Raw genomic sequence first — 54,576 nt, forward strand, 5'->3', positions numbered from 1 at the left:
AATTCCGCCATGAGCGGTGCCGGCGCCGCCACGTAGCCGACCTTCCAGCCGGTGACGTGATAGGTCTTGCCGAAGCTGCTCACAATGAAGCTGCGCGCGGCCAGGCCCGGGAAGCGCGCCACGCTTTCGTGCTGCGCGCCGTCATAGATCATGTGCTCGTAAACCTCGTCGGCAATCACGAACACGTCGGTCGGCGCCAGCAGTTCTTCGAGCTTGCGCATTTCGGCCGCGGTCCAGATGGTGGCGCTCGGGTTGTGCGGCGTGTTCACGATGATGGCGCGCGTGCGCGGCGAAAGCGCTGCGGCAATCTTGTCGAAGTCGGGCCGGAAGGTACCCGGTACCAGCGGCACGCGCACCACGCTGCCGCCGGCCAGCTCGATGTTGGGCACGTAGCTGTCATAGCAGGGCTCCAGAACAATCACCTCGTCGCCTGCTCGCACCACCGCAAGAATGGCCGTGATGATGGCCTGCGTGGCGCCGGCGGTTACCGTGATCTCGGTGGCCGCGTTGTAGCTGTGGCCGTAGAGGGCAGCAATCTTTCCGGCAATGGCTTCGCGCAGCGCGGGAATACCGGGCATCGGCGGGTATTGGTTGTGTCCTGCAGCCATGGCGGCTGTCACGTCTTCGAGCAGCTTGGGGTCGCAGTTGAAGTCTGGGAAGCCCTGGCCGAGGTTGACGGCATTCTTCTCGGTTGCCAGTGCGGACATCACGGTGAAGATGGTGGTGCCGACGGTGGGGAGCTTGGTGGTGATGTCCGGCGTGCGGGGGGCGGTAGGAACAGTGCTCATGGTCGTGTTCGGAAACTGGGGCTGCTGAATATCAAAGGTCGTAGTCTTGCTGGTGGCCGCTCAGGGCCTTCGCAATCAGGTTTCGGTCGAGCCGATCGGACAGCAGCTCGGCAAACTTGAAAACGAAGTTGCGCAGGTAGGCACTGCGCTTGAACGCCACGCGCGCAATGTTCTGGCCGAACACATGCCCCATGGGGCGCACGACGAGATCGGCGTTCGATTCGTCGCGCACAGCCATCTCGGCCACGATGCCCACGCCCAGGCCAAGGCGCACGTAAGTCTTGATCACGTCGGAATCGATGGCTTCGAGCGCGATGCGCGGCGTGAGCTTTTTCTGCGCAAAGGCGTGGTCGATGCGCGTGCGGCCGGTGAACGACGGGTGGTAGGTAATGATGGGTTCGTGCGCCAGGTCTTCGAGCGAAATGCGCTCCTTGGCAGCCAAGGGGTGGTCTTTGGGTAGCACCAGCACGTGCTGCCATTCGTAGCAGGGCAGGGTCACGAGCTCGGTGTAGTCCGCGAGCGATTCGGTGGCAATGCCCACCTCGGCGATTTCATCGATCACCATGCGGGCCACCTGGTCGGGCGAGCCCTGGTGCAGGCTCACGTTGACCTTGGGGTAGGCCTCGCGCAGGCGGGCCACCGGCACGGGCAGCACGTAGCGCGCCTGGGTGTGCGTGGTGGCAATGGAGAGGGTGCCGCTGTCCTGCGCGCTGAATTGCTCGCCGATGCGCTTGAGGTTGCCAACCTCCCTCATGATCAGCTCGATGCTGGCGATGACATGCTGCCCAGGCTCGGTGACTCGCTTGAGGCGCTTGCCGTGGCGGGCGAAGATCTCGACGCCGAGTTCTTCTTCGAGTTCGATGATGGCTTTCGACACCCCCGGCTGCGAAGTGTGGAGCGCCTTGGCCGCCTCCGTAAGGTTCAGGTTGCGCCGCACGGCTTCCTGAACAAACTTGAATTGGTGCAGATTCATATCAAATTCCGTCTTATTGCGGAATTCATTATGCCTTCGGAGTCTATCGAAATGCCCGGGATTTCAAGATTTGGTCGCGATTCTGGCCAGCAGTTCGATCAGTTCAGGCTCTTCGCCGACGATATTGGCCAACTGGAATTCAACGTTGGGCCACGTTTCACGCAACGCGTCCAGTTGAAGGGGCAGGTCTTCGCGTGCGTGCTTGCCCATGCCCAGAAACAGCGGAACGACCCTGAGCGAGCGTGCGCCGCTTGCAATCAAGGCTGCGGAAGCCGTGCGCAAATCGGGCGTTGCCAGCTCCATATAGGCGCAAACCACCCGCGCCTGCGGGTTGATTGCCGTGACGCGCGCAGCCACGGCCTCGATGGGTTCGCGCCAGCGTTCGTCGCGCGAACCATGGGCCAGGAGAATGATGCCTCTTGCGTTCACCGTCGTCATGTCTGGTCTTCTATCTTCGAAGAACCAGCCAGCTGAACGCGGCAAGCGACATGACCGAATAGATGAGCCCCGGCGCCGCCGCTGTAAGCCAGGGCGACCAGTTGCTCAGGTTTCCAAGATAGCCGAACACGTTGTTCAAGAGGAAGAAGCTGATGCCGATCATCACGCCGCCGAACACGTAGGTGGTGATGCCCGTCTGGCGAAAGTGCAAATACGCAAAGGGCAGGGCGAGCACCACCATCACCAGGCACGACAGCGGATAGAAGACCTTGCGCCAGAACTGGATCTCGTAGCGCTGTGCGGTTTGTCCGTTGGCCTCGAGATGGCTGATGTAGTCGAACAGGTCGATGGTGCTCATGCGGTCGGGCCGCAAGAGGGCGACCGACACCATTTCGGCCGTGAGCGTGGTCGGCCAGTCCATCTGCGGCACCCGCGTGGTCATGATGTGCGCCTTGTTGGCGTCGGTGCGGGTGTTGTAGTCCTGCAGTTCGACGTCCGACAGTGCCCAGTGGTCGTCGACAATGCGCGCGGAAGACGCGAGGAGCTGCCTGCGCACATAGCCCTTCTCGTCGAATTCGAAGATGCGCGCATTCCGCAGCGAGCCGTCGCGCGAAATGGACACCACGTTGACGGCGTAGGACACGTTGCCGCGCTTTTCCTTGAGCCACGCCCCCGTGTTGCCGACCAGCGAGAAGGTGCCCTGGTAGCGCGACTTGAGCAGTTGCCCCGTGCGCTCGGACGCGGGTGCGATGTAGTCGCCGATGGCAAAGGTCAGAAAAACAAAGCCCACGCCCAGCAGTAGCAGGGTGCGCAGCGCGCGCCAGGGGCCGAGGCCGCTGGTGCGCAGAATGGTGTATTCGGAGCTCTGCGCGAGCCGCGCCATCACGAAGATGCAGCCGATCAACACGGTGATCGGGAGCAGCTCATAAAGGTGGCTCGGAATGAGCAGGGTCACGTAAATGAGTGCCTGCGCGGGGCCGTAGGCAAGGCTTTCGGGCTTGCCGATGGATTGCAGCTCGTCGACGAAATCGAAAAAGAAGAACAGGCTCAAAAAGCCGAGCGTCACGAAGGCCACGGCCTTCAGTGCCTCGACGTAGATCAGGCGTCGGATTGTTTTCACGAGGTCGGGTCGATCTTGGTGGGCTGGGACGGCAGGCCGCCGGCAATGACGCGATCCACCTTGCGTCGCCTGCCCCAGTTGTTGTTGCGCAAAGCGAGCCACGCCACGCCGATCAGCAGCACACCGCCGTGGAGCAGCAGCATGAAGGAACCCATGCCGTATCGGCCCGAGCTGATCCAGCTCTGGCCGAGGTTGAGCATGTTGTAGTAGACGACGAAGGCGAATAGCGCGAGCAGCAGGTTGCCGCTGCGCCCCACACGCGGGTTGACGCTGGAAACCGTCAATGCAAGCAGCACGAAGTTGATGGCGGCCAGCAGCATGCCGATGCGCCAGGCGAGTTCGCCGCGGTTTGCGTCGCCGGGCTCCCGCAGCAGCTGGAGGGTCGGTTTGGCACGGGCCGGGGTTGTGTCGGCGGTAAAGGAGTCGTTGCCGCCGGCGCGGGTGCCGTAGGTTTCGAACTCGCTGATCTTGAGGCCCGAGGTCGCGGTTTGCACCAGGGGGCGCTCCACCCGCTGGCCGTTGCTCAACATGAGGTAGCGGTGCTCGCCGACGTTCTCGATGCGCCCGCTGCGCGCCGAAGTGGTAATTTGCAGGCCCCGCTCGATGGCCCAGATGAACACGTTGGTTGCGGTGGCGCCGTCAGGCGTGTCCTTGTCGATGAAAAAGACGCGAATGCGCCCGGCCGATTCGCGGAATTCGCCGGGCGTGACGCGCTCGATGTCGCTGCGCCGTTCGTACTGTGCGCGCATGCCGATGGTCTGCGAGTTGGCCCACGGCCAGCCCAGCAGCGCCATGATCGCTATCAACGCGAGCACCGGCCATGCAAAGCGGAACAGCGGCTGCACGAAGTCGACGAGGCCGCGTCCGCTGGAGAACCAGATCACCATTTCGCTGTCGCGGTACATGCGCGACAAGGTGCCGACAATGGCAATGAACAGGCTCAGGCTCAAGATGGTCGGCATGTAGCCGAGCACCGTGTAGGCCATGACCAGGAACACTTCGGACGGGTTCACGCTGCCCTTGGAGGCGAGCCCGAGCGTGCGGATGAGCATCATGGTCATCACGATGGTGACCAGGACCACGAGGGTCGCTCCGAAGCTGCGCGACAGCTCCTTGCGTAGGGAAGAATGGAATAACATCGTTCGAGGAAAAAAAGGATTATGGACTTTCAGCTCAAGACCCTCACCGTTGCCCGCGCCGCGGCCGAAAAAACCGACGTGCTGATCGTGCTCGTCGGCAGTGCGCCCATCACCGCCAAGGACCCGCTTTCCGCCCTGGTTGCCAGTGCCCGCAAGGCCGGCGACCTGCCTGACAAGGCCGGCAAGCTGCTGGCGCTCTACCATCCGGACGAGGTGGTGGCGTCGCGCGTGGTGCTTGCCGCCATTGGCGACGGCAAGCCCGCCTCGGTGCGCAGCGGCGTCATTGCGGCGGTCAACGCCGCCAAGGCCCATGCGCCCAAGCGGGTGGTGATCGTGTTCGCGCACGAAGCCGACCCGGCGGCAGTGGGGTGCGCCGTTACCGCCGCGGCGGACGCCAGCTACGTCTACACCACGACCAAATCGAAAGCCTCGAACGGCGAGGGCGGGCGCACCATCCGCAGCCTCACGCTCGGGGTGGGCGACTCCGCGGCGGTGAGCAAGGCCTTCGAAGAAGCCCGTGCAACGGTGGCCGGTATCGAATTTGCCAAGGAGTGGGGTAACCGCCCGGGCAACTATTGCACGCCCACCCTGCTGGCCGACGCTGCGCAAGGCCTGGCCAAGCTGCCCCGCATCAAGTGCGAGGTGCTGGGCCCCAAGGAAGTGCAAAAACTCGGAATGGGCTCGTTCGCCGCCGTGGCGCAGGGCTCGGCCGAGCCGCTGCGCTTTATTGTGCTGCGCTACCAGGGCGGGCCGAAGGACCAGGCGCCCGTGGTGCTCGTGGGCAAGGGCATTACCTTCGACACCGGCGGCGTCTCGCTCAAGCCGGCGGCCGAAATGGACGAGATGAAGTTCGACATGTGCGGCGCCGCCAGCGTGCTCGGCACCTTCCGTGCGCTGGGCGAAATCCAGCCCGCCATCAACGTGGTTGGCCTGGTGCCCTCGTGCGAGAACATGAACGACGGCCGCGCCATCAAGCCCGGCGACGTGGTCACCAGCATGAGCGGACAGACCATCGAGGTGCTGAACACCGATGCGGAAGGGCGCCTCATCCTGTGCGACGCACTGACGTACGCCAAGCGCTTCGAGCCGGCGGCCGTGATCGACATTGCCACCCTCACCGGCGCGTGCGTGGTGGCGCTGGGCGGGGTGCGCAGCGGCCTGTTCACGGCCGACGAAGCGCTGGCCACGGCGCTGCAGGCGGCCGGGGAAGAGTCGCAAGACCGCTGCTGGCGGCTGCCGCTGGACGACGAATACGCCGACGGCCTCAAGAGCAACTTTGCCGATGTGGCCAATGTGGCGGGCCGGGCCGGCGGTGCCATTACCGCGGCCAAGTTCCTGCAGCGCTTTGCCGGCGATTTCGCCTGGGCGCACCTGGACATTGCAGGCACGGCCTGGAAGAGCGGCGCGGCCAAGGGATCGACGGGTCGGCCCGTGGGCCTGCTGGTGTCGTACCTGATGGAACGCGCGCGCACCGCCGCGGCCGAGGCACCCGCACCAAAGGCCTCGCGCAAGAATGCCGGGCCCGCCACGCGAAAGGCCCGGTCCGCACAGTGACGGAAATCGGTTTTCACTTCAATACGCCAGACAAGGTCAACTACGCCTGCCGGCTGGTTCGAAAGGCCGTGAGCGCGCGCGGGCTGCGCGTAGTGGTGGTGGGCGAGGCGCAAATGCTGGAGGCAGTGGATGCTGCGCTCTGGCAACTCTCGCCGACCGACTTCATTGCGCATTGCCGCGGCAATGCCGAGGCGCACATGCTGGCGAGGTCGCCGGTCATTCTTTCGGCCCAGGGGGCAGATGTTGCATCGCTTCCGCACCGCGAGATGCTCGTGAACCTGGGAGCTGAGGTTCCAGCAGGTTTCGAGCGCTTCGAGCGCCTGATCGACATCGTGAGCGACGAGGCCGAAGACCGCCAGATCGGCCGCTCGCGGTGGCGCCACTATGCCGACCGGGGCTACACCATCCAGCCGCACGATTTTGCGAGGAGCGCTTCCTGATGGCCAGCACGCTGCGTACACCGCCCCGGTTCGTTCCCACCCTGACCACGGTGCTCGACCTGCAAGCCGAGCCCGTGGCCGGCGAGGCGGGCAAGCCTTCGTCTGCCAGCACGCCGGTGCCGCCGGTCGACCTTGCCGAAGCGGTTGCCTTGCCGCCGGCCGAGCAGCGCTCCGATGCCGAGATCGTGCGCCTCGAAGAGCAGCTGCTGCATCGGGTGCTGCAGCGCGTGGACCTGTCTTTGGAAGAGCGCTTGAGCGACACGGTTTCGGCCGCGGTTCAACAGCAACTCGATTCGATGGTGCCTCGGCTGCGTGAAGAAATCGAGGCCGTTTTGCGTGCTTTGGTGATCGAGGCGATGGCCGCCGAACTCTCGGAAAACACAGGGTCTACGCCAGCTTCCGGCGCATAAAGCTTCAGCTAAACTGCGCGCCAGGTCGGGAGGCGTGAGGGTGCCGCTGGTCTGCGGCGCGAAACTTGCGAGGTCTGCGCGCCCGGATCACACGACCGGTTTCTTGTTTAGTTTTATTTATCCATGTTCTGGAGGTTCTCATGCAATTGAAATGGACTGCGGTCGCACTGGCTGCACTCACGCTTGTGGCTTGCGGCAAGAAAGAAGAAGCTGCTGCACCCGCCGCACCGGCGCCCACGGCAGCGGCCCCGGCACCTGCAGCGCCTCCGGCAGACGCACTGGTCGTCAAGATCGGTCACGTCGCGCCCACCAGCGGCCCGATTGCCCACCTTGGCAAGGACAACGAGTTCGGCGCCAAGATGGCCATCGAAGACCTCAATGCCAAGGGCCTCAAGATCGGCGACAAGGTTGCCAAGTTCGAACTGCTGGCTGAAGACGACGCAGGCGATCCGAAGCAAGGCACGGCAGTGGCCCAGAAGCTGGTCGACAGCAAGGTCAACGGTATCGTGGGCCACCTGAATTCGGGTACCACCATTCCCGCTTCCAAGCTCTACAGCGACGCTGGCATTCCGCAGATCTCGCCTTCGGCAACCAACCCCAAGTACACGCGCCAAGGCTTCAAGACCACGTTCCGCGTGGTGGCCGACGACACGCAACTCGGCGGCACGCTGGGCAAGTACGCTGTCGAAACGCTCAAGGGCAAGAACATTGCCGTGATCGACGACCGCACGGCCTACGGCCAGGGCGTTGCCGAAGAATTCGAAAAGGCGGCCAAGGCTGCCGGCGCGACCATCGTCGGCCACGAATTCACCACCGACAAGTCGACCGACTTCAACGCCATCCTGACCAAGCTCAAGTCTTCCAAGCCCGACGTGCTGTTCTTCGGCGGCATGGACGCCGTTGGCGGCCCGATGCTCAAGCAGGTCAAGCAACTCGGCCTGAACGTCAAGTTCATGGGCGGCGACGGCCTGTGCACCGGCGAACTGCCCAAGCTGGCTGGCGATGCCATCGGCGAAGAGATGGTGGTTTGCGCTGAAGCCGGCGGTGTCGACGGCGACTTCAAGCAGCCGCTGGAAGACTTCAAGGCCAAGTTCAAGACCAAGAACGGCGTGGACGTGCAGATCTATGCACCGTACGTGTACGACGCGGTCAACGTGCTGGCTGAAGCCATGGTCAAGGCCGGTTCCGCCGACCCTGAAAAGTACCTGCCGGAAGTCGGCAAGGTGCAATACAAGGGCGTGACCGGCCCGATTGCCTTCGACGAGAAGGGCGACATCAAGAACGGCGCGCTGACGCTCTTCACCTACAAGGGTGGCGTGCGCACGCAAATCGCCGTGGTGCGCTGATCGGCTCCACTGCAGGGCGCAGCAATGCGCAAAAAAGAAAAGGGCCTTCGGGCCCTTTTTTCATGTCTATCGGATGTTGGCTGCCGGCTGCTTGCGTTCAGTGGATCAAGGCAGGGCTGCAAACCCCGAAGGCCGGTCTGTGTTGCAGTATTCGATGAAGGCGTCGAGATCGCGCGATTTGTCGAAGACCGCATCGGCGCCCAATGCTTCGCAGCGGGCGCGGATGTCGGCTGTCACGTAGTTGCTCAGCACCACCACGCGCTGGCCGGGCCCACGGGTCTTGCAGCCCGAAAGCACGCCAAGGCCCGAGCCTTCCTTCAGGAACAGGTCGATGATGAGAAGCTGCCAGTCATTCGGATGGGCGGCAAGCCAGGCGAGCGCGGCCGACTCGGTTTCAGCAAACCCGACGACCTGGCCATTGACCAGATCCTCGAGGGCCGGGACCAGGTTGTCTCTGATGGTCTTGTTGTCCTCGACGAGGAACGTGATGAGGGCCATGCCGTGGTTTCGCTTTGAGAACCAATAGCGTAGCGTGCCGGATGAGTCCGCAGCGTAGGAGAAGGGATAAGGAGCAATCCGTTCGGCCGGGACGACCGTGAAGACGGTCAGTCCGACGCGCCAGCTCGAATTCTTGCCTTGAGTTCTTCTGCCTGCGCCTGGCTTTCGTCCCGCTCGGCAGTGGCTTCGAGCCGCTTTTCGATTTCTTCGCTCAAGGCCGCGTTGACCTCGGCCAGCGTTTCGGCCGACTTGGCCAGCTTTTCCTCGAGCTGGCTGGTGTGCTCGATGGCCTGGGCCACGTCGCCCACCTGAACCTCTTCAGGCAACCCTTGTTCGAGCACCGTGTTCACGATCGCGAGGTTGTCGGATGCCCGCTGCACATCGGCTGCAACCGCTTCGGTCTTTTCCAATGTCTGTTCGAGTGACGTGTCGCCACGCGATGAGGTTTGTTGCTGTCCGGCCATCCGGGCTCCTTTGCAGGCTTCAAAAGTAAGACCTTTGGATGGTACCGCCAGACGACCTCGGTTGGCGGCATCAGGCGCGTTGCTGGAGTACAACGGCGCCCACAAAAAAGCCCAAGGTGCCTTGGGGCAACTCGGGCTTTCTTCTTTTGCTGCATGTTCGTGAACGGTTACGAACAATCAATCTCTGGCGGAGCAGGCGGGATTCGAACCCGCGGAGGGCTATTAACCCTCACACGCTTTCCAGGCGTGCGACTTAAACCGCTCATCCACCGCTCCTGAGCCTACGATTGTAGCAGTCGCTCAGGCCGGATTTTGCGGTTTGCCGGCCTGGACCATTCGCATGGCCGAGGCGATGAGCGCGGCGGTTTCGCTCATGTTGCTCGGCACGATCAGCGTGGTCTTGGAGTCGGCCGCAACCTTGCCGTAGGCATCCACCGCACGTTCGGCCACCTTGAGCTGCACGGCCTGCTCGCCGCCCGGCTGGCGGATGGCCGCTGCAACCCGCTCGATGGCGTCTGCCGTGGCGGTAGCCACGGCGGTGATGGCCGCCGCCTCGCCTTGGGCGTTGTTGATCTGGGCCTGCTTTTCGCCCTCGGAGCGGGCGATGAACGCCTCGCGTTCGCCGGTGGCAATGTTGATCTGCTCCTGGCGTCGGCCTTCCGAGGCGGCGATGAGCGCGCGCTTGCCGCGCTCGGCGGTGATCTGGGCCTGCATGGCCAGCAGAATTTCCTTGGGCGGGGTCAGGTCCTTGATTTCGTAGCGCAGCACCTTCACGCCCCAGTTGAGCGCTGCCTCGTCGATGGCGGCAACCACTTGCGCATTGATGACGTCCCGCTCTTCGAAGGTCTTGTCGAGCTCGAGCTTGCCGATCACGCTGCGCAGCGACGTTTGCGCCAGCTGCGTTACGGCCACGATGTAGTTCGAAGAGCCGTAGCTTGCGCGCATCGGGTCGGTCACCTGGAAATACAGAATACCGTCGACCTGCAGCTGGGTGTTGTCCCGCGTGATGCAGATCTGGCTCGGTACGTCGAGGGGAATTTCCTTCAGGCTGTGCTTGTAGGCGACCTTGTCGATGAAGGGGATCAGGAAGTTGGGCCCCGGCGTCATGGTGCTGTGGTATTTGCCCAGGCGCTCGCGCACCCATGCATTCTGCTGCGGCACAAACTTGACCGACTGGCTGATGACGATGATCGCAATGACCAGGATGATGATGGGAATCGAAAATTCCATGATGTTTCTCCTCTTGAGTTCTGATTAGGTCTTTTCGACCACGAGGCGGCTGCCGACGACCTCGACCACGCGGTGCTCCCCGGCGGCCGACGAAGCGCGGCCCGCGCGCTGCACCACGGTCCATTGGGCACCACGATAGCGCACGGTGGCCGTGCCGTCGGGGTGCCATGCCTCCACGTGGATGATTTCGCCGATGTCCATGTTCACGTCGCGATTCGCCTCGGTGGGCGGTGCGGCCGGCCGCCTGCGCTGCACGGTGTACCAGACCAGGACGGCCCCCACGCCGACCACGGCCGCCACGACCAATTGCGTAACGGTGCCCAGGCCCACGTGCGCTGCGATGGCCGCGGCTGCAAAGCCCGTGGCCAGCAGCAGCAGGTAGACCGTACCCGAGAGCAGCTCGAGCACGATCGCGGCTCCTGCTATCAGCCACCAGATGGTGGAATTCGCCATGTCTTCTCCTCTTTGATGGACGCTCGACATTCTGAGTCAAAAGCTCACGCAAACCTTCATCCGAATTCCGTACACTTCGCGCCTCATTGCCTGTCCGGAGCCCTGCTCATGAAATTTCGCTTCCCCATCGTCATCATCGACGAGGACTTCCGCTCCGAAAACACCTCGGGCCTCGGTATTCGCGCGCTTGCGCAGGCCTTCGAAAGCGAGGGCTTCGAGGTGCTGGGCGTCACGAGCTACGGTGACCTGAGCCAGTTTGCCCAGCAGCAAAGCCGCGCCAGCGCGTTCATCCTGTCGATCGACGACGAGGAATTCACCGTCGGTCCCGACCTGGACCCCGCCGTGCTCAGCCTGCGGAGCTTCATTGGCGAAGTGCGGCGCAAGAACGCCGACGTGCCGATCTATATTTACGGCGAAACCAAGACTTCGCGCCATATTCCGAACGACATCTTGCGCGAGCTGCACGGCTTCATCCACATGTTCGAGGACACGCCGGAATTTGTGGCACGCCACATCATCCGCGAAGCCAAGAGCTACCTCGAAGGCGTGCAGCCGCCGTTCTTCAAGGCGCTGATCGACTACGCCGAAGACGGTTCGTACTCGTGGCACTGTCCGGGGCATTCGGGCGGCGTGGCGTTCTTGAAGAGCCCTGTGGGCCAGATGTTCCACCAGTTCTTCGGCGAGAACATGTTGCGTGCCGACGTCTGCAACGCGGTGGAAGAACTCGGCCAGCTGCTCGACCACACCGGCCCGGTGGCGGCCAGCGAGCGCAATGCGGCGCGCATCTTCAACGCCGATCACTGCTTCTTCGTGACCAACGGCACCAGCACCAGCAACAAGATGGTGTGGCACCACACGGTGGCGCCCGACGACGTGGTGGTGGTCGACCGCAACTGCCACAAGTCGATCCTGCACGCGATCATCATGACCGGCGCGATTCCGGTGTTCATGAAGCCCACGCGCAACCACTTCGGCATCATCGGCCCGATTCCCAAGAGCGAGTTCGAGCAGAGCGCCATCAAGGCCAAGATCAAGGCCAACCCGCTGCTCGCCGACGTGGACCCGAACAAGGTCAAGCCGCGCGTGATGACGCTCACCCAGTCGACGTATGACGGCGTCATCTACAACACCGAGACGATCAAGAACATGCTCGACGGCTACGTCGACACGCTGCACTTCGACGAGGCCTGGCTGCCGCATGCTGCCTTTCACCCGTTCTATGGCGCCTACCACGCCATGGGCAAGCGACGCGTGCGTCCGAAGGAATCGCTGGTGTTTGCCACGCAGTCCACCCACAAGCTGCTGGCGGGCATCAGCCAGGCCAGCCACGTGCTGGTGCAAGACTCGCAAAACCGTGCGCTCGACCGCGACCTGTTCAACGAGGCCTACCTGATGCACTCGTCGACCAGCCCGCAGTACGCCATCATTGCAAGCTGCGACGTGGCCGCCGCCATGATGGAGCCGCCCGGCGGCACTGCGCTGGTGGAAGAGAGCATTCTCGAAGCGCTCGACTTCCGCCGCGCCATGCGCAAGGTCGAAGACGAATTCGGCAAGGACGAGTGGTGGTTCAAGGTCTGGGGCCCCGAGAAGCTCGTCGACGAAGGCATTGGCCGCGCCGAAGACTGGATCATGCAAGGCGAGAAGAACGGAAAGCCGAGCAAAAGCAAGAAGTCGCCGCGCAACTGGCACGGCTTTGGCGAACTGGCCGACGGCTTCAACATGCTCGACCCGATCAAGTCGACCATCGTGACGCCCGGCCTCGACCTGGAAGGAAATTTTGCCGAAACCGGCATTCCCGCGAGCGTGGTGACCAAGTTTCTCGCCGAGCACGGCGTGATCGTGGAGAAGACCGGGCTGTACAGCTTCTTCATCATGTTCACCATCGGCATTACCAAGGGCCGCTGGAACACGCTGCTCACTGCCCTGCAGCAGTTCAAGGACGACTACGCACGCAACCAGCCGATGTGGCGCATCCTCCCCGAGTTCTGCCAGCAGCACCCGGGCTACGAGCGCCTCGGCCTGCGCGACCTGTGCCAGCACATTCACCAGCTTTATGCCCGGTACGACGTGGCGCGACTCACCACCGAGATGTATTTGAGCGATCTCACGCCGGCCATGAAGCCGAGCGATGCCTTCGCCCACATTGCGCACCGCAAGACCGAACGCGTGGAAATCGACGAGCTCGAGGGCCGCATTACCACCAGCCTGATCACGCCGTACCCGCCAGGCATTCCGCTCTTGATTCCGGGCGAGGTCTTCAACAAGAAGATCGTCGACTACCTCAAGTTTTCGCGCGAGTTCAACCTGCAGTGCCCGGGTTTCGAGACCGACATCCACGGATTGGTGGCGCGCGTCGACGAAACCGGCAAGAAGCGCTACTACGCAGACTGCGTGGCCGCGCCGAAGAAATAGCAAGCGAAAGAACCACGCCGCGCGCCCCGGCGCGCGGCATCACGAGGGCAGGTCGATCCGCGCTCGAACGAAGCGCGCGAACCTTGGCAGGCCACTGGCGTTTGTGCCGTTGAAACGGTAGGTCACCCAGCTGCCGATTGCTGGCGGATTCTCGCGCTCGGCGTCAGTCAGGCCGGTGCCGAGCTTGAAGCGCTTGCCCTCGGGTGTTTCGACCAGCAACGCGCCCAGGCGGGCGCTGTGCCTGCCTTTGCCGGGCACGTGCCCCACCACGCGGGCATCGGCGTCTTCGTGGGGCTTTACCTTGAGCAGGTCGGCGTTGCGCTCCGCGCGATAGAGCGATCCGCCCCGGTGCAGCATGAGGCCTTCGCCGCCCATCTTCACCGTCTTGTCGAGCAGCGCCTGCAGGTCTGCGTGGGTGGTGGCGCGCTCTTGCGGCACCGGAATCACCCAAGGCGCACCGGTGATCGGCAACAGTTTTCGGAGGGCCGCGAGCCGGGCGGTGAAGTCGCCGCCCTGAGCCGGCAGATCGAACACCATGAAGCGCATGCTGTGCCAGGCCGTGTCGTTGGGCGTTTGGCTGCGCACGGTGGAAACCGCGTGCGAAAACTGGCCCCGGCCGGCCCACAGTTCGCCGTCGAGCGGCTGCTTTGGCAGTGGCGCGGTAAACCAGGCGGGCGCCGCCACCGGCTCGCCGCCGCGGGTCCATAGCCGCTTGCCGTCCCAGTAGCCGCGCACGCCGTCGTACTTTTCACTCACCCAGTAGTCGGCCAGCGACATGCCGGGGCGGTAAACCTCGGCGAGCATGAGGGCAGGCGCGGCGTCGCGAGCCGTGGCCACGCGGGCCACGAGTGCGCCAAACCCGGCGAGCAGGAGGGAACGTCGCGTCAGCAAGAAGCGGCTGCCAATCGATGCAGAAATGTTCGACCGAAGGTTTCGAGCCAGGCCTTATTCGGCCATTCCCGCCACGACATTGCTGAAGCCGCCGTCCACATAGGTGATTTCGGCGGTGACGCCGCTGGCCAGGTCGCTCAGCAGAAAGGCGGCCACGTTGCCGACTTCTTCGATCGTCACGTTGCGGCGGATGGGCGAGGCGTCTGCCACGGCCGACAGCATCTTGCCGAAACCCTTGATGCCGCTGGCGGCGAGCGTCTTGATGGGGCCGGCGCTGATGCCGTTGACCCGCATGCCCTTGGGGCCGAGCGAGGCCGCGGTGTAGCGCACCGAAGCTTCGAGCGAGGCCTTGGCCAGACCCATGGTGTTGTAGTTGGGCAGCGCGCGCTCGGCACCCAGGTAGGTCAGCGTCAGCAGCGCCGATTTGTCGTTCAGGTAGGGCAGGGCCGCCTTGGCCATGGCCGGAAAGCTGTAGGCGCTGATGTCATGCGCAATCTTGAAGCCCTCGCGCGACAGGCCTTCGAGAAAGTCGCCTGCAATGGCTTCGCGCGGCGCAAAGCCGATGCTGTGCACGAAACCGTCGAACTTGGGCCAGGTCTGCGCCAGATCGGCAAAGAGCTTGTCGATCTGTGCGTCGTCGCCCACGTCGCAGTCAAAAATCAGCTTCGAGTCGAAATCGGCAGCGAATTCGGTGATACGGTCCTTGAACCGTTCGCCGACGTAGCTGAAGGCGAGTTCGGCGCCTTGTTCGTGACACGCCTTGGCGATGCCGTAGGCAATGGAGCGATTGCTCAGCACGCCGGTGATCAACAGTTTTTTGCCAGAAAGAAAGCCCATAGATCTGCCTCTTGAAAATCTTGTGCAGAATTCTCGCATGCGAGGTTGGCTGCTTTTATTGTTGGCGTTCTCGGCGGCTCCTTCATGGGCCGCCCATGCCTATGCGCAATTCGGCGACATCAAGTATCCGCCCGGTTTCACACATTTCGACTATGTGAACCCACAGGCCCCCAAGGGTGGCGAGTTCAGGCTGGTGCCGCCCACCCGGCCGACGAACTTCGACAAGTTCAACCCGTTCACGCTCAAGGGCACCGCGCCGTCGGGCCTTGGCGCTCTCATGTTCGAGAGCCTCATGACCGGAAACTCGGAGGAGCCGACCACGGTATACGGCCTGCTGGCCGAAGATGTGGATGTTCCTGCCGACCGGCTCTCGGCGACCTTCAGGCTCAATCCCAAGGCACGCTTCAACGATGGTTCGCCGGTGCTGGCCGCCGACGTGGTCCATTCGTTCGAAACCCTTACCGGCAAGCTCGCCGCCCCGCAGTTCCGCACAATCTACGCCGAGGTGAAGAAGGCGACCGCCATCGGCGAACGCACGGTGCGCTTCGATTTTGCGAGCCCGAACCGGGAGCTGCCCCTGGTGATCGGCGGCATGCCGGTCTTCGGCCGCAAGTGGGGCGCTGGCAAGCCCTTCGACCAGATCGTTACCGAGGTGCCCATCGCCTCGGGCCCCTACAGGCCCGCCAGCGATCGACTCGGCCGCGACATCAGCTATGTGCGCCGCGCCGACTATTGGGGCTCCGACCTGCCGGTGCGCAAGGGGTTCTTCAACTTCGACCGAGTCACCTACAAGGTGTACCTCGACGAGACCGCGCGTTTCGAGGGGTTGAAAGCCGGAGAGTTCGACTTCATGCGCGAATTCACTTCGCGCAACTGGGCGCGCCAGTACAAGGGCAAGCAATTCGACAGCGGCGAGATCGTCAAGCGCGCCTTCGAGAACCAGAACCCGGGCGATTTCCAGGGCTACATCTTCAACACCCGCAGGGACAAGTTCAAGGATGTGCGCGTCCGCCAGGCCATCGGCCTTGCCATGGACTTCGAATGGCTCAACCGGCAGCTGTTCTACGGGCTCTACAAGCGGGTGCAGGGCTATTTTCCGAACAGCGAGTTTCACGCCGACGGCCTGCCCAAGCCAGACGAACTTGCGCTGATGGAGCCGCTGCGGGACAAGCTCAAGCCCGAGGTGTTCGGACCCGCCCCAAAGCCCTCCAGCACCGAGCCTCCTGGGAGCCTGCGCGACAACTTGCGTCAGGCGAGGGCGCTGCTGGCCGAAGCTGGCTGGACCTACCGCGACGGGGCCCTGCGAAACAGCAAGAACGAGGCTTTCACGATCGAATTCCTGAACGACCAGCCCTCGATGATCCGGGTCGTGACGCCGCTGCAGGCCGCACTGAAGAAGCTGGGCATCGAAACGAGTTTCCGCACGGTCGATTTCTCGCTGGCGCAGCAGCGCATGGACAACCATGACTTCGACATGACCACCCGGCGCATCCCCGGCAGCACTGCGCCCGGCGGCGAACTCTTCGAACTCTTCGGTTCGAAGGCCGCGGAAACCAACGGGTCGGCCAACTCCTGGGGTATTGCCGACCCGGCGGTAGACGCGATCCTTGGCAAGGTGGTTGCCGCGACCACGCGGCCAGAACTCGCTACAGCCATGCGCGTGCTCGACCGCGTGCTGTCGCACGGCCACTACTCGATTCCCATGTACTACGGCAGCGCCTTCCTCATCGGCTACCGGCCGGCCGGCGTCGTGCTGCCGCCGACCGTTCCGCCGTACTACGATGCCGGCGACTGGGCCCTCACGACCTGGTGGGCGTCGCCCACGAACAAGTGAACAGGGCCCACGTGACCCGGAGCACCGTAACCTGATGGCCAGCTACATCTTCAAGCGCCTGCTGCTGATGATCCCGACCCTCCTGGGCGTGCTGGTCATTACCTTCGCGGTCATCCAGTTTGTGCCCGGCGGCCCGGTCGAGCAGATGGTGTCGCAGTTGCAGGGCCGCGACTCGGGCGGGGAAAGGGCCGCGGCCGGAGGCGCCGGTTATCGCGGCCGCCAGGGGCTCGATCCGCAGCGCATCGAGGAGATAAAGAAACTCTACGGGTTCGACAAGCCCGCGCATGAGCGCTTCTGGCAAATGCTCAAGTCTTTTGCACGACTCGATCTCGGGCAGAGCTTCTACCAGCGCAAAGCGGTTTGGGAACTGGTCAAGGAAAAGCTGCCGGTCTCGATCAGCCTGGGCCTCTGGACCTTCTTCATCAGCTATTTGATTGCGGTACCTCTCGGCGTCGCAAAGGCGGTGCGGGCCGGTTCGCGCTTCGACTTTGTCACGACGCTCATCGTGCTCGTCGGCTACGCGATTCCCGGCTTTGTGCTGGGGGTGGCACTGCTCGTCATCTTCGGTGGGCAGCTGCAGTGGTTTCCGCTGCGCGGGCTGACATCGCCCAGTTGGGAAAGCATGAGCTGGGGGGCGAGGATTGTTGACTATCTCTGGCACATCACGCTGCCCGTGACGGCCATGGTGCTCGGCAGTTTTGCCGTGACGGCCATGCTCACGAAAAATTCGTTCCTGGAAGAGATCCGCAAGCAGTACGTGCTGACCGCGCGTGCCAAGGGCCTGGCCGAGCGGCAGGTGCTGTGGAAGCACATATTCCGCAACGCGCTGATCCCGATCATTACCGGGTTCCCGGCCGCCTTCATCGGCGCTTTCTTCACGGGCTCGCTGCTGATCGAAACGCTTTTTTCCCTCGATGGCCTCGGACTGCTGAGCTACGAGAGCGTGATCCGGCGTGACTACCCGGTGGTGCTCGGCACGCTGTACCTGTTCACGCTGATCGGCCTGTTGACCAAGCTCATTTCCGACCTTTGCTATGTCTGGGTCGACCCGAGGGTGAAATTTGACTGACGCATTGCCTGTCTCGCTGAGCCCCGGGCGTCGCGCGTGGCGCCGCTTTCGCCGGAATCCGCTCGGATTCTGGAGCCTTGCCATCTTTACGGTGCTGGTGGTGCTCAGCTTGTTTGCCGAACTGCTGTCGACCGACAAGCCGCTCGTTGTGCGCTATGAAGGGCAAACCTATTTTCCGGTGCTGCGCGACTACGCCGAAAAAACCTTTGGCGGCGACTTCGAAACGCCCGCCGACTACCTCGATCCCTTCATTCGCGAGCGGATCACGGCCGGCAAGAACTGGGCGATCTACGCACCCAACCCCTATGGCCCGCAAACGCTCAACTACTTTGCCAAGCTTCCGAATCCGTCGGCGCCGTCGCGCGACAACCTGCTGGGCACGGACGACCGGGGGCGCGACCTGCTTGCCCAGTTGATCTACGGCTTTCGCGTGAGCGTGCTGTTTGCCTTGGCACTGACCGCCATCGGCGTGGTGCTGGGAATCGTGACCGGGGCCATCCAGGGCTTTTTCGGCGGCAAGACCGACCTGGCATTTCAGCGCTTCATCGAAATATGGGGCTCGATGCCCGAGCTGTACCTGCTGATCATCTTCAGTGCGATCTTCACGCCCAGCGTCGCGTTGCTGCTGATTCTGCTGAGCCTCTTCGGATGGATGGGCCTGTCCGATTACGTGCGCGCCGAGTTCCTTCGCAACCGCCAGATGGATTACGTGCGTGCCGCCCGCGCCCTGGGCGTCGGCAACCTGCAGATCATGTGGCGTCACATCCTGCCCAACAGCATGGTGCCGGTCGTTACCTTCTTGCCGTTTCGCATGAGCGCGGCCATCCTGGCGCTGACTTCGCTCGACTTCCTGGGATTGGGCGTGCCGCCGGGCACCCCGTCGCTCGGCGAACTGCTGAGCCAGGGCAAGGCAAACATCGACGCGTGGTGGATTTCGCTTTCCACCTTCGGTGTGCTGGTAATCACGCTGATGCTGCTGACCTTCATGGGCGATGCGCTGCGCGATGCGCTCGACCCGCGAAAGGCCGACAAATGAGCGAAATGACCTATCAGCCGTTGCTCGACGTGAAGGGCCTGAGCGTCTCTTTCGGCGGCAAGAGCGTGGTTCACGGCGTCGACTTTCATATAGGCGCCGGCGAAAAGCTCGCGCTGGTCGGCGAGTCGGGCTCGGGCAAGACCGTCACGGCGCTTTCGCTGCTGCGGCTGGTGCAGAACGCCAGCGTGACCGGGACCGCAAAGCTGTTCGATGGGGAAGGCGGCTCAGGCGGGCGCGACCTGCTGTCGATTCCGGAGCGGCAACTGCGCGGTATCCGCGGCAAGGAGATCGCAATGATCTTCCAGGAGCCGATGACCGCGCTCAACGCGCTCTACAGCGTGGGCGACCAGATTGCCGAGGTGCTCGAGCTGCACGAAGCGCTTTCGGCGCGGGATGCCCAGGCCGCCGCAGTCCAGTTGCTGGCCGACACCGGAATTCCGGAGCCCGAGCGGCGAGCGAGGGCGTTTCCGCACCAGCTTTCGGGTGGCCAGCGCCAGCGCGCCATGATTGCCATGGCGCTCGCGTGCAAGCCGCGCCTGCTGCTGGCGGACGAGCCGACCACTGCGCTCGACGTCACGGTGCGCGCGCAAATTCTCGACTTGCTTGCCGACCTGCAGCGCAAGCACGGAATGGCGGTGCTGCTGATCACGCACGACCTCAATCTGGTGCGCCGGTTCGCCGACCGCGTCGCGGTGATGGAAAGCGGCCGCATCGTCGAGCACGGTGCCGTCGCCACCGTGTTCCAGGCGCCGCAGCACGCGTACACGCGCAAGCTGATCGACAGCCACCCGGAGCGCAATGTCGGTGCCGTGGCCGCGGGCGCCGGTGCCCGGCCGGTGATCGAGGCTACGGGGCTGCGTGTGAGCTATCCGGTGTCCAGGCCTAGCCTTGCGGGCTGGTTCGGCAAGGGTGAATTCGTTGCGGTGGAGAACGCCGGTTTCCGCATTGCACCCGGTGAGACCCTAGGCGTGGTCGGCGAGTCGGGGTCGGGCAAGTCGACCTTGGCGCTGGCGGCGCTTGGGCTACTGAAGTTTCGCGGGACGCTGAAGGTGGACGGCAAAGGGTGGGCGGCCAGTCGGGCGTCGGACCTGGCACTGCGCCGGGTCATGCAGGTGGTTTTTCAAGACCCGTTTTCTTCCCTTTCGCCCCGCATGACCGTCGAGCAGATCGTGGGGGAGGGGCTGCGGGTGCACGCGCCTGAACTCGACACAGCGCAGCGCCGGGCCAGGTCGCTGGCGGCACTGGCCGACGTGGGCTTGAACGAAGCGCAGTTTCCGTCGCTGCTCGACCGGTATCCACATGAGTTTTCAGGTGGGCAGCGCCAAAGGCTGGCAATTGCGCGCGCGTTGATCGTCGACCCGCAACTGCTGGTGCTCGACGAACCCACAAGCGCGCTCGATGTCACGATCCAGAAGCAGGTGCTGGGCTTGCTTCAGCGGCTGCAGCGCGAGCGGGGGCTGAGCTATTTGCTGATCACGCACGACGTCGAGGTGATCCGTGCCATGGCGCACCAGGTCATCGTAATGAAAGACGGCGCGATTCTCGAAGCCGGACCGGTCGAGCGAGTGCTCGATGCGCCGGAGCATCCCTATACCAAGAAGCTGGTCGCCGCGGCGCTGCTCGAATAACAACGGAACTGAAGAAAAATGTCGGGAGTCGGACAAAGCCGGCGCGGTGCCTGGCGCGCAGCGCTGGCCTGCATGGTCACTTTGGCTGTGGCCATGGGTCTGGGGCGTTTTGCCTTCACGCCCATGCTGCCCATCATGCTGCACGAGGGAAAACTGCAGCTGGAGGCGGGTGGCGTGCTGGCTTCGCTCAATTACCTGGGCTATTTTCTCGGCGCGGTCAGCTGCGCGGCCATTGGCATCAAGGCGAAGAGCATGGTGCGCGGCGGCTTGGCCGCTACGGCCGTGCTGCTGATCGGCATGGGCGTGCTCCACAGCTTCACCAGCTGGGGCGTGCTTCGTACGGCAGCCGGCGTGATGAGCGCCTGGGTTTTCGTTTTTGCTTCCGGGTGGGGGCTGCGGCGATTGGCCGAAACCAATTCGCCGGCTCTGGCGGGCGTGATCTACACGGGGCCTGGCATCGGCATTGCCATCACCGGGCTGCTCGGCGGCGCGCTGGGCCGCTGGGGTTCTGAGGCAGGATGGATTGGCCTTGGTGTGCTGGCAGTGGTGCTGGTGGCGCTTATCTGGCGGGTTTTCGACGACGGAGACCTGCCTGCCGCCGGCGGTTCTGCGGCGGCACCCGCTGCGGCTGCGGGCTTAGCCGCGCCGGCCTCCGCGCGCAGCGACGCGATCTGGCTGGTCGCGCTGTACGGCCTGGCCGGCTTCGGCTACATCATCACGGCTACCTTCCTGCCGGTGATCGCCCGCCAGGCGCTGCCGGGTTCGCCCTGGCCCGATTTCTTCTGGCCGCTGTTCGGGCTGGCCATTATTCCTGGCGCCCTGATCGGCGCCCGCGCGCCCATTCACTGGGACAACCGGTTGCTCCTGGCCGTGGCCTATGCACTCCAGGCGCTGGGCGTGGTGCTTTCGGTGGCGTGGCCGACGATCACGGGGTTTGCGCTTGGGAGCTTGCTGCTCGGCATGCCGTTTACAGCCATTACACTTTTTGCAATGCGAGATGCTCGCCGCTTGCGGGGCAATGCCGCCGCCGGGCTGATCGGCTACGCGACGGCTTCCTATGGCGTCGGCCAGATCATCGGGCCGCTGTTTGCCGCACCGCTGGCCCAGCGAACCGGTTCCTTTCAGCTGCCGCTGCTGGTTGCCGCAGCCGCATTGGCGCTGGGTTCCATGCTGTTTGCGCTGGTCTGGTCCAAATCCCGTCGCCAATAGGCGCTTTGAGCGGCTCCGGCCCCTTCATTTATCACAGGAATAGCATATAATTCGAGGCTCACGACCAAACGGGCGGGTACCAACCGCCCGTTTTTTTTGGTCTATGCATTTTTGATGCGTGGCATCCGTGGCGGGCGGGTGGCGCGTACAAGCATTTCGCACAGGCATTTTTACAAGGCACTTTCGAACACGTGGCATTGCAGCAGATTGTGGAACAAACCGTGGCCGGACTCGGCTACGACCTGGTCGAGATCGAACGCTCGGCCGGGGGATTGCTGCGCGTGACGATTGATTTGCCTTGGACGGCCCCCACATCGGAAGCTGTGGCTGCCGGTATTCCCGAGCCTTTTGTGACCGTTGAAGATTGCGAAAAGGTCACGCGGCAGCTGCAATTTGCGCTCGAGGTCGATGGTGTCGATTACAAGCGGCTCGAGGTTTCCTCGCCGGGTATTGACCGTCCGCTGCGCAATGAGCAGGATTTCGAGCGGTTCGTGGGCGAGATCATCGACATCACGCTCAAGGCGCCCATGGGAGCTGCGGCGGCGGGGCAGGTGTCTGCCACCCGCAAGAAGTTTCGCGGCACGCTGGAGCGCGTGGAAGGGGCCGACGGAGCCCCGGGCTGGCAAATCGTCTGGAGCGATGCGCCTGAGCCCAAGCCGGGACAAAAAGTGAGCAAGAAGCGCGCGCCTGCAAAGTTGCATGCGCTCGGCTTCGTGCTGGACGAGCTGCGCGACGCGCGGCTTGCGCCAATTGTGGATTTCAAGGGCCGCAAGGCCAAAACCCAACCGGGTTTTTCGGATATTGACGACGGAACCAATGTTCCGGACTGACTAGAGGAGTGGTGGCATGAATCGCGAAATGTTGATGTTGGTGGATGCGATCTCGCGCGAGAAAAACGTCGAGCGCGACGTGGTTTTCGGCGCAGTCGAGTCCGCACTGGCGCAGGCCACCAAGAAGCTCCACCAGGGCGACGTGGACATCCGCGTCTCGGTCGACCGCGACAGCGGTGACTACGAAACCTTCCGCCGCTGGCACGTCGTTCCGGACGAGGCCGGCCTGCAGCTGCCCGACCAGGAAATCCTCCTGTTCGAGGCCCGCGAGGAAATGCCCGACATCGAAGTCGACGAATACATCGAGGAAGCGGTTGAATCCGTGCCCATCGGCCGTATCGGCGCCATGGCGGCCAAGCAGGTCATCCTGCAGAAGATCCGTGACGCGGAGCGCGAAATGCTGCTCAACGACTTCATGTCGCGCGGCGACAAGATCTTCGTGGGTACCGTCAAGCGCCTGGACAAGGGCGACATCATCGTGGAGGCCGGCCGTGTCGAAGGGCGCCTGCGCCGCAGCGAGATGATCTCCAAGGAAAACCTGCGCAACGGCGACCGCGTGCGGGCCATGATCATGGAAGTCGACCTGACGCTGCGCGGCGCGCCGATCATCCTGTCGCGCTCGGCGCCCGAGTTCATGATCGAGCTGTTCCGCCAGGAAGTGCCTGAAATCGAACAAGGCCTGCTCGAAATCAAGAGCTGTGCCCGTGACCCGGGTTCGCGTGCCAAGATCGCCGTGCTCTCGCATGACAAGCGTGTCGACCCCATCGGCACCTGCGTCGGTGTGCGCGGCACGCGTGTCAACGCCGTCACCAACGAGCTCGCCGGCGAGCGCGTCGACATCGTTTTGTGGAGCGAAGATCCTGCCCAGTTCGTGATTGGCGCGCTGGCTCCGGCCAACGTGTCGTCGATCGTGGTCGACGAGGAAAAGCACGCCATGGACGTGGTGGTCGACGAGGAAAACCTCGCCATCGCCATTGGACGCGGCGGCCAGAACGTGCGCCTGGCTTCCGACCTCACCGGTTGGAAGATCAACATCATGGACGCCAACGAGTCTGCGCAGAAGCAGGCCGTGGAAACCGATGCCAGCCGCAAGCTCTTCATGGAAAAGCTCGACGTCGACGAGGAAATCGCCGACATCCTGATTTCCGAGGGCTTCAACAGCCTCGAAGAAGTGGCCTATGTGCCGATCTCCGAAATGCTGGAGATCGAAGCTTTCGATGAAGACACCATCAACGAGCTGCGCACACGCGCCAAGGATGCGCTGCTGACCATGGAAATCGCCAAGGAAGAGGGCGTCGAGACCGTCTCGCAGAATCTGCGCGACCTCGAAGGCCTCGACCCCGAGCTGATTCCCAAGCTGGCCGAGGCGGGTGTGCACACCCGCGACGACCTCGCCGACCTCGCGGTCGATGAACTCACCGAGATCACCGGCCACAGCGCCGATGACGCCAAAGCCCTCATCTTGAAAGCCCGCGAACATTGGTTCGCCGGCCAAGAGTGACGGTCATGGAGGCACGAAACCAATATGTCCAGTACCACTGTCGCCGAGTTCGCGAACGAGCTCAAGAAGACTCCCGAAACCTTGCTTGACCAGCTCAAGAGCGCAGGCGTGCCCAAAGCGGCACCCACCGATGCGCTCACCGAGGCTGACAAGCAGCGCCTGCTCGGCTTTCTCAAAGCCAGCCATGGCACCGCCGAGCCCGAGCGCAAGAAGATCACGCTGACGAAAAAGTCGACCAGCGAGATCAAGCAGGCCGACGCCACCGGCCGCGCCCGCACCATCCAGGTCGAAGTGCGCAAGAAGCGCACCTTCATCCAGCGCGATGACGGCCACCCGGCCGTGCCCGAATCGCAACCGGTGGCTGAAGCGCCCGCCGCGGCACCCGCAGCCCCCCGCATCGACGAGGCCGAACTGGCCCGCCGCGAGGAAGAAGCGCGCCGCCAGGCCGAGCTGATCCGCCGCCAGGAAGAAGAACTGGCCGAGAAGCGCCGCCTGCGCGAAGAAGCTGAAGCCCGCGAACGCGAGCAGGCCGAAAAGGCCGAGCGCGCCGAACAGGCCGAGCAGGAAGCCGCGCGCGTCGCCGCCGAGAAAAAGGCTGCTGCCGAAGCCGCTGCTGCGCCTCCCAAGGAAACAGCCAAGCCGGTAGCGGCACCCGTGGCCGCTGCAGCCGCTGCCGCTGAACAGCAGGCCGCCGACACCAAGCTGGCCGCCCAGACCGCCGCTACGCAAGCCAAGGAAGACGCGAAGGCCAAGGCCGCCGCTGAATCGAAGGCCCGTGCCGACGAGGAAGCCGCCCGCGCCAAGGACCTCGACGAGCGTCGCCGCAAGGCACTTGCCGAAGCCGAAGCCATTCGCGCCATGATGAACGCACCGGCCCGCGTGCTGGTGCCGCACAAGGCGCCCGAGAAGCCGCAGCCCGAAAAGGCCGCGGTCAAGGGCACGCTGCACAAGCCGGCTGCGCCCGCAGCTCGCCCTGGCGCGCCTGCTGCTGCCGGTGCTCCCGCAGCGCCTGGCGCCGCCGGTGCCGGCAAGGAAGTCAAGTCGGCCAAGCTCTCGTCGAGCTGGGCTGGCGATCCGGCCAAGAAGAAAGAAATCAAGACCCGCGGCGATGCCAGCGGTGGTGTCGGCCGCGGCAACTGGCGCGGAGGCCCGCGCGGCCGCCGTGGCAGCAATGACCGCGGAGGCCACGAAGAGCATGTGCAGGCCGCACCGGTGGAGGCGCGCATTCTCGAAGTGCACGTGCCTGAAACCATTACGGTGGCCGAACTCGCGCACAAGATGGCCGTCAAGGCGCAGGAAGTCATCAAGCAGCTCATGAAGCTGGGACAGATGGCAACCATCAACCAGTCGCTCGACCAGGACACCGCCATGATCCTGGTGGAGGAAATGGGCCACAACGCGGTCGTTGCCGCGCTGGACGACCCGGAAGCCTTCACCGACGAGGACGTTGGCGCACAAACCGCCGAAGCCCTGCCGCGCGCACCGGTCGTGACCGTCATGGGCCACGTGGACCACGGCAAGACCTCGCTGCTGGACTACATCCGCCGCGCCAAGGTTGCCGCGGGCGAAGCCGGTGGCATTACGCAGCACATTGGTGCCTACCATGTGCAAACCGAACGCGGCATGGTGTCGTTCCTCGACACCCCGGGTCACGAGGCCTTCACGGCCATGCGTGCCCGCGGTGCGCAGGCCACCGACATCGTCATCCTGGTGGTGGCGGCCGACGACGGCGTCATGCCGCAGACCAAGGAAGCCATCAAGCACGCGAAAGCTGCTGGTGTGCCGATCGTGGTTGCCATCAACAAGATCGACAAGCCCGACGCCAGCCCGGACCGCGTGAAGCAGGAACTGGTGGCCGAAGAGGTCGTGCCTGAAGAGTACGGCGGCGATGTGCCGTTCGTGCCGGTGTCCGCCAAGACGGGCCAGGGCATCGACGACCTGCTCGAACAGGTGCTGCTGCAGGCTGAAGTGCTGGAACTCAAGGCGCCGGTGGATGCCGCCGCCAAGGGCCTGGTCATTGAAGCGCAGCTCGACAAGGGCCGCGGCCCGGTTGCTACCGTGCTGGTTCAGTCCGGCACGCTCAAGACCGGTGACGTGGTGCTTGCCGGCTCGACCTATGGCCGCGTGCGCGCCATGCTCGACGAAGACGGCCGGACCATCAAGACTGCGGGTCCGTCGATCCCGGTCGAGATCCAGGGCCTGACCGAAGTGCCGCAGGCGGGCGACGAGTTCATGGTGATGAGCGACGAGCGCCGTGCGCGCGAAATTGCCACTTACCGTGCCGGCAAGTTCCGCAACACCAAGCTGGCGAAGGCCCAGGCTGCGAACCTGCAGAACATGTTCACCGACCTCTCGGCCGGCGAAGTGCAGACGCTGCGCATCATCATCAAGGCCGACGTTCAGGGTTCGCAGGAAGCGCTTGCCCAATCGCTGCTCAAGCTGGCGAACGAAGAGGTCAAGGTGCAGATCGTGTACGCCGGCGTCGGCGGCATCAGCGAAAGCGACATCAACCTGGCAATCGCCTCGAAGGCCATCGTGATCGGCTTCAACGTGCGTGCCGATGCCGGTGCGCGCAAGCTGGCCGAAGGCAACGGCGTGCAATTGAACTACTACAGCATCATTTACGACGCTGTGGACGAGATCAAGGTTGCGATGTCGGGCATGCTGGCGCCGGAGCGCCGCGAGGAAATCATCGGCTCGGCCGAGATCCGCACGGTGTTCGTGGCTTCGAAGATCGGTACGGTCGCGGGTTCGTACATCACCTCGGGTTCGGTCAACCGCAGTGCGCATTTCCGCCTGCTGCGCGACAACGTGGTGATCTACACCGGCGAAGTCGACTCGATCAAGCGCATGAAGGACGACGTTCGCGAAGTCCGCGAAGGCTTCGAGTGCGGTATCAAGCTCAAGAACTACAACGACATCAAAGAGGGCGATCAGCTCGAGTTCTTTGAAATCAAGGAAATCGCCCGTACGCTCTAACAAGCGTTCGATGCGACCGAGTCCATGCCAAAAAGAAAAGCCGCCGCCCCCAACCGCGCGTTCAAGGTTGCCGATCAGATCCAGCGCGATCTGACGGAGCTGATCGCGCGCGAGTTGAAGGATCCGCGCGTGGGCATGGTCACGATCCAGGCGGTCGAGGTCACGCCCGACTATGCGCATGCGAAGGTGTTCTTCAGCGTGCTCACGGGCGATGTCGACGAAACCACCGAAGCGCTGAACCAGGCCGCGGGGTTCCTGCGCAACGGCCTGTTCAAGCGCCTGCACATCCACACCGTGCCGACGCTGCACTTCCTGTTCGACCGCACCACCGAGCGTGCGGCCGACATGAATGCACTCATCGCGCAGGCCGTCGCTTCGCGTTCGAAAGACGACTAGCCATGAACGCGCCACGCACAAGGGTGCAGCGGCGCCCTGTGCATGGGGTGTTGTTGCTCGACAAGCCGCTGGGACTCTCCAGCAACCAGGCCTTGCAAAAGGCCAAGTGGTTGCTGCGCGCCGAAAAAGCGGGCCATACGGGCACGCTCGATCCGCTTGCCACCGGGGTGCTGCCCTTGTGTTTCGGCGCGGCCACCAAGTTCAGCCAGTTGCACCTCGACGCAGACAAGACCTATGTGGCCACTGCACGCCTGGGCGTAAAAACCGCCACCGCAGATGCCGAGGGCGAGGTAATTGCAGAGCGTGCAGTAAACGTCACGCCTGAAGACCTCGCCCGTGTCGAGGCGCAGTTCACCGGCCCGATCCGCCAGGTTCCGCCAATGCACAGCGCGCTCAAGAAAGACGGCAAAGCGCTGTACGAATACGCGCGCGAAGGCATCGAAATAGAACGTGCGCCGCGCGACGTGGTGATTCACCAGCTGAACCTGACCCGAATGGACGAGACCGCCTTGCGAATCGTTGCCACCGTGAGCAAGGGCACCTACATTCGCACACTGGGCGAAGACATAGGCGAGGCCTTGGGTTGCGGCGCGCACCTGACCTCGCTGCGCCGCACAGCGACCGGCGGCTTCGGCGAGGCGCAATGCGTCACGCTCGAAGCGCTCGAGGCCATGGGCGAGGAAGAGCGCCTGGCACAACTCCTGCCTGCCGAATCGCTTGTGGACGGCCACAGCCGCGTCACGCTCGGCAACGAAGATGCGGCACGTTTTCTATCGGGCCTGCGCCGCCGCGGCAACTGGGCCGATGCCGGCGAAGTGGCGGTGTTCGGTATCGAACCGCCGGCCTTCCTGGGAACGGCCCACATCACGGCCAACGAATTGATTCCGGGGCGCTTGCTGAACCCCATCGAAATCCAGCAAATTCTTTTGAACGCACAACAGACCGAAGCGACACCATGAGTACCAAGCAAATCCGCAATATCGCCATCATTGCCCACGTGGACCATGGCAAGACCACGATGGTCGACCAGCTGCTGCGCCAGTCAGGCACCTTTGCCGAGCACGAGAAAGTGGTCGACACGGTGATGGACAACAACGCCATCGAAAAGGAACGTGGCATCACGATCCTGGCCAAGAACTGCGCCGTGACCTGGGAAGGCACGCACATCAACATCGTCGACACCCCGGGCCACGCGGACTTTGGCGGTGAAGTGGAACGCGCGCTCTCCATGGTGGACGGCGTGGTGCTGCTGATCGACGCGCAAGAAGGCCCGATGCCCCAGACCCGCTTCGTGACCAAGAAGGCGCTGGCCCTCGGCCTCAAGCCCATTCTGGTCGTGAACAAGGTCGACAAGCCGGGCGCAAACCCCGACAAGGTGGTCAACGCCGCCTTCGACCTGTTCGACAAACTCGGCGCAACCGATGAACAACTCGACTTCCCCGTGGTCTACGCCTCGGGCATCAACGGCTGGTCGTCGCTGGAAGAAGGCGCACCCGGTGAACAGTGGGGCCCTGACATGTCGGCCCTGTTCAACACCATCCTGAAGCACGTTCCATCGCAAAAGGGTGACCCGAACGCGCCGCTGCAGCTGCAGATTTCCGCGCTCGACTTCTCGACCTTCGTGGGTCGCATCGGCGTGGGCCGCATCAGCCAGGGCACGCTGCGGCCCATGACCGACGTGCTGGTCATGGAAGGTCCGGACGGCAAGACCGTCAAGGGCCGCGTCAACCAGGTGCTGACCTTCCAAGGCCTGGATCGCGTGCAATCGACTGAAGCCGGCCCCGGCGAAATCGTGCTGATCAACGGCATCACCGACATCGGCATCGGCGTCACCGTGACCGACAAGGACAAGCCCGCGCCGCTGCCCATGCTCAAGGTCGACGAGCCGACCCTGACCATGAACTTCTGCGTGAACACCAGCCCGCTGGCCGGACGCGAAGGCAAGTTCGTCACCAGCCGCCAGATCTGGGACCGCCTGCAGAAGGAACTGCAGCACAACGTTGCGCTGCGCGTGAACGAAACCGACGAAGAAGGTATTTTCGAAGTGATGGGCCGCGGTGAACTGCACCTGACCATCCTCTTGGAAAACATGCGCCGCGAAGGCTACGAAATGGCCGTGTCGAAGCCGCGCGTGGTGTTCCGCACCGTGAACGGCGAGAAGCACGAGCCCATCGAGTTGGTCACGGCCGACATCGAAGAGCAGCACCAGGGCGGCGTGATGCAGGCACTGGGCGAGCGCAAGGGCGAGCTGGTCAACATGGAACCGGACGGCCGCGGCCGTGTTCGCCTCGAGTACCGCATTCCGGCGCGCGGCCTGATCGGCTTCACGAATGAGTTCCTGAACCTGACGCGCGGCTCGGGCCTCATCAGCAACATCTTCGACAGCTACGAACCGCACAAGGGCGACATCGGCAGCCGCAAGAACGGCGTGCTGATCTCCATGGACGACGGTGAAATCTTCACCTACGCCCTGGGCAAGCTGGACGACCGCGGCCGCATGTTCGTGAAGGCCAACGATCCGGTGTACGAAGGCATGATCGTCGGCATCCACAGCCGCGACAACGATCTCGTGGTGAACGCCACGCGTACGAAGCAGCTGACCAACTTCCGCGTGAGCGGCAAGGAAGATGCGATCAAGATCACGCCCCCGATCGACCTCACGCTGGAATACGGCGTCGAGTTCATCGAGGACGACGAACTGGTCGAAATCACGCCCAAGAGCGTGCGCCTGCGCAAGCGTTTCCTGAAGGAAAGCGACCGCAAGCGCGCCAGCCGCGAAACCGCGAGCTGATCGCCGACATCTACCGATGCTGCGCCTGACGCACGGAGGGGCCGTGTGGATGATGGTCGCCGTGACCCTGATGTGGGCCACGGCGGGCGTCATCACGCGGCACCTTGCACAGGCGCACAGTTTCGAGATCACCTTCTGGCGCAGCTTCTTCACGCTGCTTGCGCTGCTGGTGATCTTGCCGCTTTGGCGGGGCAGGGCGGTGTTTTCGCAAATCCGGCGCGGCGGTCGCGCGCTCTGGATTTCAGGCGTTTGCTGGACGGTGATGTTCACCGCCTTCATGGTGGCACTTACGCTGGCCTCCACCGCGAGCGTGCTGGTCACGATGGCGCTCGGGCCATTGTTTACGGCGCTGGCCGCGCGAATCTTCATCGGCCACCGGCTACCGATTCGAACCTGGCTCGCAATTGTGGTGGCAGGGCTTGGCATTGCCTGGATGTACGGCACGCAGTTGGTGCAGGGCGGCGCGGCCGGCGGATCGTTGCTTGGAACGCTGGTGGCGCTTTGCGTGCCATTGGCCGGTGCCACCAACTGGACGGTGGTTCAGCATGCGCATGCCAAGGGGCATGACATCGACCTCGTTCCCGCGGTGCTGATCGGCGCGGCGCTCAGTGCGCTGTTCACGCTGCCGTTTGCGCTGCCTTTTCAGGCGAACACGCACGATCTCGGCCTGCTTGCCTTCCTGGGCGTGTTCCAGCTCGCGATTCCGTGCGTGCTTTCGGTGCTTTGCGCGAGTGTGCTGAAGGCGCCCGAAGTTGCCTTGTTGGCGTTGCTCGAGGTGATCTTCGGCATTGCGCTCGCGTGGCTGGGGGCCGGCGAAACGCCTGCGCCGAGCGTGCTGACCGGCGGCGCGCTGGTCATTGGTGCACTGGTGTTCAATGAACTGCTTGCGTTGCGCGGGCGCCGCACCACGGCTGCCGACAGCGCGCTCCCCAGCGCTCACTAAGCCAATCTGAAAAGACAAAAAAAGGCCCCGACTTTCGCCGGGGCCTTTTGCATTCAGCAGAGTGCCGAACCTTAAGGACGGGCAACCTTCCAGGCGCCGTTCAGGACGCCGTCGCCGGTCTTGTCGCCCGGCTTGCTGTCCTTCGTCCAGTAGTAGAGCGGAGAACCCTTGTAGGCCCATTGCTTCTTGCCGTCTTCGCGCACGATGATGGTGTAGCCGCCCATGGGCTTTGCGGTTTCGGCCACGGGGAGCGGCGGCCAGTTGGCGGCGCATTGGGCGTTGCAGGCGGAGGTGCCTGCGCCGGCCGTATCGCGGGCGAAGGTGTAGAGCGTCATGCCGTTCGGTCCGACGAGCACGCCATCGGCGGTGCGGGTGGGTGTGTCGGGTGCGCTGGCGGTCTTGTTGGACATGCCGCCGCAGCCGGCGAGCAATGCCGCCGCGAGGATCGAGGCGCTAAGCAATTTCATGCAGTTTCTCCTTCAGTTGAAAAATCGCGAAAACAAAGCCAGTTGGTTGCGCGACCGGGCAGTTTATGCCGGCCTCAAGACAAATCGCGGTAGGCGAGCGTCGCGAGTTTCAGCAAAACATCACGTGGCAGCTTGCCGGCTACGGCATAACCGAAGCCCTGGTCAACCCAGTAGAAGCTCGGCACCGGCCCTTCTGACGCAAAACGGAAGGCTGTTTCGCGCGAAGCGGCTGTGTTGGCGGGCGTCGGGCTGTCCAGAATGCCGATGTAGAGCGTGACACGCTCGCCGGATGCGTCCTCGAACATGAATTGGGCGCGCGCGCCGCTTTCCCCGGGCAGGAGGCGCCCGCCGACCAGCGTGTAGCCCATCGTCGTCAGGTCCGGTACCTTGAGGGGCCTGTCCAGGCGTTTGGACAACCATTGCACGAGATGCTGCTGCTCGGTGGCGGCCACCTCCACCGGGTGCCTCTTCTCGGGCGCATAGACGGCGTGCGCAATCGACGCGTCGTGCACGAACTCGCGCGTTGCAGGCGCATTGGCCATTTGCATCGAGGGCGTAGCGCCATGCACCGCCCACAGGGCATTGCCGAGCCAGCCGGCCGCAAACGCGAGCAGCACGCCGGCCGCCACGCCGCCCCATCGGGCCCAATCGCCTTGCCGGTGCAAGCCGCGATCGAGTGCGTCCGCCAGTGCGGCCGGAATGGGCTCGTCGAGGAGTTCGCCATGCAGGCGCCGCAAGGCTTCTCGCTGACGGCGCCAGGCAGCGATCCGTGCGGCAACGGCAGGGTCGCGCGCCACGGCTTCTTCGATCTCGGCCCGTCGCTCCTGCGCGAGTTGGCCGTCGACCAGCGCATGCAGTTCTTCGTCGGAGGGGGGCGGAGCGGGGCGGTTCATTGTTGGGGGCAGGTTCACTTCAGAAGGCGCAGGCCCGGGCGATTCGGCGCGGAGGCGCCGTCCATCAACTCGCGCAGCCGGGTGCGGGCTCGCGACAGGCGAGACATCACGGTGCCCGCCGGAACGCCGAGCACCTTGGCCACCTCTGCATAAGAAAAGTCTTCGAGCGTTACCAGCAACAGCACGATCCGCTGCTCCTCGGGCAATTGCATCAGGCAGCGCTGCAGGTCCAGGCCGGTGCCGAGGTCTCGGCCCGGATCGACGCCGCCGTGCAGCTCCTGCGCGGCCTCGTCCAGCGGCACCACGCTGTGCGGCGGCGGGGAGCGCCGCAGCTGACTTGCGAAGATGTTGTGCATGACCGAGAACAGCCATGCGCGCAGGTCGCTGCCCACCAGCCACAGGCGCCACTTGCTGCAGGCTCGCTCCAGGGTGTCCTGCACCAGGTCGTCCGCCGCCCAGGCATTGCCCGTGAGTGCGCGCGCATAGCGGCGCAAACTCGGGATCTGCTCGGCCAGCAGGCGGGCGTCCATTGGGAGCGAGGCGCGTGCGGTTCAGGGCTTGGCGGTTTTCCAGGCACCGCCCACACCGTCGCCGGTCTTGTCGCCTGGCTTCGTGTCCTTGGCCCAGTAGTAGAGCGGCCAGCCCTTGGCGGCCCATTGCTTCTTGCCGTCGTCGCGCGTAACGATGGTGAAGTCGCCCGCTGGCTTGTCGGCATCGGTGGCGATGAAGGGCGGCCAGTTGGTTGCGCAGCCCCCGTTGCATGCCGACTTGCCGCTGCCCGCGGTATCTTTGTCGAAGGTGTAGAGCGTCATGCCGTTCGGGCCGACCAACGCGCCGTCCGCAGCCTTGGGCTGGGCAAGAACGGGAAGCGCGAGCAGGCTGCCAAGCAGCGCGGCGGCAATGCCGGCGGAAGAAGCGCGAAAAAGCGACATGGAAAACTCCTGGGTTGTGGCGCACCGACTGTCCGGTGACACCGCATGAACGCCTGCAACCGGCGTTTTATTCCATGCCGCGCAAAAAAAAGAAATTAGCGGCTGCGGCTCTTCATGGCGCGCTCGACCTCGCGCTTGCCTTCGCGGTCCTTGATGGTGTCGCGCTTGTCATGCTCGGCCTTGCCCTTCGCGAGTGCAATTTCGCATTTGACCTTGCCGGCTTTCCAATGCAGGTTGAGCGGCACCAGCGTGTAGCCCTTTTGCTCGACCTTGCCGACCAGGCGCCGGATTTCTTCCTTGTGCAGCAGCAACTTCTTGGTGCGGACAGAGTCAGGGTTGACGTGGGTCGATGCGCTCTTGAGCGGGTTGATCTGCAGGCCGACAACGAACAACTCGCCGTCGCGGATCACCACGTAGCCATCGGTCAGCTGGACCTTGCCTTCGCGCAGGGACTTGACTTCCCAGCCTTCGAGGACGATGCCCGCCTCGAAGCGTTCTTCGAAGAAATAGTTGTACGCGGCCTTCTTGTTGTCGGCAATGCGGGAGGAGGTATCTTGTTTCTTGGTGGCCATGGCTCGGAAAGATGGGGACGCATGGCTTCAATACAATCCGTCGCGCACGCTGTCCCGATTCTATGAAAACCGTCAACAAGTCCGTCCTCATCTGGTACAGCGCCGAAGAGATGTATGCGCTCGTCACCGATGTGGAGAAATATCCGCAGTTTCTTCCCTGGTGCGACAAGGCCCGCGTCATCGAGCAGGACGAGGCCGGCATGACCGCAGAAGTCGGCCTGGCCTTTGCAGGCCTTCACCAGAGTTTCACCACCCGCAACAGCCACGTACCCGGGCGCGAAGTGCACCTGAAGCTGGTCGACGGCCCGTTCTCGAATCTCGACGGCATATGGAAGTTTGCACCCGTGGGCGAGCCCGGCGACCGGGCCTGCCGCGTCGAACTGCACATGAGCTATGGCTTCAGCAACTTCGCGCTGCAGGCTCTTGTGGGGCCGGTGTTCGACACCGTTGCCTCCAGCCTGGTAGAGGCCTTCGTGAAGCGCGCCGAGCAGGTCTACGGCAAGGAAGGATGATCGAAGTCACGCTGAGCTGTTCGCCCGCGCCGCGCGAGGTGTTCGAGCAGGTGCTGCGGCTGGCGGCCGGTGCCACGGTGGCCGATGCCGTCAAGGCGAGCGGTCTTGCGCTGCGATTTCCGCAACTCGATTGGCACCAATCGATGACGCCGGGAATATGGGGGAGGGAAGCCGACTGGAGCCAGCCGCTCAAGGATGGCGACCGCGTCGAGTTGTGCCGGCCCCTGGCGGTTGACCCGAAGGTGGCGCGCCGCGAGCGCTTTCAGCGGCAGGGTGCGCGAGGTACCGGCCTCTTTGCAAACCGGCGCAAGGGCGGCAAGGCCGGCTACTGATCCGGCTCAGAGCCTTATTTGCAGTCGCTTTCGATGATCGACTGAAGGCGCTTCTGCTCGGCCGCCCGCGCCGTGTCGTCCATGATCTCGCGCTCACCCTTGGCGTTGACCTTGGCCACGCGGATTCCGCTGTCGAACGTGGCCTTGCCTTGGCGCGCACGTTCGCAGTTCTCGGACTTGATCTTGGCGTTTTTCTCGGCCTCCGCAGCCTGCTTGGTTTTTTCTTCGGCCTGTGCCTTCTTGGTCTTTTCTTCGAGTTCCTTGTCGACCGCCGGAGGCTTGGGCGCTGCCGCGGCCTCGCGGGCCTTGGGTGCCGTTGCGTCGTCGGAGGCTGCGCCCTCGGCAGGAGCCGAACTGAAGCCCGTGCGGGCCGGCGGCGGCGAGCCTGCGCGGCGCAGGATGTTCTTTTCGGGAATATCGGGCGGCGGCGCCTGGTCGCTGAAGACCTTCTTGCCGCTCTTGTCGATCCATTGCCATTGCGCGCTGGCCGACAGCGGCAGCAGGCAAACACATCCCAGTACGAGCCAATGCGCGAATTTCATGCGGCGAGTTTAGCCGTCCTTACGTTTTGCAACATGGCCTGCCCACAGTTTCGGCGTCGTCGAGTTGGAAATTGGCGACGTTCGGCGCTTCGGAAGGCGGCGCCCATATCGGCCGAAGGCCCTCAGGGGGCGGGTAAGTACCGGGCATCGTTACAATCCGTCTTTTGGAGCTTCACCCATGCGCCTTCTCGGCAAAGCGCTCACCTTCGACGACGTGTTGTTGGTGCCAGCGTTCTCCCAGGTCCTGCCCAAGGACACCTCCCTCGCCACCCGTTTCTCCCGCAACATCGCGCTCAATCTGCCGCTGGTTTCCGCCGCGATGGATACCGTGACCGAGGCACGCCTCGCAATCGCAATTGCGCAAGAAGGCGGTATCGGCATCGTGCACAAGAACTTCACCGCGGCCGAGCAGGCTGCGCAGGTTGCCAAGGTGAAGCGATACGAATCCGGCGTGCTGCGCGACCCCGTGGTGATCACGCCCACGCACACGGTGCTGCAGGTCATGCAGCTGTCCGACGAGCTGGGTATTTCCGGCTTTCCGGTGCTCGACGGCGGCAAGGTGGTGGGCATCGTCACGGGACGCGACCTGCGCTTCGAGAGCCGCCTGGACGTGCCGGTGAGCGAGATCATGACGCCGCGCGAAAAGCTCATCACCGTGCCCGACGGCACCACGCTTGCCGAGGCCAAGGCACTGCTCAACAAGCACAAGCTCGAACGCCTCCTGGTCATCAACAGTTCCTGGGAGCTCAAGGGCCTGATCACCGTCAAGGACATCACCAAGCAGACCAGCTTTCCCAATGCAGCGCGCGACCCTAGCGGCCGCCTGCGCGTGGGTGCGGCGGTTGGCGTGGGTGCGGGCACCGAAGAACGCGTCGAGGCGCTGGTGAAGGCCGGCGTCGATGCCATCGTGGTCGACACTGCCCACGGCCACAGCGCCGGCGTGATCGAGCGCGTGCGCTGGGTCAAGAAGAACTACCCGCAGGTCGACGTGATCGGCGGCAACATTGCCACCGGCGACGCGGCCCGTGCGCTCGCCGACGCCGGCGCAGACGCGGTCAAGGTCGGCATTGGCCCGGGGTCGATCTGCACCACGCGCATCGTTGCCGGCGTGGGCGTGCCGCAGATCATGGCCGTGGACAACGTGGCCACCGCGCTGCAGGGCACCGGCATTCCGCTGATCGCCGACGGCGGCATTCGCTATTCGGGCGACATCGCCAAAGCCATTGCCGCGGGCGCAAGCACCGTCATGATGGGCGGCATGTTCGCAGGCACCGAAGAAGCACCCGGCGAGATCGTGCTGTTCCAGGGCCGCAGCTACAAGAGCTACCGCGGCATGGGCTCTATCGGCGCCATGCAGCAGGGCAGTGCCGACCGCTACTTCCAGGAATCCACCACCGGCAACCCCAACGCCGACAAGCTGGTGCCCGAAGGCATTGAAGGCCGCGTGCCGTACAAGGGCTCGATGGTCTCCATCGTCTACCAGATGTCCGGCGGCTTGCGCGCCAGCATGGGGTACTGCGGCTGCGCCACCATCGAAGAGATGAAGAACAAGGCCGAGTTCGTCGAGATCACCACGGCAGGCATTCGTGAAAGCCACGTGCACGACGTGCAGATCACGAAGGAAGCGCCGAACTACCGCGCCGAGTAAGCTCATTCTGGCCACACTTTGAGAATGAGGCCAGATCGAGATTAGAATTTGGGCCAGATTCAAACCTTCTGGCCCAAATGCAATCCATCGGCATCGCCGAAGCCAAGAACAACTTCTCAGCCCTGATCGACCTGGTCGAAAAGGGAGAAGAGGTTCGCATCACCCGCCACGGCAAAGAGGTGGTGCGCATGCTGCCGGTGCGGCGCAAGCCGGTCATCACCGACGAGCAGATCGAACGCGAACTCGGCCAGATCGACGCGCTGCACGCCAGCATCAAGCCCGGCCAATCGGTGCGCGCTTTGCTCGACGAAGGGCGCCAATCGTGACAGCCTTCGTCATGGACGCCTCCGTCACTGCCGCCTGGCTATTGCCCGACCAGGCCAGCGAACACACCCGCAAGCTCTACGCCGCCATTCGCCGCGACCAAGTCGAGCCGCAGGCGCCCAATGCCTGGCAGTGGGAATGCGCCAACATCCTTGCCAACGGCGTGCGCAGCGGCCGAATTCCTCCTTCTGCAGTCGAAGGGCTGTGGAGCGTGCTCGACGCCATTCGCCATCGTGTTGAACTGCACGAACTTGCGCCTGCCCAGCACAAGGCCGTGCTGGCCGTGGCCATCGACGCAGGCGTTTCGCTTTACGACGCAGGCTACCTGTGGCTCGCCAAGTCGCTCAATCTTCCGCTCGCCACTTTTGACGAGCAACTCATCCAGGCTGCGCCGCAAGCGGGCGTCAGGCTGTTCGACATTTCAACGCTCTGAGTCCTCTCGCCATGCAACACGACAAGATCCTCATTCTCGATTTCGGCTCGCAAGTCACCCAGCTCATCGCGCGCCGCGTGCGCGAAGCACACGTGCTCAGCGAAGTGCACCCTTGCGACGTAACTGACGAATGGGTGCGCGAGTACGCAGCGGACGGCCACCTGAAGGGCGTGATTCTTTCGGGCAGCCACGCAAGCGTGTATGAAGAAACCACCGACAAGGCGCCGCACGCCGTGTTCGACCTGGGCGTGCCGGTGCTCGGCATCTGCTACGGCATGCAGACCATGGCGCACCAGCTCGGTGGCAAGGTCGAGGGCGGCCACAAGCGCGAGTTCGGCTTTGCGTCCGTCCGTGCCCATGGCCATACCGCGCTGCTGAAAGACATTGCCGACTTCACCACGCCCGAAGGCTTCGGCATGCTCAACGTGTGGATGAGCCACGGCGACAAGGTCACCGAGTTGCCCCCGGGCTTCAAGCTCATGGCCAGCACCGAAAGCTGCCCCATTGCCGGCATGGCAGACGAGGCGCGCCGCTACTACGCGCTGCAGTTCCACCCCGAAGTGACGCACACGGTGCAAGGCAAGGCGATCATCGATCGCTTCGTGCTTGGCATTTGCGAGGCAAAGCCCGACTGGGTCATGCGCGACCACATCGCCGAAGCCGTGCAGAAGATCCGCGAGCAGGTGGGCGATGAAGAAGTCATCCTCGGCCTTTCGGGCGGCGTGGATTCGAGCGTGGCCGCCGCGCTCATTCACCGCGCTATCGGCGACCAGCTCACCTGCGTGTTCGTCGACCATGGCCTCTTGCGCCTGGACGAAGGCGACATGGTCATGGAGATGTTCGAAGGCAAGCTGCATGCAAAGGTCATTCGCGTCGATGCGAGCGACCTGTTCCTCGGCAAGCTCGCAGGCGTGAGCGACCCCGAAGCCAAGCGCAAGATCATCGGCGGCGAGTTCGTCACCGTGTTCAAGCAGGAGGCTGCCAAGCTCAAGGCGGGCGATGGTGGCCACAAGGGTGCCACTTTCCTCGCGCAAGGCACCATCTACCCGGACGTCATCGAATCGGGCGGCGCCAAGAGCAAGAAGGCCGTCACCATCAAGAGCCACCACAACGTGGGCGGCCTGCCCGAGCAGCTCGGCCTCAAGCTGCTCGAGCCTCTGCGCGACCTGTTCAAGGACGAAGTGCGCGAACTCGGAGTGGCGCTCGGCCTGCCGCCCGACATGGTGTACCGCCACCCGTTCCCCGGCCCGGGCCTGGGCGTGCGCATCCTGGGCGAAGTGAAGAAGGAATACGCCGACCTGCTGCGCCGCGCCGACGCGATCTTCATCGAGGAGCTGCGCAACTTCAAGGACGACGCTACCGGCAAGACCTGGTACGACCTCACGAGCCAGGCGTTTACCGTGTTCCTGCCCGTGAAGAGCGTGGGCGTGATGGGCGACGGCCGCACTTATGACTACGTGGTCGCACTGCGCGCCGTACAGACCAGCGACTTCATGACCGCCGACTGGGCCGAGCTGCCTTATGCACTGCTCAAGAAGGTGTCGGGCCGCATCATCAATGAAGTGCGCGGAATCAATCGCGTGACGTACGACGTGTCGAGCAAGCCGCCCGCAACGATCGAGTGGGAGTGAAGGTCACTTCGCAATAAAAAAGCCGCTGCTCCCAGCGGCTTTTTCAATTGCTAGTTTCGCCTCCAAGGGTTCCACCAGCGCCGGGAAGGCTGCCAAGGTGCGAGCGGGCGCGTATCCAGGTCGAAATTTGCGGTGGGTATATCGCCGCGAAGCTTGCGTACTTTCACTTCGAGCGCGTGGGCAATGCCGCGTGCATGCCGGTCACCGCGGAGCGCGCGCCGGCGCCACTCTGCCGCCTGGGCGGCAAGGGCATGCTGATCTGAATCGTCCAGTTCCACCATGCCGGCATTGTTTATTTTTGCCGATTGCCCGCTGTAGGCGGAGGGAGCACGCGCTTGTACGAAAAGATACAAACGACGGTGTTTTTGTGCGACCGCGTCCGGCGCCAGCGTAGCCCTTTGGTCAACCGGCCTTGCGAACTTGCGGCCTTTCGAACGCGCTGCGCCGGTGTTCCGCCTTCGCCCGGCTCACGCAGCCTTGCGCATGGTCGTTGATGAGGCCCATCGCCTGCATGAAGGCGTACACCGTGGTAGGCCCAACGAACTTCCAGCCAAGCTTCTTCAATGCCTTGGAAAGCGCAATGGAAGCCTCGGATGTCGACGCGCTCTGCGGTTCGGCAAGCGATGCGGCAGAGGGCTCATGGCTCCAGAAGAAAGCCGCCAGCGAGCCGTGGCTCGCGACGAGTTCTTGCGCGCGGGCGGCGTTGTGAATCACCGCCTCGATCTTTCCTCGATGCCGAACAATCCCCGCGTCTTGCAGCAGGCGCTCGACGTCTTGCGCCGTGAAGCGGGCAACCTTGTTGAAGTCGAAGCCGTGGAACGCCGCGCGAAAGTTTTCCCGCTTGGCAAGAATGGTGCGCCAGCTCAGGCCCGACTGGAAACCCTCCAGGCAAAGCTTCTCGAACAGGCGCTGGTCGTCTGCTACCGGAAAGCCCCACTCGGCGTCGTGGTAGGCAAGGAATTCGGGCGCGCTTGCGCACCAGCGGCAGCGCGGTTGGCCGTCTGGGCCGTTGATCAACTCAGTCATCGGATGGGTTTGGCTGTGGTGTACAGAGGATAGTCAGCCAAGCAGAAAGCCGAGCCGCTCGTCGGCGCGGGCCGGCGCAATTTCCATGATCTCGGCGCTTACGACGTTCTCGACAACAAACGGATCGGTGTCGACCCGCGCCTGCAGCTCGTTCATCGTTGTGCGGTGCGCAAGCACGGTACCACCCTGGTTGGGCTTGAGGCTGCCGGCGAGCATGAACACGCCGTCGTCAAAACCGCGCTGGAGCCACGCCTTGTGGCCTTCCATCCACTGGGCTGCATTGGCCTTGTTGCTTGAGAACTTGAGGAGCACGATGAACATGGTTTTTCTGTTTGCGGAGGGTGATGGATCTGGAGGTCAGCGGTTGCTGGTGGCCGTCTTGGGCGCGCAGGACTCGAGCCATTCGCACAGCTGCCGCACTTCCTGCTGCACGAAAGACTTGTCGCGAAAGGCGTTGGCCAGTACAGCCACGCCCTGGCTCCGGGCAAGCAGGTGCATGGCGAGCGCATCGGCGTCGGCCTTGCGGCCCAGCAGCGCGAACTGTTTTCGCAGCCAGACGCGGAACAGGGTGAAAAGGCGGTTGGCCTGCTTCAGCGAGGGATGCTCCAGCTTGGCGAGTTCGGTAGACAGCGTGCCCACCGGGCAGCCGTGCCGCATGATGAGAGATTGGTTGGCAACCAGGATGTGAATGAAGCTTCGGATGCTGCTCATCGGATCAGGGCCGCATGCTTCCCATTGCGCCAGCATGCCACGCGTCTGGCCAAGGCGCGCGGCAATCACCGCATCCAAAATTTCGTCCTTGGTCTTGAAGTGATGATAGAAATTGCCGCGCGAAATGTTCACCACCTTCGCAATGTCGGCGAACGAAGTGGCCTCGAAACCCCGCTTGTAGAACAGCTGGTCCGCGGCGTCCACGATCTGCTCGCGGGTGGTCTTGTCGGCCATGGCGGTCATCTGCAATCCGGAATCTCCTGCAATTAGGACGACTGTCCTAAACGGTGCGGAGAATAGGGTAGCCGCCCTGATTCGTCAAGAACGCAAATCGCCTGGCCGATGCGGGTGCTTTCGGTAAGCTATGGACCCAGCAACAGTCCGAATCTCCGGGGGAAGACGCTCTTATTCCTTGCCATGCCCGAACAGCTTCTTCTCCCAGGTATCGATCCTCCGCCGCCGCCCCTGCGCCGCGCTCGCGGCACAGCGCCCCGCAAGGAGCGCCTGCCGCGCTCACTCTTCCTGGCGATCTTTCCGCACGCGGAAGACGCCGCTTCGATTGCCGCGTTGGGCGTGCGCCTCAAGGACCGGTATGCCCTGAAGGGAAAGCTGACCGAGGCGCATCGCCTGCATGTCACGCTGCATCATCTCGGAAGCTATCCGGCGGCAGTGCCGCGCAAGCGGGTGCAGGCCGCCATCGATGCGGCAGCGAGCGTGGCGCCTCCGTCTTTCGATGTGGTGTTCGAGGAGGTCATGCGGTTCGACAAGAGCAAGGCGTTCGTTTTGTGCGGCGCTGAAAGCGGGACATCAGCGCTTGCGGCCTTCAGGCAGCGTCTTGGCGAAGCGCTGGCCGATGCGGGATTCAAGCCAGAACACGGTTTCACACCGCACATGACCCTGGCCTACACGCCCACAAAAGTCGAGCGGCACCCGATCGAGCCGGTCCGGTGGAGGGCCGATTCGTTCGCCCTCATCGAAAGCCACGTGGGCGAAAGCATCCATGAGGTGCTCGGTCAGTGGCCCGCGGTCCGGCCCGCCTGAAGCTCTTCACCGCCGCGCTCTAGTCGCTGTCCGAAAAATTGTCGAACAGCAATCCGCGCAGCCACTGGTTGCCCGGGTCGCGGTGCACCTTCGCATGCCAGAACAGGTTGATTGCAATCTGCGGCAGGGCCACGGGGTGAGGGCGCCACACCAGGCCGAATGGCTCGGCAATGCTTTGCGCCAGCCGCTCCGGCACGGTGGCAATCATCTCGCTCGAGCGAAGAATGTGGCCGATGGCGACGAAGTGCGGCACTCTGAGCCGAATGCGACGCTGTATGCCTTGCGCGGCCATCACGTCGTCCGCCTTGCCGTGGCCGGTGCCGGCGGCCTGCACAAGCACATGGTCGGCCGCGCTGAAGTCCTTGAGCGACACGCTGCGCTTGCGCGCCAACGGATGGGCGCTCGAGAACAGGCACACGTAGCGCTGCAAGAACAACCGGCGCTGGAACACCCCTGCCTTGAGCTGCGGCAGCAAACCGATCGCAATGTCGACGTGGCCGGACTCGAGCTCATCGCGCAGGCTGGCCGCCGTGTTGTTGCGCACGGTGCTGATCGTCACGCCGGGCGCCGCCGCGGACAGCGTTTCCATGAGCCGCGGCGTGAAGTAGATCTCGCCGATGTCGGTCATCGCGAGCGTGAAGCTGCGCGTGCTGGTGGCGGGGTCGAACACCACCTGCTGGTTCAGCGCCGAATGCAGCGCGCCCATTGCATAGGCCACCGGCTCGGCCAGCTGCAGCGCGAAAGGGGTGGGCTCCATGCCGCGTGCCGTGCGCAAGAAGAGCTCGTCGCCCAGCAGCTTGCGCAGCCGCGCCAGGGCGTTGCTGATGGCCGGCTGCGAAAGTCCGAGTGATTCGGCCACGGCCGAGACCCGCTTCTCGGCAAGCATGCGGTCGAACACCAGCAGCAGGTTGAGGTCGATGTCCTTGAGTTGCATGCAGACCTTTATTCATATCGGTGATGCAGCCGATTCACCAGATTCTATTGGTCAATTCTCGATTGCCGCGCATCATCCGCCCCAGAGACATGCCGGCCCAGCAAGCCGACGCACACAAAAGCCCACGATGGACCTGCACATTCACCCCATTGCCCGCACACTCGATGTCCGTCCCGGTGCGAACCTGCTGGAAGTGCTGCGCGAGCACCATGTGCCGGTGTCCTACAGCTGCCTGTCGGGCCGCTGCGGCACCTGCCGCTGCAAGGTGGTGTCGGGCCAGGTGCTCGACGCCGGGCAAGACGCGATCCGCCCCGACGGGCAGGGCGAGCGCTATGTGCTGGCCTGCCAAAGCACGCTGACCGAAAGCTGCGCCATCGAAATTCCGGAGCCCGACGAGGTGGTGGTGCACCCGGCGCGCATTCTCAAGGCGACCGTGACCGGCATCGACGTACTCACGCACGACATCCGCCGCCTGCGGCTCAGGCCGAACAAGCCGCTCGAGTTTTCACCGGGCCAGTACGCGCAACTGCAGTTCGCGCCTGACCTGGCGCGGCCCTATTCGATGGCGGGGCTCAGCCGCGATGCGGAGCTTGAATTTCATATACGCAAGGTGCCCGGCGGCCGCGTTACCTCGCACATCTTCGAGCAGCTGCGTGTGGGCGATGCGGTGCGGGTAAGCGGTCCCCTGGGCACGGCTTACCTGCGCACCAGGCACCGCGGGCCGATGCTCTGCGCGGCCGGTGGAACGGGGCTCGCGCCGATTCTCTCCATCGTTCGCGGCGCCATCCAGGCCGACCTGATGCAGCCGATTCACCTGTACCTTGGCGTGCGATCGGGCGCAGACGTGTATGGGCTGGCCGAGCTCACTGAACTGCAAGCGCGGCATCCGGGCCTCAAGGTGCACGTGGTGGTCGTTACCGGCCCCGCGCGTGCGAACCACCGCCAAGGGCTCATTACCGACGCCATACGCGCCGACTGGCCCGGCGGCCTCGAAGGCTGGCGTGCCTACCTCTGCGGCTCGCCGCCGATGGTCGAAGCCGTGACACAACTGGTGCATGCGCGCGGCCTTGCACCCGAGCAGACCCATGCCGATGCCTTCTACCTGCAAGGCACCTGAAGAACAGAGACGGACAGACAAGAAAAGGAGACCTGCGATGAGCACCCAAGAGGTATTTCCCGTCGAACTGCGATGGGAGAGCGATAAGACCAGCCGCATTCCCTTCATGGCCTACACCGACGAGGCATTGCACAAGAAGGAGCTGCAGCGCTTCTTCTACGAAAAGCATTGGTGCTACGTGGGGCTGGAAGCCGAGATCCCGAACCCCGGAGATTTCAAGCGCACGGCCATCGGCGAGCGTTCCGTGGTCATGTCCCGCGACGAAGCGGGGGCCATTCACGTGTTCGAGAACGTCTGCGCGCATCGCGGCATGCAGTTCTGCCGTGAGCGCCACGGCAACAAGAAAGAATTCGTCTGTCCGTATCACCAGTGGAACTACACGCTGAAGGGCGACCTGCAAGGCGTGCCGTTCCGCCGCGGCGTGAAGCAGGAGGGCAAGGTCAACGGCGGCATGCCGGCAGACTTCAAGACCGAAGAACACGGTCTCAACAAGCTCAAGGTCGCTTCGCGCGGCGGCGTGGTGTTCGCATCGTTCGACCACGACATCGAATGTTTCGAGGACTTTCTCGGCCCCGACATCCTCGGCTACTTCGATCGCCTGTTCGATGGCCGCAAGCTCACCATCCTCGGCTACAGCCGCCAGCGCATACCGGGCAACTGGAAGCTGATGCAGGAGAACATCAAGGACCCGTACCACCCAGGCCTCTTGCACACCTGGTTCGTCACCTTCGGGCTCTGGCGCGCGGACAACAAGTCGGAGCTCAAGATGGATTCGCACGGCCGCCACGCCGCGATGATTTCCACCCGCGGCAGCGCCGGCAAGGCCGCGCAGGTCACGCAGGTATCCAGCTTCAAGGAAAGCATGCAGCTGAAGGACCCGCGCTTTCTGGACATCGTGCCCGAGCCCTGGTGGAACGGGCCCACCGCGGTAATGATGACGCTCTTCCCGAGCCTCATCCTGCAGCAGCAGGTCAACAGCGTGTCCACGCGCCACATACAACCCGTGGGGCACGATGCCTTCGATTTTGTCTGGACGCACTTCGGCTTTGAAGACGACACCGACGAGATGACGCAGCGGCGCCTGCGCCAGGCCAACCTGTTCGGGCCCGCCGGTTTTGTCTCCGCCGATGACGGCGAGGTGATCGAGTTTTCGCAGCAAGGCTTCGAGCAGAAGCCGTATCACCGCACGCTGGCCGAGCTCGGCGGCCGCGAGGTCGAGAACACCGACCACATGGTCACCGAAACGCTGATTCGCGGCATGTACCGCTACTGGCGCCAGGTGATGGAGGCGGCATGAACCTCGACGCCAGCACCTACCTCGAACTGTCGCGGCTCTACGCAGCGTATGCGCATGCCGTCGATTCGGGGCAATGGGACCTGTGGCCGGCGTTCTTCGTCGAGCAGTGCAGCTACAGGCTGCAGCCGCGCGAGAACCACGAGCGCGGCCTGCCGCTTGCCACGCTGTCTTTCGAGAGCAGGGGCATGCTCGAAGACCGGGTCTACGGAATCAAGGAAACGCTGTTTCACGACCCGTACTACCAGCGCCACGTAGTGGGCCTGCCGCTGGTGCACAAGGTCGATGCCGACGGCACGATTCACAGCGAAGCCAACTATGCGGTGTTTCGCACCAAGCTCGACCAGGCATCGACCGTGTTCAACGTCGGCCGCTACATCGACACGGTGGTACCGACCCCTGACGGGCTGAAGTTCGCGTCGCGCCTCTGCGTGTTCGACAGCGAAATGATCCCCAATTCCATCATCTATCCCATCTGAGCACCCGGGATTCGAAGGCATTCACCTATGACCACAGTGACATGGATCGACGCCGCGGCGGTTGAAGATGTTCCCGCCGACGACGTGATCGGCATCGACGTGCAGGGCCGGGACATTGCCCTCTACGGTACCGAAGACGGCATACACGCCACCGACAACATCTGCACGCACGGCCATGCCCGGCTGTGCGACGGCTTTCTGGAGGGGTACGAAATCGAATGCCCGCTGCACCAGGGCCGCTTCGACGTGCGCACCGGCAAGGCAATGTGCGCTCCGCTCACCGAAGACCTGCGCAGCTACCCGGTAAGGATCGAAGGCGGGCGGGTGTACCTGGCTATCGGGCAGTAGGCGCCCTGCAGGCCTTCTGTTGTGCATCGGGTCAGCGCAATCTGTATCTGTTCTGTCGAACGTGGATGGCGACAATGAAACCATCGTTCATGGAAACCATATGACTGCCCAAACCCGAGACCAGATTGCCGACCGCATCGCCTCCGAACTGGGCCACAGCTTCGAAGGCGAGCTTGTTGCCGGCGGCAACTACATACCTGTCGTGCGCGACGGAAGCACCCTCTACACCAGCGGCCAGGTACCGCGCGTGGGAACCACTGTGGTCGTTACAGGCCGCGTGGGCGACCAGGTGTCGCTGGCCAAAGCCCGCGAAGCTGCGCAGATCTGCGCCTTGCGCTGCCTGGCGTTGTTGCGGCACGCGCTTGGCTCGCTGGACGAAATCGGCAAGGTGCTTCGCGTGGGTGTCTTTGTGCAATGCACCGCCGACTTCACGCAGCAGAGCGAAGTGGCCGATGCGGCGTCGGAACTTTTGCACCGCGTGTTCGGCGATGCCGGCGTGCACGTGCGCACGGCGGTCGGCGTGTATGCGCTGCCCAAGAACGCAAGCGTGGAGCTCGAGATGACAGTGGCGGCCAAGCGCGCCGCCAACTGACGCGCTAGCGCTTCTGCAGGTTGACGATGTCTCGCGCCAGCGAGGCAATCGTGAGCGGCGCGCAGCCTTCGGCGTTGTTGCTTACGGTGACGTAGGCGTTATGACCCGCGCCCGTCGTGCCCGCAATCACCTTGGCCAATACCGCGCGGGTTTCCGGATCGGGATCGACGATCTTGTCGAAAGGCCCATAGAGCTTTTCTGCATCTTCATAGCCGAAGCGGCCGTGGCGGCGGTGCAGGTTCCAGCGGCACACCAGCGGGCCGGGCCACAGCGCGCGCAACATCGGCAACTGCTCTTCGATGGGCGGCATCTTGGCGTGCAGGCCCATGCAGAAGGTGGCGCCCGTGCTGCGCAGCATGTCGACGAAAGCGGGGCACAGCAGCTGTGGGTCGCGCACTTCAACGGCAATGACCGCGTCAGGCGCTATCGGCTGCAAGCCCGGCAAGGCCTCCAGCATGTCGCCGATGCGGGTGAGCAGCGCCGGCTGGTCGGCCAGCAGCTGCGATGGTATGGGGCTCAACTGGAACACCAGCGCGCCGATCCGGTGGCCGAGGCCCTCCAGGGCCGGCTGCACAAACTCCTGGATGGCAATTTCACTGTTCAGGAACACCGGGTTCACCTGGGTGCCGCGGCCGCTCTCGTCGCGTACGGTGGCGTCTGTCACCAGGCTCGGCGCCTTCACCACAAAGCGAAAGTCGTCCGGCACCATGGCCGCATAGCGCGCATATTGGCTTGCCGTGAGCGCGCGATAGAAGTTGCGGTCCAGGCTCACCGTGCGAAACAGCGGGTGCTGCGCCAGCGCGGAGAGTCCATTCCTGGAGAGCACCGTTTCGGCGTACTCGCCGTCCCACACCAGGTTGGTCCATCCCGGGTAGCTCCATGAAGAGGTGCCGAGCCGTAGGCCGGGAGGGAGCGCCGCGGCCAGATCGATGAGTGCGGGGTCGGGGGGCACCGCCGCCACGGTGCCGCCGCGGGGCTTCTTCTTTGGAGGCGGCTCGTCCTCGGGTTCTTTCAGCGCGGGTGATGGCGTCGGCGACTGTGCCTCGGGCGGGCGCGGAAGATCGGGAAAAAGAGAGTCCTGGAGTTCAGCCATGTCTGAGGCCGCATTCTCGGCCAACAACTGCCGGCCTTGCCGCGCCGGGCACAATCCGCGCCATGAAACAGTGGTTGCGTATGCGGGTTGGATGGTGGCTGGCGTGGCTGGCCCTCACTGCCGTGGGCGGTGTGTGGCTTGCGCGCGCAGAGCTGGCCCGGCTGCAGCAGGGCTTCGAGGGCGACGTGCGCATTGCGCACCGGCTCATGAGCCAGCAGATGGTGCAGTACGACGCAGTGCTGGCCACGCTGGCGCTGCTCGAAACCGGCAGCGGCGCTGAGCGACCGGAGCAGCGGCTGTCATCGGTCTATCCATCCATCTTGCGCGTGCAACGGCGCGAAGGCGACCAACCCTGGCCCGACGAGAAACAGGCAGCTGCCTTGGCCGCGGCAGAAGCGAGTTCGCGCAGCCAGCGCCGCGCCGAACTTGCCGCGGTCGATCTCGCTCAAGGCCGCTACCAACTCGTGATCGGCGCCACGCCTACAAGCTACGCGCTCGAAATCGATCTTGCCGGCTCGGTGCCCTGGCGCGACTGGCCCATGAACCCCAAGCAAAGCCCGGTGCGGGTGACCCTGCAGCGCGGCGCACAGCAGTTCGTCCTGCAGCCGGGGCAAACTGTGGATGCCGGCGCGCACGGCTGGCGCTTCAGCCTTACCAAGCCGCTGGCATCGCCAAGCCAGCCTTTCGACGTGGTGGCCGAGCGCCACGTGGGCTGGGCCGAATTGCCATGGCGCGCCATTGGCGGCTGGGCCGTGGCGGTCGCGCTGCTGCTGGCGGGGCTGTGGACCGCCCAGCGGCAGCGGATTGCCAGGCGACGGGCTGAAGAGCTGTTGAGGCTCGGCCAGGTGGCCCGGCTCAACGCGCTGGGCGAACTTTCGGCTGGACTCGCGCATGAGCTGAACCAGCCGCTCACCGCGGTGCTGGCCAATGCACAGGCTGCGCGGCGGCTGCTGGACGACGACCCGCCCGAGCTGGCCGCCGCGCGCGACGCAATGGGCCAGGCCGTGGAGCAGGCACGCCGCGCGGCCGGCGTAGTAGGGCGCCTTCGCCGCGTGATCGAGCGCCCCGAAGCGGGCGGCGACGTGAAGCCGCTGGTGCTGCAAGAGGTGGTACGCAGCGCCATGCACCTGCTGGCGCCGGAGTTCGCGCAACGCGGTGTTGCCGCACAGTTCGACGCCACCGCGCAGGCGCCGGTTCGGGTGCAGGCCGAAGCCGTGGCACTCGAGCAGATCGTGCACAACCTGCTCATGAATGCGTTGCAGGCGCTCGACCTGGTGCCCCAGTCGGAGCGCCGGCTTGCTGTTTCAGTCGGGCGCAATGGCCAGGAAGGCGTGTTGACCGTGACCGACAACGGCCGCGGCATTTCGCCCGAGGCCATGCCGCGCCTTTTCGAACCCTTCTTCAGCACGCGTGAAGGCGGCCTGGGCCTTGGCCTGAGCCTGAGTGAAACGTTGGCAAGCGGCATGGGCGGCAGCCTGAGCGCGGCCAATGCAACGCCGCGAGGCGCGCGCTTTACGTTGCTGCTGCCGCTGGTGGCGGCATCTAGCGGGCGGGCCGCATGAACACCACGGCGTCGAATCTGCAGCAAACGCAGCAGCTGCCGCAATCGCCGCTCGTTCATCTCATCGACGACGACCAGGCGGTGCGCGACAGCCTTTCGCTCCTGATCGGCACGGTCGGCCTGAGGGTGCAGGGCTGGGCCGATCCGCAGGCCTTCATCGACGGCTTCGACCGCGCGAGCATCGGCGCCATCGTGCTCGACGTGCGCATGCCCGGCATCAGCGGGCTCACCGTGCTCGACCGGCTGGTGGCGCAAGGCGTCGACCAGCCCGTGATCATGCTCACGGGCCATGGCACCGTCGAAATGTGCCGCCGCGCCTTCAAGGCCGGCGCGGCCGAGTTCCTCGAGAAGCCCGTAGACGACGAGCAACTGCTCGAAGCCCTGCAGCATGCCGTGCGCCAGCATGTGCGCTCGCGCGAACGCGCCCAGGCCGACAACGCCGCGCGCGAACGGGTCGCGCAGCTGTCGGAGCGCGAGCGCGAGGTGCTCGCCTTCATCGTGCAGGGCCTGACCAACAAGGAAATTGCGCGCGTGCTCGCGCTCTCGCCCCGCACGGTCGAGACGCACCGCGCCAACCTGTTTGCCAAGCTCGAGTGCGACTCGCTCGCGCAGCTGATCCGGCGCTACGCCGTGCTGGTGGCCGGGGACGCCTGAGCCTGGCTGCTCCGTAGTTCTACGGAGCGTCGGGCGTAGCCGTACGAATGGCCTCGGCGGCCCTTGTTTTCTACAGTGGCGCAGCTGTCGGCAACGTGCTGGCGCAACCCCCTGCATCCACTGGAGAAATCGAAAAATGCGTTCTACCCTTCGCCTTGGCGGCCTCGCCATCTTGCTTGCCGCTTCTGCCGCACAGGCCCAGACCACCGCACCCGCAGTGCGCACCGAAAAGAACATTTCGCTCGCCCTGGCCAACCAGATCGCGGCCGAGGCCGTGGCTGCATGCGCCGCAAACGGCTACAACGTGGCCGCTACTGTGGTCGACCGCGCCGGCACCGTGCGTGCCGTGCAGCGCGCCGACAACGCCGGCCCGCACACGCTGGCATCGAGCGAACGCAAGGCCTGGACCTCGGCATCGGCCAAGAACGCGACGCAGGCCATGATGGAAGGCTCGCAGAAGAACCCGGCCGGCGCCAACCTGGTCTACCTGCCTGGCGTGCTGCTGCTTGGCGGCGGCGTGCCGGTGAAGTCCGGCAACGACGTGATCGGCGCCGTCGGCGTGGGCGGTGCCCCCGGCGGCCATCTGGACGAGCAGTGCGCCAATGCCGCGCTGGAAAAGGTCAAGGGCCTGCTGGGTTGATGATGATGCGCGGCATCCGGCCCTTGACGCTGGCAGTTGTGCTCGGCGCGGGCGCAATGCTTGGTGCCGAGGCCCAGGTGCCGCCGCAAACGGCCGAGGTGCAGGCTTACGCCGGCCTGCACCGGGCCGCATGGTTTGGCGACCTGCCCAAGCTCAAGAGCCTGATCGCCTCGGGCACCAACCTCGATGCACGCGACGCGCGAGGCCGCACGCCCTTGCACGTTGCCGCCCATGCGCGGCAGCGCGAAGCGGTAACGCTTCTCGCCAAGGCCGGTGCGAACCTGGATGCGCTCGAAGACGATCGCTACGACGCGGTAACCATCGCGTCGGTGGCCGACGACGTTCCCACGCTCGCGCTGCTGCTGTCGCTTGGCGCCAGTGCCCGGCAGGTGACGAGCCGCTATGACGGCACCGCACTCATCGCCGCAGCGCACCTGGGCCATGACGAGGTGGTACGCCAGCTGATTGCCGCCGGCGCGCCGCTCGACCATGTCAACAACCTGCACTGGACGGCGGCGATCGAAGCCGTCGTGCTCGGCGACGGCGGTCCGCGCCACCAGCGCACCCTTGCCGCGCTGGTCGGTGCCGGTGCCAACCTGCAGCTGGCCGACCGGCAAGGCAATACGCCGCTCCAGCTTGCCAAGGCCCGCGGCTACACGGCAATGGCCAGTCTGCTGGAGGCGCAGCGCCCCAGATAGGGACAGCTCGGGGACAATCGGGCCTCTCCACGAGGAAACCGCCCCATGTACATGCCCCCGCAGTTCAACGCCAAGGATCCGGCCATCGCGCTGGAACTGATGCGTGCGCATCCGTTCGCAAGCCTGATCTCCAACGACGACGAGGGCTTGCCCTTTGTCACGCACCTGCCGCTGGTGGCCGAGCAGCGGGAGGGCGACCAGCTCGTGCTGCTCGGCCATTGCGCCAAGCCCAACCCGCACTGGCGCTACCTGCAGGCGCGGCCGCAAGCGGTCGTCACTTTCATGGGGCCGCATTCGTATCTCTCGCCTTCGGTCTACCCCGACCTTGCACGCGTGCCCACCTGGAACTATCTTGCGGTGCATTGCACCGTGGAAGCCCGGCTTATCGAAGAACCGGGCGCCAAGGATGCGCTGCTCAAGAAGCTCATCGGCGACCATGAGCCCGCCTATGCGCAGCAGTGGCGCGACCTGGGCGAGGAGTTCCAGCTCAAGATGCTTGCCGGCATCGTCGGCTTTGAAATGCGCGTAACTGCGCTGCAGTGCAAGCTCAAGCTCAACCAGCACCGGCGCGAATCGCATGCCGCCATGCGCGCCGTCTACAGCGCCGGCACGCCGGACGAGAAGGCGCTCGCGGTGTGGATGGATCGCCTTGGCATGACGGCCGAAGCTCCGGCGGCGCAGGGAAGCTGACATGCGCATGTTCGGAATGCTCGGCCTGGTGCTGGCGCTGGTGATCGTCGGCCTGCTTGCCAGGAAGCAGCTGACCGCCACCGCAAACCCGGCATTGCCGGCGGTACCCGGCGCTGCCTCGCCCGCGCCGGGCGAGGCGCCGGCCAATGCGCCCGCACAGGTGCAGCAGGTGCAGCAGGTGCAGACCCAGGTCAAGGAAGCGCTCGACGCCGCGGCGCAAGCGCGCAAGATGCCGGATGACAACTGAGCCCCTACAGCCTTTGCATACAGGCGACGCACACTGGATGGCGCTGGCGCTGGCCGAGGCGCGCCGTGCTGCCGAGGCCGGCGAAGTGCCCGTAGGTGCAGTGCTGGTGAAGAACGGACAACTCATTGCCACCGGCCGCAATACGCCGGTGGCGCTGCACGACCCGAGCGCGCACGCCGAAATCAACGCGCTGCGTTCCGCGGCCGTCGCGCTCGGCAACTACCGGCTCGACGGCTGCGAGCTTTTCGTCACCCTCGAGCCGTGCGCCATGTGCGCGGGTGCCATGCTGCATGCACGGCTCGCGCGCGTGGTGTTCGGCGCGGCCGACCCCAAGACCGGGGCGGCCGGTTCGGTGGTCGATCTTTTTGCCGAGCCGCGGCTCAACCATCGCACCCGCGTGCAGGGCGGCGTGCTCGCCGCCGAATGCAGCGCCGTGCTTCAAGGTTTTTTCAAGGAGCGGCGCGATGCGGCGCGCGAGCAGGTCGAGCCCTTGCGCGACGACGCACTGCGCACGCCGCCCGGGCGCTTCGATGCGCTCGAGCGCTACGCGTTCGAGCCGCACTACGTGCACGACCTGCCCAGCCTGCGAGGCTGGCGCATGCACTACATCGACGAAGGCGAAGGCCGGAACGATGCGCAGGCGGCCTGTTGTCTTTGCCTGCACGGCCCGGGCGAGTGGGGCTACTTCTTTCGCCATCTGGCGGGAGCGCCGGGGCTGCGCACGCTGGTGCCCGACCTCATCGGCTTCGGCAAGAGCGACAAGCCCAAGCGCGAAACGGTGCACACGCCCGAATGGCACTGCCAGGTGTTGACCGAATGGCTCGACCGCATGCAGCCCCGGCCGATGGTGCTGGTGCACAGCGCCGCGGGCGCGGGGCTCGCGGCGTTGCTGCAGGCTGCACGGCCCATGCGGTTCGCGGCCGTGCTTCTTGCCCCCGATGGCGGCGAACGCATCGGCGATGCGTGGCGCGCGCCGTTCCCGGACCGCGGCTACCAGGCCGCGCTGCGTGCGCTCGGCCCCATCGCGTCGTCATCGGGGCCGAGTACCGAGCAGGCCGCGTCGCTCGCACAAGAGGCCCGCAACGCAATGGGATACTCGGCGGCGTGACCAAACACATCTACATCTATTCCCCCTCCAGCGCGATTCGCGACAAGGCCGCCTTTCGCCGCGGCGTGAAAAGACTCAAGGCCCTGGGCTATGAAGTCGAAGTCGACGAGGCCGCACTTGCCGTGCACCAGCGCTTTGCGGGCGATGACGCGACACGCCTTGCGTCGATCAGCCGTGCCGCAGCCAGCGGCGCCGACATTGCATTGATTGCGCGCGGCGGCTACGGCCTTACGCGCATCCTCGACGCGATTCCGTACAAGGCCGTTGCCAAGGCGATCCAGCGCGGAACCGAATTCGTGGGACTGAGCGACTTCACCGCCTTGCAGAATGCGCTGCTCGTCAAGACCGGTGCCGTTACCTGGGCCGGCCCGGCAGTCGGCGAAGACTTTGGCGCCGAAGGCGGTGCCGACGACATCATGGAAGCGTGCTTCGACGATCTGGTGAGCGGGCAGGGCGAAGGCACCGGCTGGCGCATGCCGGTGCGCGACACCGGGCTGAAGCTCAAGCCCGTGCACGACGCCACCCTGTGGGGCGGCAACCTTTGCGTGCTGACCAGCCTGCTCGGCACACCTTATTTCCCGCAGGTGGAAAAAGGCGTGCTCTTCATCGAGGACACCAACGAGCATCCGTACCGCGTCGAGCGCATGCTCGACCAGCTGCGCATGGCCGGCGTGCTCGCAAAGCAGCGCGCCATCGTGTTTGGCCAGTTCACCGGCATGCGCAAGGTGCCGGGCTACGACCGCGGCTTTGGCTTCGAATCAGTGGTCGACCGGTTGCGCGCGACGCTCAAGGTGCCGGTGCTTACGGGGCTGCCCTTTGGGCATGTGCAAACCAAGGTGCTGCTGCCC

General features: G+C 64.3%; 59 protein-coding genes and 1 tRNA gene (2 of these 60 running past the window's edge). 37 read left to right on the forward strand and 23 right to left on the reverse strand.

What is annotated here, in order from left to right; all coding sequences use genetic code 11:
- The 5 genes from J2X67_RS17670 to lptF all read right to left on the reverse strand — a co-directional run.
- Positions 1 to 788: the 5' portion of a pyridoxal phosphate-dependent aminotransferase gene (locus J2X67_RS17670; RefSeq protein WP_309954798.1), read on the reverse strand. The gene continues 388 nt to the left of window position 1, outside the view; 788 of the gene's 1,176 nt are visible here — the first part of the coding sequence; it begins with the start codon at positions 786 to 788; its stop codon lies beyond the left edge, outside the window.
- 31 nt (positions 789 to 819) lie between these two features.
- Positions 820 to 1,761 (reverse strand): CysB family HTH-type transcriptional regulator, encoded by a 942-nt coding sequence (locus tag J2X67_RS17675; RefSeq protein WP_309954800.1) that lies wholly within the window; start codon positions 1,759 to 1,761, stop codon positions 820 to 822.
- A 63-nt stretch (positions 1,762 to 1,824) separates the two neighbouring features.
- Positions 1,825 to 2,199 carry a CbiX/SirB N-terminal domain-containing protein gene (locus tag J2X67_RS17680; protein ID WP_309954802.1) on the reverse strand — a complete coding sequence of 125 codons (375 nt, stop codon included), beginning with the start codon at positions 2,197 to 2,199 and terminating at the stop codon, positions 1,825 to 1,827.
- Positions 2,200 to 2,209: 10 nt separating this feature from the next.
- Positions 2,210 to 3,319, reverse strand: coding sequence for an LPS export ABC transporter permease LptG (gene lptG, locus J2X67_RS17685; RefSeq protein WP_309954804.1), 1,110 nt, complete (start codon positions 3,317 to 3,319; stop codon positions 2,210 to 2,212).
- Positions 3,316 to 4,458 (reverse strand): LPS export ABC transporter permease LptF, encoded by a 1,143-nt coding sequence (gene lptF / locus J2X67_RS17690; RefSeq protein WP_309954806.1) that lies wholly within the window; start codon positions 4,456 to 4,458, stop codon positions 3,316 to 3,318. The genes lptG and lptF overlap by 4 nt, the downstream gene beginning before the upstream one ends.
- Positions 4,459 to 4,479: 21 nt before the next feature.
- Between lptF and J2X67_RS17695 the strand changes: the two genes are divergently transcribed.
- From J2X67_RS17695 to J2X67_RS17710, 4 genes are all read left to right on the forward strand, one after another.
- The gene (locus tag J2X67_RS17695; RefSeq protein ID WP_309954808.1) at positions 4,480 to 6,012 is read left to right on the forward strand and encodes a leucyl aminopeptidase; all 1,533 of its coding nucleotides are present in this window, start codon (positions 4,480 to 4,482) and stop codon (positions 6,010 to 6,012) included.
- The gene (locus J2X67_RS17700; protein ID WP_309954810.1) at positions 6,009 to 6,452 is read left to right on the forward strand and encodes a DNA polymerase III subunit chi; all 444 of its coding nucleotides are present in this window, start codon (positions 6,009 to 6,011) and stop codon (positions 6,450 to 6,452) included. The genes J2X67_RS17695 and J2X67_RS17700 overlap by 4 nt, the downstream gene beginning before the upstream one ends.
- Entirely contained in the window at positions 6,452 to 6,862 is a 411-nt protein-coding gene (locus J2X67_RS17705) for a hypothetical protein (protein ID WP_309954812.1), read from the forward strand. The genes J2X67_RS17700 and J2X67_RS17705 overlap by 1 nt, the downstream gene beginning before the upstream one ends.
- 140 nt (positions 6,863 to 7,002) lie before the next feature.
- Positions 7,003 to 8,208: a branched-chain amino acid ABC transporter substrate-binding protein gene (locus J2X67_RS17710; RefSeq protein WP_309954813.1), complete on the forward strand. Its 1,206-nt coding sequence runs from the start codon at positions 7,003 to 7,005 to the stop codon at positions 8,206 to 8,208.
- A gap of 105 nt (positions 8,209 to 8,313) precedes the next feature.
- On the opposite strand, the gene J2X67_RS17715 is transcribed toward J2X67_RS17710, so the two are convergent.
- From J2X67_RS17715 to J2X67_RS17735, 5 genes are all read right to left on the reverse strand, one after another.
- The gene (locus J2X67_RS17715; protein ID WP_309954816.1) at positions 8,314 to 8,706 is read right to left on the reverse strand and encodes a response regulator; all 393 of its coding nucleotides are present in this window, start codon (positions 8,704 to 8,706) and stop codon (positions 8,314 to 8,316) included.
- 107 nt (positions 8,707 to 8,813) lie between these two features.
- Positions 8,814 to 9,116, reverse strand: a complete 303-nt coding sequence (locus tag J2X67_RS17720; RefSeq protein ID WP_309954818.1) for a hypothetical protein — start codon at positions 9,114 to 9,116, stop codon at positions 8,814 to 8,816.
- Between the two features lie 239 nt (positions 9,117 to 9,355).
- A tRNA-Ser gene (locus tag J2X67_RS17725) sits at positions 9,356 to 9,446 on the reverse strand.
- 24 nt (positions 9,447 to 9,470) lie between these two features.
- On the reverse strand, positions 9,471 to 10,400 hold the full coding sequence (locus J2X67_RS17730; protein ID WP_281150957.1) for an SPFH domain-containing protein: 930 nt from the start codon (positions 10,398 to 10,400) through the stop codon (positions 9,471 to 9,473).
- A 24-nt stretch (positions 10,401 to 10,424) separates the two neighbouring features.
- Entirely contained in the window at positions 10,425 to 10,853 is a 429-nt protein-coding gene (locus J2X67_RS17735; RefSeq protein ID WP_309954821.1) for an NfeD family protein, read from the reverse strand.
- Positions 10,854 to 10,961: 108 nt separating this feature from the next.
- Here J2X67_RS17735 and J2X67_RS17740 point away from each other — a divergent pair, with 108 nt between their 5' ends.
- Positions 10,962 to 13,265, forward strand: coding sequence for an arginine/lysine/ornithine decarboxylase (locus tag J2X67_RS17740; protein ID WP_309954823.1), 2,304 nt, complete (start codon positions 10,962 to 10,964; stop codon positions 13,263 to 13,265).
- 39 nt (positions 13,266 to 13,304) lie between these two features.
- Here J2X67_RS17740 and J2X67_RS17745 read toward each other — a convergent pair whose 3' ends face one another.
- Positions 13,305 to 14,156 carry a DNA ligase gene (locus J2X67_RS17745; RefSeq protein ID WP_309954825.1) on the reverse strand — a complete coding sequence of 284 codons (852 nt, stop codon included), beginning with the start codon at positions 14,154 to 14,156 and terminating at the stop codon, positions 13,305 to 13,307.
- Between the two features lie 54 nt (positions 14,157 to 14,210).
- On the reverse strand, positions 14,211 to 14,993 hold the full coding sequence (fabI, locus tag J2X67_RS17750) for an enoyl-ACP reductase FabI (RefSeq protein WP_157613990.1): 783 nt from the start codon (positions 14,991 to 14,993) through the stop codon (positions 14,211 to 14,213).
- A 37-nt stretch (positions 14,994 to 15,030) separates the two neighbouring features.
- Here fabI and J2X67_RS17755 point away from each other — a divergent pair, with 37 nt between their 5' ends.
- From J2X67_RS17755 to J2X67_RS17810, 12 genes are all read left to right on the forward strand, one after another.
- Positions 15,031 to 16,827 (forward strand): extracellular solute-binding protein, encoded by a 1,797-nt coding sequence (locus J2X67_RS17755; protein ID WP_309954827.1) that lies wholly within the window; start codon positions 15,031 to 15,033, stop codon positions 16,825 to 16,827.
- A 34-nt stretch (positions 16,828 to 16,861) separates the two neighbouring features.
- Positions 16,862 to 17,896 (forward strand): microcin C ABC transporter permease YejB, encoded by a 1,035-nt coding sequence (locus tag J2X67_RS17760; RefSeq protein WP_309954829.1) that lies wholly within the window; start codon positions 16,862 to 16,864, stop codon positions 17,894 to 17,896.
- Positions 17,889 to 18,932, forward strand: a complete 1,044-nt coding sequence (locus J2X67_RS17765; protein WP_309954831.1) for an ABC transporter permease — start codon at positions 17,889 to 17,891, stop codon at positions 18,930 to 18,932. The genes J2X67_RS17760 and J2X67_RS17765 overlap by 8 nt, the downstream gene beginning before the upstream one ends.
- Positions 18,929 to 20,560 (forward strand): dipeptide ABC transporter ATP-binding protein, encoded by a 1,632-nt coding sequence (locus J2X67_RS17770; RefSeq protein ID WP_309954832.1) that lies wholly within the window; start codon positions 18,929 to 18,931, stop codon positions 20,558 to 20,560. Before J2X67_RS17765 ends, J2X67_RS17770 begins: the two co-directional genes overlap by 4 nt.
- Positions 20,561 to 20,578: 18 nt before the next feature.
- On the forward strand, positions 20,579 to 21,769 hold the full coding sequence (locus tag J2X67_RS17775) for a YbfB/YjiJ family MFS transporter (protein ID WP_309954834.1): 1,191 nt from the start codon (positions 20,579 to 20,581) through the stop codon (positions 21,767 to 21,769).
- 191 nt (positions 21,770 to 21,960) lie between these two features.
- Positions 21,961 to 22,599, forward strand: a complete 639-nt coding sequence (gene rimP, locus J2X67_RS17780; protein ID WP_309954836.1) for a ribosome maturation factor RimP — start codon at positions 21,961 to 21,963, stop codon at positions 22,597 to 22,599.
- Positions 22,600 to 22,615: 16 nt separating this feature from the next.
- On the forward strand, positions 22,616 to 24,100 hold the full coding sequence (gene nusA, locus J2X67_RS17785; RefSeq protein ID WP_126745899.1) for a transcription termination factor NusA: 1,485 nt from the start codon (positions 22,616 to 22,618) through the stop codon (positions 24,098 to 24,100).
- A 24-nt stretch (positions 24,101 to 24,124) separates the two neighbouring features.
- Positions 24,125 to 27,079: a translation initiation factor IF-2 gene (gene infB / locus J2X67_RS17790; RefSeq protein ID WP_309954839.1), complete on the forward strand. Its 2,955-nt coding sequence runs from the start codon at positions 24,125 to 24,127 to the stop codon at positions 27,077 to 27,079.
- 24 nt (positions 27,080 to 27,103) lie between these two features.
- Entirely contained in the window at positions 27,104 to 27,475 is a 372-nt protein-coding gene (rbfA, locus tag J2X67_RS17795) for a 30S ribosome-binding factor RbfA (protein ID WP_126745896.1), read from the forward strand.
- Between the two features lie 2 nt (positions 27,476 to 27,477).
- Complete coding sequence (truB, locus tag J2X67_RS17800) at positions 27,478 to 28,434, forward strand: tRNA pseudouridine(55) synthase TruB (RefSeq protein WP_309954843.1); 957 nt, start codon at positions 27,478 to 27,480, stop codon at positions 28,432 to 28,434.
- Positions 28,431 to 30,266 (forward strand): translational GTPase TypA, encoded by a 1,836-nt coding sequence (gene typA, locus J2X67_RS17805; RefSeq protein WP_028258722.1) that lies wholly within the window; start codon positions 28,431 to 28,433, stop codon positions 30,264 to 30,266. The genes truB and typA overlap by 4 nt, the downstream gene beginning before the upstream one ends.
- 16 nt (positions 30,267 to 30,282) lie before the next feature.
- Positions 30,283 to 31,209: a DMT family transporter gene (locus J2X67_RS17810; protein ID WP_309954845.1), complete on the forward strand. Its 927-nt coding sequence runs from the start codon at positions 30,283 to 30,285 to the stop codon at positions 31,207 to 31,209.
- Positions 31,210 to 31,280: 71 nt separating this feature from the next.
- Here the strand turns inward: J2X67_RS17810 and J2X67_RS17815 are convergent, their stop codons facing one another.
- From J2X67_RS17815 to smpB, 5 genes are all read right to left on the reverse strand, one after another.
- On the reverse strand, positions 31,281 to 31,676 hold the full coding sequence (locus tag J2X67_RS17815) for an ATP-binding protein (protein WP_309954847.1): 396 nt from the start codon (positions 31,674 to 31,676) through the stop codon (positions 31,281 to 31,283).
- Positions 31,677 to 31,750: 74 nt separating this feature from the next.
- Positions 31,751 to 32,569: an anti-sigma factor gene (locus J2X67_RS17820; protein ID WP_309954849.1), complete on the reverse strand. Its 819-nt coding sequence runs from the start codon at positions 32,567 to 32,569 to the stop codon at positions 31,751 to 31,753.
- Positions 32,570 to 32,583: 14 nt separating this feature from the next.
- A complete protein-coding gene (locus J2X67_RS17825) occupies positions 32,584 to 33,099 on the reverse strand; it encodes a sigma-70 family RNA polymerase sigma factor (RefSeq protein WP_309954851.1) in 516 nt (171 codons plus the stop codon).
- Between the two features lie 21 nt (positions 33,100 to 33,120).
- A complete protein-coding gene (locus tag J2X67_RS17830; RefSeq protein WP_309954853.1) occupies positions 33,121 to 33,501 on the reverse strand; it encodes a hypothetical protein in 381 nt (126 codons plus the stop codon).
- Between the two features lie 95 nt (positions 33,502 to 33,596).
- On the reverse strand, positions 33,597 to 34,073 hold the full coding sequence (gene smpB, locus J2X67_RS17835; protein WP_157613979.1) for an SsrA-binding protein SmpB: 477 nt from the start codon (positions 34,071 to 34,073) through the stop codon (positions 33,597 to 33,599).
- A 62-nt stretch (positions 34,074 to 34,135) separates the two neighbouring features.
- On the opposite strand from smpB, the gene J2X67_RS17840 reads away from it, so the two are divergent.
- Positions 34,136 to 34,585: a type II toxin-antitoxin system RatA family toxin gene (locus J2X67_RS17840; protein WP_309954856.1), complete on the forward strand. Its 450-nt coding sequence runs from the start codon at positions 34,136 to 34,138 to the stop codon at positions 34,583 to 34,585.
- A complete protein-coding gene (locus J2X67_RS17845) occupies positions 34,582 to 34,917 on the forward strand; it encodes an RnfH family protein (protein WP_309954858.1) in 336 nt (111 codons plus the stop codon). Before J2X67_RS17840 ends, J2X67_RS17845 begins: the two co-directional genes overlap by 4 nt.
- A 14-nt stretch (positions 34,918 to 34,931) precedes the next feature.
- Here J2X67_RS17845 and J2X67_RS17850 read toward each other — a convergent pair whose 3' ends face one another.
- Complete coding sequence (locus J2X67_RS17850; RefSeq protein WP_309954860.1) at positions 34,932 to 35,459, reverse strand: DUF4124 domain-containing protein; 528 nt, start codon at positions 35,457 to 35,459, stop codon at positions 34,932 to 34,934.
- A gap of 178 nt (positions 35,460 to 35,637) precedes the next feature.
- On the opposite strand from J2X67_RS17850, the gene guaB reads away from it, so the two are divergent.
- The 4 genes from guaB (at position 35,638) to guaA (ending at position 39,495) form a co-directional block, all read left to right on the forward strand.
- A complete protein-coding gene (gene guaB, locus J2X67_RS17855; protein ID WP_281150937.1) occupies positions 35,638 to 37,107 on the forward strand; it encodes an IMP dehydrogenase in 1,470 nt (489 codons plus the stop codon).
- Between the two features lie 77 nt (positions 37,108 to 37,184).
- The gene (locus tag J2X67_RS17860; RefSeq protein WP_309954862.1) at positions 37,185 to 37,433 is read left to right on the forward strand and encodes a type II toxin-antitoxin system prevent-host-death family antitoxin; all 249 of its coding nucleotides are present in this window, start codon (positions 37,185 to 37,187) and stop codon (positions 37,431 to 37,433) included.
- 11 nt (positions 37,434 to 37,444) lie between these two features.
- Positions 37,445 to 37,864, forward strand: coding sequence for a type II toxin-antitoxin system VapC family toxin (locus J2X67_RS17865; RefSeq protein ID WP_309955005.1), 420 nt, complete (start codon positions 37,445 to 37,447; stop codon positions 37,862 to 37,864).
- An 11-nt stretch (positions 37,865 to 37,875) separates the two neighbouring features.
- Entirely contained in the window at positions 37,876 to 39,495 is a 1,620-nt protein-coding gene (gene guaA, locus J2X67_RS17870; RefSeq protein ID WP_309954864.1) for a glutamine-hydrolyzing GMP synthase, read from the forward strand.
- 402 nt (positions 39,496 to 39,897) lie between these two features.
- Here guaA and J2X67_RS17875 read toward each other — a convergent pair whose 3' ends face one another.
- From J2X67_RS17875 to J2X67_RS17885, 3 genes are read right to left on the reverse strand one after another with little or no spacing between them, the layout of a single operon-like run.
- On the reverse strand, positions 39,898 to 40,521 hold the full coding sequence (locus J2X67_RS17875; RefSeq protein WP_309954868.1) for a DNA-3-methyladenine glycosylase I: 624 nt from the start codon (positions 40,519 to 40,521) through the stop codon (positions 39,898 to 39,900).
- Between the two features lie 33 nt (positions 40,522 to 40,554).
- The gene (locus J2X67_RS17880) at positions 40,555 to 40,842 is read right to left on the reverse strand and encodes a YciI family protein (RefSeq protein WP_309954869.1); all 288 of its coding nucleotides are present in this window, start codon (positions 40,840 to 40,842) and stop codon (positions 40,555 to 40,557) included.
- Between the two features lie 36 nt (positions 40,843 to 40,878).
- Positions 40,879 to 41,475, reverse strand: coding sequence for a TetR/AcrR family transcriptional regulator (locus J2X67_RS17885; RefSeq protein WP_309955007.1), 597 nt, complete (start codon positions 41,473 to 41,475; stop codon positions 40,879 to 40,881).
- 99 nt (positions 41,476 to 41,574) lie between these two features.
- On the opposite strand from J2X67_RS17885, the gene J2X67_RS17890 reads away from it, so the two are divergent.
- Positions 41,575 to 42,273: a 2'-5' RNA ligase family protein gene (locus tag J2X67_RS17890; protein WP_309954871.1), complete on the forward strand. Its 699-nt coding sequence runs from the start codon at positions 41,575 to 41,577 to the stop codon at positions 42,271 to 42,273.
- A 19-nt stretch (positions 42,274 to 42,292) separates the two neighbouring features.
- Here J2X67_RS17890 and J2X67_RS17895 read toward each other — a convergent pair whose 3' ends face one another.
- Positions 42,293 to 43,207 carry a LysR family transcriptional regulator gene (locus J2X67_RS17895; protein ID WP_309954873.1) on the reverse strand — a complete coding sequence of 305 codons (915 nt, stop codon included), beginning with the start codon at positions 43,205 to 43,207 and terminating at the stop codon, positions 42,293 to 42,295.
- 127 nt (positions 43,208 to 43,334) lie between these two features.
- Between J2X67_RS17895 and J2X67_RS17900 the strand changes: the two genes are divergently transcribed.
- From J2X67_RS17900 to J2X67_RS17920, 5 genes are all read left to right on the forward strand, one after another.
- Positions 43,335 to 44,324: a 2Fe-2S iron-sulfur cluster-binding protein gene (locus tag J2X67_RS17900; RefSeq protein WP_309954875.1), complete on the forward strand. Its 990-nt coding sequence runs from the start codon at positions 43,335 to 43,337 to the stop codon at positions 44,322 to 44,324.
- 37 nt (positions 44,325 to 44,361) lie between these two features.
- The gene (locus J2X67_RS17905) at positions 44,362 to 45,621 is read left to right on the forward strand and encodes an aromatic ring-hydroxylating dioxygenase subunit alpha (protein WP_309954877.1); all 1,260 of its coding nucleotides are present in this window, start codon (positions 44,362 to 44,364) and stop codon (positions 45,619 to 45,621) included.
- Complete coding sequence (locus tag J2X67_RS17910) at positions 45,618 to 46,097, forward strand: aromatic-ring-hydroxylating dioxygenase subunit beta (protein WP_309954879.1); 480 nt, start codon at positions 45,618 to 45,620, stop codon at positions 46,095 to 46,097. The genes J2X67_RS17905 and J2X67_RS17910 overlap by 4 nt, the downstream gene beginning before the upstream one ends.
- Positions 46,098 to 46,124: 27 nt before the next feature.
- On the forward strand, positions 46,125 to 46,445 hold the full coding sequence (locus tag J2X67_RS17915) for a non-heme iron oxygenase ferredoxin subunit (protein WP_309954881.1): 321 nt from the start codon (positions 46,125 to 46,127) through the stop codon (positions 46,443 to 46,445).
- A 100-nt stretch (positions 46,446 to 46,545) separates the two neighbouring features.
- A complete protein-coding gene (locus J2X67_RS17920; RefSeq protein ID WP_309954883.1) occupies positions 46,546 to 47,037 on the forward strand; it encodes a RidA family protein in 492 nt (163 codons plus the stop codon).
- Positions 47,038 to 47,041: 4 nt separating this feature from the next.
- On the opposite strand, the gene J2X67_RS17925 is transcribed toward J2X67_RS17920, so the two are convergent.
- Entirely contained in the window at positions 47,042 to 48,130 is a 1,089-nt protein-coding gene (locus J2X67_RS17925; RefSeq protein WP_309954884.1) for a DUF72 domain-containing protein, read from the reverse strand.
- A 62-nt stretch (positions 48,131 to 48,192) separates the two neighbouring features.
- Here J2X67_RS17925 and J2X67_RS17930 point away from each other — a divergent pair, with 62 nt between their 5' ends.
- The 8 genes from J2X67_RS17930 to J2X67_RS17965 all read left to right on the forward strand — a co-directional run.
- Complete coding sequence (locus J2X67_RS17930; protein WP_309954886.1) at positions 48,193 to 49,692, forward strand: ATP-binding protein; 1,500 nt, start codon at positions 48,193 to 48,195, stop codon at positions 49,690 to 49,692.
- Entirely contained in the window at positions 49,689 to 50,345 is a 657-nt protein-coding gene (locus tag J2X67_RS17935) for a response regulator (protein ID WP_309954888.1), read from the forward strand. The genes J2X67_RS17930 and J2X67_RS17935 overlap by 4 nt, the downstream gene beginning before the upstream one ends.
- Before the next feature lie 136 nt (positions 50,346 to 50,481).
- The gene (locus tag J2X67_RS17940) at positions 50,482 to 50,985 is read left to right on the forward strand and encodes a heme-binding protein (RefSeq protein ID WP_309954890.1); all 504 of its coding nucleotides are present in this window, start codon (positions 50,482 to 50,484) and stop codon (positions 50,983 to 50,985) included.
- Positions 50,985 to 51,683 carry an ankyrin repeat domain-containing protein gene (locus J2X67_RS17945; protein WP_309954892.1) on the forward strand — a complete coding sequence of 233 codons (699 nt, stop codon included), beginning with the start codon at positions 50,985 to 50,987 and terminating at the stop codon, positions 51,681 to 51,683. The genes J2X67_RS17940 and J2X67_RS17945 overlap by 1 nt, the downstream gene beginning before the upstream one ends.
- Before the next feature lie 45 nt (positions 51,684 to 51,728).
- Positions 51,729 to 52,373, forward strand: a complete 645-nt coding sequence (locus J2X67_RS17950; protein WP_309954894.1) for an FMN-binding negative transcriptional regulator — start codon at positions 51,729 to 51,731, stop codon at positions 52,371 to 52,373.
- Position 52,374: 1 nt separating this feature from the next.
- Positions 52,375 to 52,620, forward strand: a complete 246-nt coding sequence (locus J2X67_RS17955; protein WP_309954896.1) for a hypothetical protein — start codon at positions 52,375 to 52,377, stop codon at positions 52,618 to 52,620.
- Positions 52,610 to 53,728: a tRNA adenosine(34) deaminase TadA gene (gene tadA, locus J2X67_RS17960; protein ID WP_309954898.1), complete on the forward strand. Its 1,119-nt coding sequence runs from the start codon at positions 52,610 to 52,612 to the stop codon at positions 53,726 to 53,728. Before J2X67_RS17955 ends, tadA begins: the two co-directional genes overlap by 11 nt.
- A protein-coding gene (locus J2X67_RS17965) for an LD-carboxypeptidase (protein ID WP_309954900.1) crosses the window boundary here: on the forward strand, positions 53,725 to 54,576 show its 5' portion. 111 nt of this gene lie beyond the right edge of the window; 852 of the gene's 963 nt are visible here — the first part of the coding sequence; it begins with the start codon at positions 53,725 to 53,727; its stop codon lies off the right edge, out of view. The genes tadA and J2X67_RS17965 overlap by 4 nt, the downstream gene beginning before the upstream one ends.

The organism is Variovorax sp. 3319, assembly GCF_031456585.1.
GTDB classification, from domain to species: Bacteria; Pseudomonadota; Gammaproteobacteria; order Burkholderiales; family Burkholderiaceae_C; genus Variovorax; species Variovorax paradoxus_P.

Coding starts and splice junctions, on each gene's coding strand:
- J2X67_RS17675 (WP_309954800.1), bottom strand. CDS start 1,761: ATGAATCTGCACCAATTCAAGTTTGTTCAGGAAGCCGTGCGGCGCAAC.
- J2X67_RS17680 (WP_309954802.1), bottom strand. CDS start 2,199: ATGACGACGGTGAACGCAAGAGGCATCATTCTCCTGGCCCATGGTTCG.
- lptF (WP_309954806.1), bottom strand. CDS start 4,458: ATGTTATTCCATTCTTCCCTACGCAAGGAGCTGTCGCGCAGCTTCGGA.
- J2X67_RS17695 (WP_309954808.1), top strand. CDS start 4,480: ATGGACTTTCAGCTCAAGACCCTCACCGTTGCCCGCGCCGCGGCCGAA.
- J2X67_RS17705 (WP_309954812.1), top strand. CDS start 6,452: ATGGCCAGCACGCTGCGTACACCGCCCCGGTTCGTTCCCACCCTGACC.
- J2X67_RS17710 (WP_309954813.1), top strand. CDS start 7,003: ATGCAATTGAAATGGACTGCGGTCGCACTGGCTGCACTCACGCTTGTG.
- J2X67_RS17715 (WP_309954816.1), bottom strand. CDS start 8,706: ATGGCCCTCATCACGTTCCTCGTCGAGGACAACAAGACCATCAGAGAC.
- J2X67_RS17730 (WP_281150957.1), bottom strand. CDS start 10,400: ATGGAATTTTCGATTCCCATCATCATCCTGGTCATTGCGATCATCGTC.
- J2X67_RS17735 (WP_309954821.1), bottom strand. CDS start 10,853: ATGGCGAATTCCACCATCTGGTGGCTGATAGCAGGAGCCGCGATCGTG.
- J2X67_RS17740 (WP_309954823.1), top strand. CDS start 10,962: ATGAAATTTCGCTTCCCCATCGTCATCATCGACGAGGACTTCCGCTCC.
- fabI (WP_157613990.1), bottom strand. CDS start 14,993: ATGGGCTTTCTTTCTGGCAAAAAACTGTTGATCACCGGCGTGCTGAGC.
- J2X67_RS17755 (WP_309954827.1), top strand. CDS start 15,031: ATGCGAGGTTGGCTGCTTTTATTGTTGGCGTTCTCGGCGGCTCCTTCA.
- J2X67_RS17760 (WP_309954829.1), top strand. CDS start 16,862: ATGGCCAGCTACATCTTCAAGCGCCTGCTGCTGATGATCCCGACCCTC.
- J2X67_RS17770 (WP_309954832.1), top strand. CDS start 18,929: ATGAGCGAAATGACCTATCAGCCGTTGCTCGACGTGAAGGGCCTGAGC.
- J2X67_RS17775 (WP_309954834.1), top strand. CDS start 20,579: ATGTCGGGAGTCGGACAAAGCCGGCGCGGTGCCTGGCGCGCAGCGCTG.
- nusA (WP_126745899.1), top strand. CDS start 22,616: ATGAATCGCGAAATGTTGATGTTGGTGGATGCGATCTCGCGCGAGAAA.
- infB (WP_309954839.1), top strand. CDS start 24,125: ATGTCCAGTACCACTGTCGCCGAGTTCGCGAACGAGCTCAAGAAGACT.
- rbfA (WP_126745896.1), top strand. CDS start 27,104: ATGCCAAAAAGAAAAGCCGCCGCCCCCAACCGCGCGTTCAAGGTTGCC.
- truB (WP_309954843.1), top strand. CDS start 27,478: ATGAACGCGCCACGCACAAGGGTGCAGCGGCGCCCTGTGCATGGGGTG.
- typA (WP_028258722.1), top strand. CDS start 28,431: ATGAGTACCAAGCAAATCCGCAATATCGCCATCATTGCCCACGTGGAC.
- J2X67_RS17810 (WP_309954845.1), top strand. CDS start 30,283: ATGCTGCGCCTGACGCACGGAGGGGCCGTGTGGATGATGGTCGCCGTG.
- J2X67_RS17815 (WP_309954847.1), bottom strand. CDS start 31,676: ATGAAATTGCTTAGCGCCTCGATCCTCGCGGCGGCATTGCTCGCCGGC.
- J2X67_RS17820 (WP_309954849.1), bottom strand. CDS start 32,569: ATGAACCGCCCCGCTCCGCCCCCCTCCGACGAAGAACTGCATGCGCTG.
- J2X67_RS17825 (WP_309954851.1), bottom strand. CDS start 33,099: ATGGACGCCCGCCTGCTGGCCGAGCAGATCCCGAGTTTGCGCCGCTAT.
- J2X67_RS17830 (WP_309954853.1), bottom strand. CDS start 33,501: ATGTCGCTTTTTCGCGCTTCTTCCGCCGGCATTGCCGCCGCGCTGCTT.
- smpB (WP_157613979.1), bottom strand. CDS start 34,073: ATGGCCACCAAGAAACAAGATACCTCCTCCCGCATTGCCGACAACAAG.
- J2X67_RS17840 (WP_309954856.1), top strand. CDS start 34,136: ATGAAAACCGTCAACAAGTCCGTCCTCATCTGGTACAGCGCCGAAGAG.
- J2X67_RS17845 (WP_309954858.1), top strand. CDS start 34,582: ATGATCGAAGTCACGCTGAGCTGTTCGCCCGCGCCGCGCGAGGTGTTC.
- J2X67_RS17850 (WP_309954860.1), bottom strand. CDS start 35,459: ATGAAATTCGCGCATTGGCTCGTACTGGGATGTGTTTGCCTGCTGCCG.
- guaB (WP_281150937.1), top strand. CDS start 35,638: ATGCGCCTTCTCGGCAAAGCGCTCACCTTCGACGACGTGTTGTTGGTG.
- J2X67_RS17860 (WP_309954862.1), top strand. CDS start 37,185: ATGCAATCCATCGGCATCGCCGAAGCCAAGAACAACTTCTCAGCCCTG.
- J2X67_RS17865 (WP_309955005.1), top strand. CDS start 37,445: ATGGACGCCTCCGTCACTGCCGCCTGGCTATTGCCCGACCAGGCCAGC.
- guaA (WP_309954864.1), top strand. CDS start 37,876: ATGCAACACGACAAGATCCTCATTCTCGATTTCGGCTCGCAAGTCACC.
- J2X67_RS17875 (WP_309954868.1), bottom strand. CDS start 40,521: ATGACTGAGTTGATCAACGGCCCAGACGGCCAACCGCGCTGCCGCTGG.
- J2X67_RS17880 (WP_309954869.1), bottom strand. CDS start 40,842: ATGTTCATCGTGCTCCTCAAGTTCTCAAGCAACAAGGCCAATGCAGCC.
- J2X67_RS17885 (WP_309955007.1), bottom strand. CDS start 41,475: ATGACCGCCATGGCCGACAAGACCACCCGCGAGCAGATCGTGGACGCC.
- J2X67_RS17890 (WP_309954871.1), top strand. CDS start 41,575: ATGCGGGTGCTTTCGGTAAGCTATGGACCCAGCAACAGTCCGAATCTC.
- J2X67_RS17895 (WP_309954873.1), bottom strand. CDS start 43,207: ATGCAACTCAAGGACATCGACCTCAACCTGCTGCTGGTGTTCGACCGC.
- J2X67_RS17900 (WP_309954875.1), top strand. CDS start 43,335: ATGGACCTGCACATTCACCCCATTGCCCGCACACTCGATGTCCGTCCC.
- J2X67_RS17905 (WP_309954877.1), top strand. CDS start 44,362: ATGAGCACCCAAGAGGTATTTCCCGTCGAACTGCGATGGGAGAGCGAT.
- J2X67_RS17910 (WP_309954879.1), top strand. CDS start 45,618: ATGAACCTCGACGCCAGCACCTACCTCGAACTGTCGCGGCTCTACGCA.
- J2X67_RS17915 (WP_309954881.1), top strand. CDS start 46,125: ATGACCACAGTGACATGGATCGACGCCGCGGCGGTTGAAGATGTTCCC.
- J2X67_RS17920 (WP_309954883.1), top strand. CDS start 46,546: ATGACTGCCCAAACCCGAGACCAGATTGCCGACCGCATCGCCTCCGAA.
- J2X67_RS17925 (WP_309954884.1), bottom strand. CDS start 48,130: ATGGCTGAACTCCAGGACTCTCTTTTTCCCGATCTTCCGCGCCCGCCC.
- J2X67_RS17930 (WP_309954886.1), top strand. CDS start 48,193: ATGAAACAGTGGTTGCGTATGCGGGTTGGATGGTGGCTGGCGTGGCTG.
- J2X67_RS17935 (WP_309954888.1), top strand. CDS start 49,689: ATGAACACCACGGCGTCGAATCTGCAGCAAACGCAGCAGCTGCCGCAA.
- J2X67_RS17940 (WP_309954890.1), top strand. CDS start 50,482: ATGCGTTCTACCCTTCGCCTTGGCGGCCTCGCCATCTTGCTTGCCGCT.
- J2X67_RS17945 (WP_309954892.1), top strand. CDS start 50,985: ATGATGATGCGCGGCATCCGGCCCTTGACGCTGGCAGTTGTGCTCGGC.
- J2X67_RS17950 (WP_309954894.1), top strand. CDS start 51,729: ATGTACATGCCCCCGCAGTTCAACGCCAAGGATCCGGCCATCGCGCTG.
- J2X67_RS17955 (WP_309954896.1), top strand. CDS start 52,375: ATGCGCATGTTCGGAATGCTCGGCCTGGTGCTGGCGCTGGTGATCGTC.
- tadA (WP_309954898.1), top strand. CDS start 52,610: ATGACAACTGAGCCCCTACAGCCTTTGCATACAGGCGACGCACACTGG.